At 67.9% G+C, this 56,349-nt stretch carries 58 protein-coding genes, 1 tRNA gene and 1 pseudogene (2 of these 60 cut by a window edge); 32 read left to right on the forward strand and 28 right to left on the reverse strand.

Annotation, left to right across the window (positions count from 1 at the left end):
* Both egtD and egtE read left to right on the forward strand, forming a co-directional pair.
* Nucleotides 1–197, forward strand: partial view of an L-histidine N(alpha)-methyltransferase gene (gene egtD, locus A5759_RS07825; protein ID WP_068195960.1) — the final stretch only. Its footprint begins 793 nt before the window's first position; 197 of the gene's 990 nt are visible here — the last part of the coding sequence; its start codon lies beyond the left edge, outside the window; its stop codon occupies nt 195–197.
* Nucleotides 194–1,309, forward strand: a complete 1,116-nt coding sequence (gene egtE, locus A5759_RS07830; RefSeq protein WP_068195961.1) for an ergothioneine biosynthesis PLP-dependent enzyme EgtE — start codon at nt 194–196, stop codon at nt 1,307–1,309. The genes egtD and egtE overlap by 4 nt, the downstream gene beginning before the upstream one ends.
* Nucleotides 1,310–1,313: 4 nt before the next feature.
* Here egtE and A5759_RS07835 read toward each other — a convergent pair whose 3' ends face one another.
* Both A5759_RS07835 and A5759_RS07840 read right to left on the reverse strand, forming a co-directional pair.
* Complete coding sequence (locus tag A5759_RS07835) at nt 1,314–1,760, reverse strand: hypothetical protein (protein ID WP_231984585.1); 447 nt, start codon at nt 1,758–1,760, stop codon at nt 1,314–1,316.
* A gap of 17 nt (nt 1,761–1,777) precedes the next feature.
* Nucleotides 1,778–3,247, reverse strand: coding sequence for a glutamate--cysteine ligase (locus A5759_RS07840; RefSeq protein WP_068196123.1), 1,470 nt, complete (start codon nt 3,245–3,247; stop codon nt 1,778–1,780).
* Between the two features lie 129 nt (nt 3,248–3,376).
* Here A5759_RS07840 and A5759_RS07845 point away from each other — a divergent pair, with 129 nt between their 5' ends.
* Both A5759_RS07845 and A5759_RS07850 read left to right on the forward strand, forming a co-directional pair.
* A complete protein-coding gene (locus A5759_RS07845) occupies nt 3,377–4,177 on the forward strand; it encodes an MBL fold metallo-hydrolase (RefSeq protein ID WP_068195966.1) in 801 nt (266 codons plus the stop codon).
* Nucleotides 4,178–4,187: 10 nt separating this feature from the next.
* Complete coding sequence (locus A5759_RS07850) at nt 4,188–5,330, forward strand: acyltransferase (protein WP_068195968.1); 1,143 nt, start codon at nt 4,188–4,190, stop codon at nt 5,328–5,330.
* A 127-nt stretch (nt 5,331–5,457) separates the two neighbouring features.
* Here the strand turns inward: A5759_RS07850 and A5759_RS07855 are convergent, their stop codons facing one another.
* On the reverse strand, nt 5,458–6,291 hold the full coding sequence (locus tag A5759_RS07855) for a class I SAM-dependent methyltransferase (RefSeq protein ID WP_369816178.1): 834 nt from the start codon (nt 6,289–6,291) through the stop codon (nt 5,458–5,460).
* 96 nt (nt 6,292–6,387) lie between these two features.
* Here A5759_RS07855 and glpK point away from each other — a divergent pair, with 96 nt between their 5' ends.
* Nucleotides 6,388–7,854 carry a glycerol kinase GlpK gene (glpK, locus tag A5759_RS07860; RefSeq protein ID WP_068195971.1) on the forward strand — a complete coding sequence of 489 codons (1,467 nt, stop codon included), beginning with the start codon at nt 6,388–6,390 and terminating at the stop codon, nt 7,852–7,854.
* On the opposite strand, the gene A5759_RS07865 is transcribed toward glpK, so the two are convergent.
* Together A5759_RS07865 and A5759_RS07870 are read right to left on the reverse strand one after the other, a co-directional pair.
* The gene (locus A5759_RS07865) at nt 7,851–8,723 is read right to left on the reverse strand and encodes an oxidoreductase (RefSeq protein WP_068195974.1); all 873 of its coding nucleotides are present in this window, start codon (nt 8,721–8,723) and stop codon (nt 7,851–7,853) included. The two genes, glpK and A5759_RS07865, sit on opposite strands and share 4 nt — an antisense overlap.
* 29 nt (nt 8,724–8,752) lie before the next feature.
* Nucleotides 8,753–9,310, reverse strand: coding sequence for a PadR family transcriptional regulator (locus tag A5759_RS07870; RefSeq protein WP_082961774.1), 558 nt, complete (start codon nt 9,308–9,310; stop codon nt 8,753–8,755).
* Nucleotides 9,311–9,389: 79 nt separating this feature from the next.
* On the opposite strand from A5759_RS07870, the gene A5759_RS07875 reads away from it, so the two are divergent.
* Complete coding sequence (locus A5759_RS07875; RefSeq protein ID WP_068196129.1) at nt 9,390–10,724, forward strand: carotenoid oxygenase family protein; 1,335 nt, start codon at nt 9,390–9,392, stop codon at nt 10,722–10,724.
* A gap of 16 nt (nt 10,725–10,740) precedes the next feature.
* On the opposite strand, the gene A5759_RS07880 is transcribed toward A5759_RS07875, so the two are convergent.
* Nucleotides 10,741–11,604 (reverse strand): RDD family protein, encoded by an 864-nt coding sequence (locus A5759_RS07880; RefSeq protein WP_068195977.1) that lies wholly within the window; start codon nt 11,602–11,604, stop codon nt 10,741–10,743.
* A 28-nt stretch (nt 11,605–11,632) separates the two neighbouring features.
* Between A5759_RS07880 and A5759_RS07885 the strand changes: the two genes are divergently transcribed.
* Nucleotides 11,633–12,625 carry a stage II sporulation protein M gene (locus A5759_RS07885; RefSeq protein WP_068195980.1) on the forward strand — a complete coding sequence of 331 codons (993 nt, stop codon included), beginning with the start codon at nt 11,633–11,635 and terminating at the stop codon, nt 12,623–12,625.
* On the opposite strand, the gene A5759_RS07890 is transcribed toward A5759_RS07885, so the two are convergent.
* From A5759_RS07890 to A5759_RS07910, 5 genes are read right to left on the reverse strand one after another with little or no spacing between them, the layout of a single operon-like run.
* The gene (locus A5759_RS07890) at nt 12,622–13,944 is read right to left on the reverse strand and encodes a DUF58 domain-containing protein (protein WP_068195983.1); all 1,323 of its coding nucleotides are present in this window, start codon (nt 13,942–13,944) and stop codon (nt 12,622–12,624) included. The genes A5759_RS07885 and A5759_RS07890 overlap by 4 nt on opposite strands.
* Nucleotides 13,944–14,906 (reverse strand): MoxR family ATPase, encoded by a 963-nt coding sequence (locus A5759_RS07895; protein WP_068195986.1) that lies wholly within the window; start codon nt 14,904–14,906, stop codon nt 13,944–13,946. Before A5759_RS07895 ends, A5759_RS07890 begins: the two co-directional genes overlap by 1 nt.
* Nucleotides 14,903–16,051, reverse strand: coding sequence for a DUF4350 domain-containing protein (locus tag A5759_RS07900; RefSeq protein WP_068196131.1), 1,149 nt, complete (start codon nt 16,049–16,051; stop codon nt 14,903–14,905). The genes A5759_RS07895 and A5759_RS07900 overlap by 4 nt, the downstream gene beginning before the upstream one ends.
* Nucleotides 16,048–16,701 (reverse strand): DUF4129 domain-containing protein, encoded by a 654-nt coding sequence (locus A5759_RS07905; RefSeq protein ID WP_068195989.1) that lies wholly within the window; start codon nt 16,699–16,701, stop codon nt 16,048–16,050. The genes A5759_RS07900 and A5759_RS07905 overlap by 4 nt, the downstream gene beginning before the upstream one ends.
* Nucleotide 16,702: 1 nt before the next feature.
* Nucleotides 16,703–17,914, reverse strand: a complete 1,212-nt coding sequence (locus tag A5759_RS07910; RefSeq protein ID WP_068195992.1) for a hypothetical protein — start codon at nt 17,912–17,914, stop codon at nt 16,703–16,705.
* An 82-nt stretch (nt 17,915–17,996) separates the two neighbouring features.
* On the opposite strand from A5759_RS07910, the gene A5759_RS07915 reads away from it, so the two are divergent.
* Genes A5759_RS07915 through A5759_RS26085 form a run of 3 tightly spaced genes read left to right on the forward strand, consistent with a single transcriptional unit; the run spans nt 17,997 to nt 19,670 of the window.
* The gene (locus A5759_RS07915) at nt 17,997–18,461 is read left to right on the forward strand and encodes a GatB/YqeY domain-containing protein (RefSeq protein WP_064399344.1); all 465 of its coding nucleotides are present in this window, start codon (nt 17,997–17,999) and stop codon (nt 18,459–18,461) included.
* 49 nt (nt 18,462–18,510) lie between these two features.
* Nucleotides 18,511–19,497 (forward strand): LLM class F420-dependent oxidoreductase, encoded by a 987-nt coding sequence (locus A5759_RS07920; protein ID WP_068195995.1) that lies wholly within the window; start codon nt 18,511–18,513, stop codon nt 19,495–19,497.
* Between the two features lie 11 nt (nt 19,498–19,508).
* On the forward strand, nt 19,509–19,670 hold the full coding sequence (locus A5759_RS26085; protein WP_164674022.1) for a hypothetical protein: 162 nt from the start codon (nt 19,509–19,511) through the stop codon (nt 19,668–19,670).
* On the opposite strand, the gene A5759_RS07925 is transcribed toward A5759_RS26085, so the two are convergent.
* Nucleotides 19,671–20,342, reverse strand: a complete 672-nt coding sequence (locus A5759_RS07925; protein ID WP_068195999.1) for a phosphodiesterase — start codon at nt 20,340–20,342, stop codon at nt 19,671–19,673.
* A gap of 124 nt (nt 20,343–20,466) precedes the next feature.
* On the opposite strand from A5759_RS07925, the gene A5759_RS07930 reads away from it, so the two are divergent.
* The gene (locus A5759_RS07930; protein WP_066846995.1) at nt 20,467–21,162 is read left to right on the forward strand and encodes a HemK2/MTQ2 family protein methyltransferase; all 696 of its coding nucleotides are present in this window, start codon (nt 20,467–20,469) and stop codon (nt 21,160–21,162) included.
* The gene (locus A5759_RS07935) at nt 21,159–21,413 is read left to right on the forward strand and encodes a CDGSH iron-sulfur domain-containing protein (protein ID WP_068196004.1); all 255 of its coding nucleotides are present in this window, start codon (nt 21,159–21,161) and stop codon (nt 21,411–21,413) included. Before A5759_RS07930 ends, A5759_RS07935 begins: the two co-directional genes overlap by 4 nt.
* Here the strand turns inward: A5759_RS07935 and A5759_RS07940 are convergent.
* From A5759_RS07940 to ponA2, 5 genes are all read right to left on the reverse strand, one after another.
* Nucleotides 21,393–22,412 (reverse strand): iron-containing redox enzyme family protein, encoded by a 1,020-nt coding sequence (locus tag A5759_RS07940; protein WP_197505996.1) that lies wholly within the window; start codon nt 22,410–22,412, stop codon nt 21,393–21,395. The two genes, A5759_RS07935 and A5759_RS07940, sit on opposite strands and share 21 nt — an antisense overlap.
* A gap of 92 nt (nt 22,413–22,504) precedes the next feature.
* Nucleotides 22,505–22,578: transfer RNA gene (locus tag A5759_RS07945), tRNA-Pro, on the reverse strand.
* Between the two features lie 345 nt (nt 22,579–22,923).
* The gene (locus A5759_RS07950) at nt 22,924–24,045 is read right to left on the reverse strand and encodes a PLP-dependent cysteine synthase family protein (RefSeq protein WP_369816179.1); all 1,122 of its coding nucleotides are present in this window, start codon (nt 24,043–24,045) and stop codon (nt 22,924–22,926) included.
* Nucleotides 24,042–25,004, reverse strand: a complete 963-nt coding sequence (locus tag A5759_RS07955; RefSeq protein ID WP_064419242.1) for a metallophosphoesterase — start codon at nt 25,002–25,004, stop codon at nt 24,042–24,044. Before A5759_RS07955 ends, A5759_RS07950 begins: the two co-directional genes overlap by 4 nt.
* A gap of 72 nt (nt 25,005–25,076) precedes the next feature.
* Nucleotides 25,077–27,530, reverse strand: coding sequence for a transglycosylase/D,D-transpeptidase PonA2 (gene ponA2, locus A5759_RS07960; protein ID WP_068196009.1), 2,454 nt, complete (start codon nt 27,528–27,530; stop codon nt 25,077–25,079).
* Between the two features lie 296 nt (nt 27,531–27,826).
* Here ponA2 and A5759_RS07965 point away from each other — a divergent pair, with 296 nt between their 5' ends.
* A complete protein-coding gene (locus A5759_RS07965) occupies nt 27,827–28,183 on the forward strand; it encodes a WhiB family transcriptional regulator (RefSeq protein ID WP_068196012.1) in 357 nt (118 codons plus the stop codon).
* Between the two features lie 21 nt (nt 28,184–28,204).
* Here the strand turns inward: A5759_RS07965 and A5759_RS07970 are convergent, their stop codons facing one another.
* Both A5759_RS07970 and A5759_RS07975 read right to left on the reverse strand, forming a co-directional pair.
* The gene (locus tag A5759_RS07970) at nt 28,205–29,332 is read right to left on the reverse strand and encodes an ArsA family ATPase (protein WP_064425375.1); all 1,128 of its coding nucleotides are present in this window, start codon (nt 29,330–29,332) and stop codon (nt 28,205–28,207) included.
* A 31-nt stretch (nt 29,333–29,363) separates the two neighbouring features.
* Nucleotides 29,364–30,383, reverse strand: a complete 1,020-nt coding sequence (locus tag A5759_RS07975; RefSeq protein WP_064419245.1) for an ArsA family ATPase — start codon at nt 30,381–30,383, stop codon at nt 29,364–29,366.
* 76 nt (nt 30,384–30,459) lie between these two features.
* On the opposite strand from A5759_RS07975, the gene A5759_RS25910 reads away from it, so the two are divergent.
* Genes A5759_RS25910 through A5759_RS07985 form a run of 3 tightly spaced genes read left to right on the forward strand, consistent with a single transcriptional unit; the run spans nt 30,460 to nt 31,846 of the window.
* Nucleotides 30,460–30,621 (forward strand): DUF4177 domain-containing protein, encoded by a 162-nt coding sequence (locus A5759_RS25910; protein ID WP_094288127.1) that lies wholly within the window; start codon nt 30,460–30,462, stop codon nt 30,619–30,621.
* Nucleotides 30,618–31,073: a RidA family protein gene (locus A5759_RS07980; protein WP_068196015.1), complete on the forward strand. Its 456-nt coding sequence runs from the start codon at nt 30,618–30,620 to the stop codon at nt 31,071–31,073. Before A5759_RS25910 ends, A5759_RS07980 begins: the two co-directional genes overlap by 4 nt.
* Nucleotides 31,070–31,846 carry an MBL fold metallo-hydrolase gene (locus tag A5759_RS07985; protein ID WP_068196018.1) on the forward strand — a complete coding sequence of 259 codons (777 nt, stop codon included), beginning with the start codon at nt 31,070–31,072 and terminating at the stop codon, nt 31,844–31,846. The genes A5759_RS07980 and A5759_RS07985 overlap by 4 nt, the downstream gene beginning before the upstream one ends.
* Before the next feature lie 52 nt (nt 31,847–31,898).
* Here A5759_RS07985 and crp read toward each other — a convergent pair whose 3' ends face one another.
* Complete coding sequence (gene crp, locus A5759_RS07990) at nt 31,899–32,573, reverse strand: cAMP-activated global transcriptional regulator CRP (protein ID WP_064347819.1); 675 nt, start codon at nt 32,571–32,573, stop codon at nt 31,899–31,901.
* An 88-nt stretch (nt 32,574–32,661) separates the two neighbouring features.
* Nucleotides 32,662–32,955: a hypothetical protein gene (locus A5759_RS07995; protein ID WP_068196137.1), complete on the reverse strand. Its 294-nt coding sequence runs from the start codon at nt 32,953–32,955 to the stop codon at nt 32,662–32,664.
* A 270-nt stretch (nt 32,956–33,225) separates the two neighbouring features.
* On the opposite strand from A5759_RS07995, the gene nth reads away from it, so the two are divergent.
* From nth to marP, 4 genes are read left to right on the forward strand one after another with little or no spacing between them, the layout of a single operon-like run.
* Nucleotides 33,226–33,906, forward strand: coding sequence for an endonuclease III (gene nth / locus A5759_RS08000; protein ID WP_066847031.1), 681 nt, complete (start codon nt 33,226–33,228; stop codon nt 33,904–33,906).
* Nucleotides 33,907–33,928: 22 nt separating this feature from the next.
* Nucleotides 33,929–34,588, forward strand: a complete 660-nt coding sequence (locus A5759_RS08005; RefSeq protein WP_068196021.1) for a TlpA disulfide reductase family protein — start codon at nt 33,929–33,931, stop codon at nt 34,586–34,588.
* Nucleotides 34,585–35,361 carry a CoA pyrophosphatase gene (locus A5759_RS08010; protein WP_068196024.1) on the forward strand — a complete coding sequence of 259 codons (777 nt, stop codon included), beginning with the start codon at nt 34,585–34,587 and terminating at the stop codon, nt 35,359–35,361. Before A5759_RS08005 ends, A5759_RS08010 begins: the two co-directional genes overlap by 4 nt.
* On the forward strand, nt 35,358–36,545 hold the full coding sequence (gene marP, locus A5759_RS08015; RefSeq protein ID WP_064399327.1) for an acid resistance serine protease MarP: 1,188 nt from the start codon (nt 35,358–35,360) through the stop codon (nt 36,543–36,545). The genes A5759_RS08010 and marP overlap by 4 nt, the downstream gene beginning before the upstream one ends.
* Here the strand turns inward: marP and A5759_RS08020 are convergent.
* Together A5759_RS08020 and A5759_RS08025 are read right to left on the reverse strand one after the other, a co-directional pair.
* Nucleotides 36,542–37,483, reverse strand: coding sequence for an alpha/beta fold hydrolase (locus tag A5759_RS08020; RefSeq protein ID WP_068196027.1), 942 nt, complete (start codon nt 37,481–37,483; stop codon nt 36,542–36,544). The two genes, marP and A5759_RS08020, sit on opposite strands and share 4 nt — an antisense overlap.
* Nucleotides 37,484–37,993: a phage holin family protein gene (locus tag A5759_RS08025; protein WP_064399325.1), complete on the reverse strand. Its 510-nt coding sequence runs from the start codon at nt 37,991–37,993 to the stop codon at nt 37,484–37,486. It lies immediately after the preceding gene.
* 218 nt (nt 37,994–38,211) lie between these two features.
* On the opposite strand from A5759_RS08025, the gene A5759_RS08030 reads away from it, so the two are divergent.
* Entirely contained in the window at nt 38,212–38,850 is a 639-nt protein-coding gene (locus tag A5759_RS08030) for a hypothetical protein (RefSeq protein WP_064399387.1), read from the forward strand.
* Nucleotides 38,851–38,868: 18 nt separating this feature from the next.
* Here A5759_RS08030 and acs read toward each other — a convergent pair whose 3' ends face one another.
* Nucleotides 38,869–40,836: an acetate--CoA ligase gene (gene acs, locus A5759_RS08035; protein ID WP_064419250.1), complete on the reverse strand. Its 1,968-nt coding sequence runs from the start codon at nt 40,834–40,836 to the stop codon at nt 38,869–38,871.
* 110 nt (nt 40,837–40,946) lie between these two features.
* On the opposite strand from acs, the gene A5759_RS08040 reads away from it, so the two are divergent.
* Entirely contained in the window at nt 40,947–41,705 is a 759-nt protein-coding gene (locus tag A5759_RS08040; protein ID WP_068196030.1) for an oxidoreductase, read from the forward strand.
* 448 nt (nt 41,706–42,153) lie between these two features.
* Here the strand turns inward: A5759_RS08040 and A5759_RS08045 are convergent, their stop codons facing one another.
* On the reverse strand, nt 42,154–43,011 hold the full coding sequence (locus A5759_RS08045; protein WP_064399322.1) for an HAD-IB family hydrolase: 858 nt from the start codon (nt 43,009–43,011) through the stop codon (nt 42,154–42,156).
* Nucleotides 43,012–43,428: 417 nt separating this feature from the next.
* Here A5759_RS08045 and ssd point away from each other — a divergent pair, with 417 nt between their 5' ends.
* The 7 genes and pseudogenes from ssd to A5759_RS08080 all read left to right on the forward strand — a co-directional run.
* Nucleotides 43,429–44,490, forward strand: a complete 1,062-nt coding sequence (ssd, locus tag A5759_RS08050; RefSeq protein WP_064399321.1) for a septum site-determining protein Ssd — start codon at nt 43,429–43,431, stop codon at nt 44,488–44,490.
* Nucleotides 44,487–45,653: a TadA family conjugal transfer-associated ATPase gene (locus tag A5759_RS08055; protein WP_068196033.1), complete on the forward strand. Its 1,167-nt coding sequence runs from the start codon at nt 44,487–44,489 to the stop codon at nt 45,651–45,653. Before ssd ends, A5759_RS08055 begins: the two co-directional genes overlap by 4 nt.
* The gene (locus A5759_RS08060; RefSeq protein WP_068196036.1) at nt 45,650–46,423 is read left to right on the forward strand and encodes a type II secretion system F family protein; all 774 of its coding nucleotides are present in this window, start codon (nt 45,650–45,652) and stop codon (nt 46,421–46,423) included. Before A5759_RS08055 ends, A5759_RS08060 begins: the two co-directional genes overlap by 4 nt.
* The gene (locus A5759_RS08065; protein WP_068196140.1) at nt 46,420–46,989 is read left to right on the forward strand and encodes a type II secretion system F family protein; all 570 of its coding nucleotides are present in this window, start codon (nt 46,420–46,422) and stop codon (nt 46,987–46,989) included. Before A5759_RS08060 ends, A5759_RS08065 begins: the two co-directional genes overlap by 4 nt.
* A 23-nt stretch (nt 46,990–47,012) precedes the next feature.
* Nucleotides 47,013–47,216 (forward strand): DUF4244 domain-containing protein, encoded by a 204-nt coding sequence (locus tag A5759_RS08070; protein ID WP_068196142.1) that lies wholly within the window; start codon nt 47,013–47,015, stop codon nt 47,214–47,216.
* 41 nt (nt 47,217–47,257) lie between these two features.
* Nucleotides 47,258–47,539 (forward strand): TadE family type IV pilus minor pilin, encoded by a 282-nt coding sequence (locus A5759_RS08075; RefSeq protein WP_231984587.1) that lies wholly within the window; start codon nt 47,258–47,260, stop codon nt 47,537–47,539.
* A gap of 10 nt (nt 47,540–47,549) precedes the next feature.
* Nucleotides 47,550–47,882, forward strand: a pseudogene (locus tag A5759_RS08080) (Rv3654c family TadE-like protein); the annotation flags it as partial.
* Here the strand turns inward: A5759_RS08080 and A5759_RS08085 are convergent.
* Both A5759_RS08085 and A5759_RS08090 read right to left on the reverse strand, forming a co-directional pair.
* Nucleotides 47,879–48,904 (reverse strand): PAS domain-containing protein, encoded by a 1,026-nt coding sequence (locus A5759_RS08085; protein ID WP_068196042.1) that lies wholly within the window; start codon nt 48,902–48,904, stop codon nt 47,879–47,881. The pseudogene A5759_RS08080 and the gene A5759_RS08085 sit on opposite strands and share 4 nt — an antisense overlap.
* A 63-nt stretch (nt 48,905–48,967) precedes the next feature.
* The gene (locus A5759_RS08090; protein WP_068196043.1) at nt 48,968–51,295 is read right to left on the reverse strand and encodes a DEAD/DEAH box helicase; all 2,328 of its coding nucleotides are present in this window, start codon (nt 51,293–51,295) and stop codon (nt 48,968–48,970) included.
* Nucleotides 51,296–51,572: 277 nt separating this feature from the next.
* On the opposite strand from A5759_RS08090, the gene A5759_RS08095 reads away from it, so the two are divergent.
* The 3 genes from A5759_RS08095 (at nt 51,573) to topA (ending at nt 55,440) form a co-directional block, all read left to right on the forward strand.
* Complete coding sequence (locus tag A5759_RS08095; RefSeq protein ID WP_006243848.1) at nt 51,573–51,776, forward strand: cold-shock protein; 204 nt, start codon at nt 51,573–51,575, stop codon at nt 51,774–51,776.
* Between the two features lie 130 nt (nt 51,777–51,906).
* On the forward strand, nt 51,907–52,497 hold the full coding sequence (locus tag A5759_RS08100; protein ID WP_064399314.1) for a hypothetical protein: 591 nt from the start codon (nt 51,907–51,909) through the stop codon (nt 52,495–52,497).
* A 135-nt stretch (nt 52,498–52,632) separates the two neighbouring features.
* Nucleotides 52,633–55,440 (forward strand): type I DNA topoisomerase, encoded by a 2,808-nt coding sequence (topA, locus tag A5759_RS08105; RefSeq protein WP_068196046.1) that lies wholly within the window; start codon nt 52,633–52,635, stop codon nt 55,438–55,440.
* A gap of 27 nt (nt 55,441–55,467) precedes the next feature.
* On the opposite strand, the gene A5759_RS08110 is transcribed toward topA, so the two are convergent.
* A protein-coding gene (locus tag A5759_RS08110; protein ID WP_064419259.1) for an adenylate/guanylate cyclase domain-containing protein crosses the window boundary here: on the reverse strand, nt 55,468–56,349 show its 3' portion. It continues 768 nt past the right edge of the window; 882 of the gene's 1,650 nt are visible here — the last part of the coding sequence; the start codon falls outside the window, past its right edge; it ends in the stop codon at nt 55,468–55,470.

A 56,349-nucleotide genomic window follows, 5' to 3' on the forward strand; every position in this document is an offset into this window, starting at 1 on the left:
CCGAAGCGCAGCGGGTGTGCGTGCGCGATCTCGGGCTGACAGTCGAGTTCGACGCCGATGAGGCGATGCTGACCGAGGTGTCCTGCAAATTCCGGCGCGAGGGTGTGGAAGCCGAACTCGGAGCCGCCGGGCTTCGGATGACCCACTGGTGGACCGACCCCGCAGGCGACTTCGGCCTGTCGCTGTCGACGAAATGAGCCTCGCCGATCGGTGGCGGGCGGCCAGGCCGGCGGTGGCCGGAATCCACCTGGACAGTGCCGCCTGTTCGCGTCAGAGCGTCGCGGCGACCGACGCGGCCGTGCAGCACGCGCGCCACGAAGCAGAAGTCGGCGGCTACGTCGCAGCCGAGGCCGCCGTCCCGGTGCTCGACGCCGGACGCGCCGCGCTCGCCGCGCTGACCGGCTTGGCGAGCACCGACTTCGTGTTCACCACCGGCGCGAACAACGCGTTGGACCTGCTGCTCGGCGCGTGGCCCGGACAGCGGACCCTGGCCTGCCTGCCCGGCGAGTACGGGCCGAACCTGGCGATCATGGCCGCCAACGGTTTCGCCGTCCGCGCGCTGCCCGCTGACGACCACGGGCGACTCGACGTCCCGGCGGCAACGCGTCAACTGGCCGCCGACCCGCCCGCGCTGGTGCACCTGACGGCGCTGGCCAGTCACCGCGGGCTGGCGCAGCCGGTGTCGGCGCTGGCCGCCACGTGCCGCGAACTCGGTGTGCCGCTGATCGTCGACGCCGCCCAGGCGCTGGGGCATCTGGACTGCGCGGTCACACCTGCGGCGATCTACGGTTCATCGCGCAAGTGGATCGCCGGGCCGCGCGGAGTGGGGTTCCTTGGCGTCCATCGCGAGCTCGCGGAGCGGCTGCGCCCACGCCTGCCGCCGCCGGAGTGGAACCTGCCCCTGTCCGTCCTGCAGCGCTTGGAGCTCGGCGAGGCGAATATCGCTGCCCGCGTGGGCTTCTCGGTGGCACTCGGAGAACATCTGGCCGACGGACCGGCCGCGGTGCGGGCCCGGCTGGCAGAGGTGGGCCGCATGACCCGCGACGCCGTGGCCGCCCTCGACCGATGGCGGGTCGTCGAATCGCGCGAAGAACCGACCGCGATCACCACGCTGGTCCCCACCGACGGCGCCGATCCGCGGAAGGTCCGCGACTGGCTGATCGCCGAACACCGCATCGTCATCACGTTCGCCGATGTGCAGCGAGCCCCATTCGAGATGACCACGCCGGTGCTGCGGGCGTCACCGCACGTGGACGTCACCGAAGAGGAGCTCGCGCGGTTCGCCGCGGCCCTGGCGGCCGCGGGGTGAGGCCTCAACCGGTCCGGCGCACCAGCAGCGTCGCCCGGTAATCCGACAGGGGCGGGACGTCCTCGGGGGTGCGGGGATACGGGTCGAGCGCCTGCAACGTGAGTGCGTAATCGCCGGTCTGCACGGTCTGCCGGTTCTGCCCTGGCGCGGGGTTGGTGTTGAACTCGAGGGTCTGCTCGCCGGATCGCCCGTCGTCGACCACGACGACGACTCGCGCCTGCCCGGTCCAGAAGCACTCGACCTCGGTCGGGCACCGCGAATCCTCCGGTACCTCGGTGAACCGCAGTCGCAGCGGCTCGGCGGCGATCTCGGCTTGCTGTCCGCCGGCGAGCACGAAGGGGCGATCCAGCGCGGCGTCGACGGTGTCCGCGCGCGCGTGCTGACCGCTGTGGCAGCCGGTCGCCAGCGCCACCAGCACCAGTGACGGCAACAAGAAACCGCGCACGGCCACTCTCACTCGTCGAATCCCTAGCCCCAGGTGTGGACGGGTTCGTTGCTGTGCATGCGCTCGCAGTAGCGGCGCAGCATCTCCGCGAGCGCGACGGGCCGCGCCATACCGCGCTCCTGCAGCGCGCGCACCGTCGCGACCTGCCAGGTGGCGCCGTTGCGGCCGGTCTTGGCGCGTCCCTCGACGACCCCGAGGTACCGGTCGCGCACCTCGGACGCGACCTCCCAGCGGCGCAAGCCCTCGTCGGCCATGGGCAGCAGTTCGCGCAGTATCAACTCGTCGGCGGTCACCTCGCCGTAGCCGGGCCAGTACAGCCGGGCATCCATACCGTGCTGGGCTGCGGTGACGAAATTGTGTTGTGCCGCAGCAAAGCTCATCTTCGTCCACAGTGGCCGCTCCTCCTCGGACAGCGCGCGCAGCGTGCCGTAGTAGAAGGCGGCGTTGGCCATCATGTCGACGACGGTCGGCCCTGCGGGCAGCACCCGGTTTTCCACGCGCAGATGCGGGCGGCCGTTCACGACGTCGTACACCGGCCGGTTCCACCGGTAGATGGTGCCGTTGTGCAGCCGCAGCTCGGAGAGCCTGGGCGTGCGGCCCTCGGCGAGCTCACGGACCGGGTCCTCATCGGACAGCTCGGGCAGCAGCGAGGGGAAGTAGCGCACGTTCTCCTCGAACAGGTCGAAGATCGACGTGATCCAGCGTTCCCCGAACCACACTCGCGGCCGGACGCCTTGGGCCTTGAGTTCGTCGGGCCGGGTGTCGGTGGCCTGGGCGAACAGCTCGATGCGGGTCTCGGCCCACAGTTCGTGGCCGAAGAAGTACGGGGAGTTGGCGCCCAGCGCCACCTGCGGACCGGCCAGCACCTGAGCGGCGTTCCAGTTCTGCGCGAAGTCGCCCGGCGACACCTGAAGGTGCAATTGCATGCTCGTACACGCCGACTCGGGTGCGATGGTGGCGGTCTGCAGGCTCAGCCGCTCCGGCCCGACGATGTCGATCAGGATGTCCTCGCCGCGGGCGGTGAAGATCGAGTCGTTGAGCGCCTGGTACCGCGTCGACTCGCTCATCCACCGGCCCGCGAGGTGCTCGGGCAGCAACGTCGGCAAAATCCCGATCATCACGATGTGCGCGTCGTGCCGGTTGGCCTTCGTCTCGGCCGCATTGAGGCTCGCCCGGACCTCGGTCTCCAGGTCGAGCGCGGCGCGCCCGGGCAACCGCCGCGGCGGCACATTGAATTCGATGTTGTAAGCGCCCAATTCGGTCTGATACGCCGGATCGGCGATCGCGCGCAGGACCTCGGCGTTGCTCATCGCGGGCTGATAGGCCGAGTCGACGAGATTGCACTCGATCTCCATCCCGGTCAGCGGCCGCTCGAAGTCGAAGCTCGACTGGGCGAGCATCGTCTCGAAGACGTCGAGGCACTGCTGCACCTTGCGGCGGTACTCCCGGCGGTGCGCGCCGCTGTAGCCGGTGCCCTTCACTTCCTCGCCCACACCGCCATTGTCCATCGTCGGCGAGCGTCCGTGTCTGTACCTGGACACGCCGCGATTCGCGAGCATTGTGCGGTCACTCGCGGGAGATGCGGCGCGCATAAACGGCGCCGCGGTGGGTAGGTGAGGCAGATGGATGTCACCGTCACCTTCATCGGCACCGCCACCACGCTGATCTCCGGCGGCGGAATTACCCTGTTGACCGACCCGAACTTCCTGCACCAGGGGCAGCACGCGTACCTCGGATACGGGCTGCTGTCCAAGCGGCTCAAAGGACCGGCGCTGGACATCGAACAGTTGCCGGCCCTCGACGCGGTGGTGCTGTCGCATATGCACGGCGACCACTGGGACCGGGTGACGCAGAGCCGCCTCGACCACGATCTTCCGATCCTGACCACTCCGCACGCCGCCAAACGGCTGACTCATCGCGGGTTCGGCCGGTCGTTGGCGCTCGACACCTGGCAGCAGCACACGATCACCAAGGGGACGGTGAGCGCCACCGTCACCTCGCTGCCGGGTCGGCACGCTCCCACGCCGGTCGACCGGTTCCTGCCGCCGGTGATGGGCAGCATGATCGAGTTCTCCGACGGCGCTGCGCGCCGCAGGCTCTACGTCTCCGGCGACACCCTGTTCGTCGACGAATTACGGGAAATACCAGTGCGATTCGAATCGATCGACGTCGGCGTGCTGCACCTGGGCGGTACCCGGCTGCCGTTCGGCAGGCACCTGCCGTTCGGGCTGACCGTGACGATGGACGGACAACAGGGCGCCGACGTGGTCGAATTGCTGAACCTTCCCAAGATGATTCCGGTGCATTTCGACGACTACGGGGTGTTCGCGTCCCCGCTGTCCGACTTCGTCCACGAGATGAAGCGCCGTGGGCTGTCCGATCGGATCATCGAATTGGAGCGCGGTTCCTCGGTCACGGTTTGATACTTACGCAGTGTCAGCACAATGGCCGGGCGAGCTGGACCAAGGAGGCCTGGAACAGGTCTCGAGGGTCGACCGCGTCGCATCGCTCACGGGTATCCGAGCCGTCGCCGCACTGCTGGTCATGGCCACCCACGCCGCGTACGGCACCGGCGCCTACAACCGCGGATACGTCGGGCTGATGTTCGCACGTATGGAGATCGGCGTCGCGATCTTCTTCGTGTTGTCGGGATTTCTACTGTTCAACGGATGGGTGCGCTCGGCGGCGACCGGCGCCGCGCCGCCACCGATACGCCGGTACGCCCGAAATCGGGTGCGGCGCATCATGCCGGCCTATGTGGTGACGGTGTTGCTGGCGTTCGCGCTGTACGAGTTCCGGCCCATCGAGCCCAATCCCGGCCACACCTGGCACGGCCTGGTCCGCAACCTCACGCTCACCCAGATCTACAGCCGCGAGTACATCACGGCCTACATGCATCAGGGGTTGACCCAGATGTGGAGTCTCGCGGTCGAAGTGGCGTTCTACGCGGCGCTGCCGGCGCTGGCCTACCTGCTGCTGGTCGTCTTGTGCCGGCGCCAGTGGCGCCCCGGTGTACTGCTGGCCGCGCTGGTGGCGCTGGGTGCGCTGAGCCCGCTGTGGCTGTTCGTCATCCACACAACGGACTGGCTGCCCAACGGCGCGGGGTTGTGGCTTCCGCACTACCTCGTGTGGTTCGTGGGCGGTATGACCCTCAGCGTGCTGGCGCGCACCGGTTTTCGCTGTTATACCGTGATCGCGCTGCCGCTGGCGGTGGCGGCGTACCTGGTGGTGTCGACACCGATCGCCGGGCGCATCGACGCTCCTGCGCTCGATCTCGGCCAAGACATCGTCAAGGTGATGTTCTACGCGGCGATCGCAACGCTGGTTGTCGCGCCGTTGGCCCTCGGCGACACAGGCTCCTACGCAAGGCTACTCAGCAGCAGGCCGATGGTGTGGCTGGGTGAGATCTCCTACGAGATCTTCCTGCTGCACGTGATCGTGATGGAGATCGCGATGGTGTCGGTGCTGCAGTGGCGCGTGTACACCGGTTCGGTGGTGGTGCTGTTCGTCGTGACGCTGATACTGACGATTCCGGTTGCGTGGCTTCTGCATCGGCTCACCCGTCCGCGAACCTGACCTGCAACGATCGACGTTTGACAAGTAAAAAGACGGGTATCACCCTCGGCGTGAGGATGATTGGGTCTCTGCTGGCGCGCCATCCGGGTCTGTACGACGTGCTCGATGCCTTCATCGAGTTCGGCTATCAGCGTTGGCCGTTCGGTCGCAACGGATCCGGGGCGCCGCGTTGAGCCACGACGACCTGAGGGCTCAACAACCCGCCGCGTAGCCCGACCGCGATCGCGGGGTCGGCATACGCGGCCAGTGCCCGCAGCGCCGACGGACTGTAGGAGCGCAGCGAGCTGATCACGCCGTCGTGTACGAAGGGCAGCAATGGAACGAACGGCAGCATGGTCGCCAGGCGCACCAGATGCAGCGGCGACGGCGGTCGCGGCAGATCAATGACGACCAACTTGGCTGCCACCCGGGTGCCTTCCGAGATCGCTCGCGCGGCCGCGGCCGGCGGCAGGTGATGAAACGACAGCGCGAAGACCGCGAGGTCGAACGAGGCGTCGGGGGCGTCGATCGCCGTGGCATCCATCTCACGGACGGTCGCGCGGGGGTTCTCCCCGAGGTCGCCGGCGGCCATCGCCGTCACGTTCGCCGCGTCCACGTCGGTGACGGTCAACCGCGCTGAGGGGTGCCAGGCGAGCAGCGTGCGCGACAGCGCGCCGTGACCCGCCCGGAGTTCGAGGATCTTCGGGTCCGCGACGTCCTCGACCTCGGCGAGCGCGATCTCGGCGAACCGCTCGGTGCTGCCGAACCGTCCGCCGGTCCACTCGAGCGCGCGGATCACGCTGCGCTTGCGGGCGGCGTCGACCGGCGCGTCGGAGTCACGGTCCAGATACTCGAGCCGATCGGTCTGCAACAGGCGGTCCAGGCAGGACGCGTCGGGACCGCCGCGCGGCATGCGGTCGATCTTGGATGCGCTCAGCGTTCCGGCTTCAATCCCGGCGGGCTTTTCGGCCATGTAGTCCATGATGGACGACGGACCGCAGCAAGAGGGGAGCGCGAGTTGGCTGGAAACGCCGAGTTCATCGCCGCGATCGATCAGGGCACCACGAGTACTCGATGCATGATCTTCGACCACGGCGGCGTCGAGATCGGTCGCCATCAGCTCGAGCACGAACAGATCCTGCCGAAAGCCGGGTGGGTAGAGCACAATCCCGTCGAGATCTGGGAGCGCACCGCGGCCGTCATCATGTCCGCGCTCAACAAGACGAACTTGTCGGCGACCGACCTCGCCGCGCTCGGCATCACGAACCAGCGCGAGACGACGGTGGTGTGGAACAAGCAGACCGGCAGACCGTATTACAACGCGATCGTGTGGCAGGACACCCGCACCGACCGCATCGCCTCGGCACTGGACCGCGACGGTCGCGGCGACGTGATCCGCGGCAAGGCCGGCCTGCCGCCGGCGACCTACTTCTCGGCAGGCAAGGTCCAATGGATTCTGGAGAACGTCGACGGCGTACGGCGCGACGCCGAGAACGGCGACGCGCTGTTCGGGACTCCGGACTCGTGGCTGTTGTGGAACCTGACCGGAGGGACCCGCGGCGGGGTGCACGTCACCGACGTCACCAACGCCAGCCGCACCATGCTGATGAATTTGGAAACGCTCGACTGGGACGACGAGTTGTTGTCGTTCTTCGACATACCGCGACAGATGCTGCCCGAGATCAAGCCGTCGTCATGCCCGGAGTCCTACGGCATCACCCGCGACAACGGGCCCCTTGCCGGCCAGGTGCCGCTGACCGGAGCGCTCGGTGACCAGCAGGCGGCCATGGTCGGGCAGGTGTGCCTGAGTGCGGGGGAGGCCAAGAACACCTACGGCACAGGCAATTTCCTTCTTCTCAACACCGGCGAGAAGATCGTCCGGTCGGAGAACGGGCTGTTGACCACGGTGTGCTACCAGTTCGGCGACGCGAAACCCGTTTACGCCCTTGAGGGTTCGATCGCGGTCACCGGTTCGGCTGTGCAGTGGCTGCGTGATCAGCTCGGCATCATCAGCGGCGCGGCGCAGAGCGAGTCTCTGGCGCGCCAGGTCGACGACAACGGGGGCGTCTACTTCGTTCCGGCGTTCTCCGGACTCTTTGCGCCGTACTGGCGTTCGGATGCCCGCGGCGCGATCGTCGGGCTGTCGCGGTACAACACGAACGCACACTTGGCCCGCGCGACACTGGAGGCGATCTGCTACCAGAGCCGTGACGTCGTCGACGCGATGGAAGCCGACTCCGGTGTGCACATGGAGCTTCTCAAGGTCGACGGCGGTATCACCGCCAACGACCTGTGCATGCAGATCCAAGCCGACGTGCTCGGTGTCGACGTGGTCAAGCCCGTCGTCGCTGAAACCACCGCGCTGGGCGCGGCCTATGCCGCCGGCTTGGCGGTCGGGTTCTGGGAGAATGCGGACGACCTGCGGGCCAACTGGCAGGAAGGCAAGCGCTGGACGCCGTCGTGGAGCGACGAGCAGCGCGAATCCGGTTATGCCGGTTGGCAGAAGGCGGTGCAGCGCACGCTGGACTGGGTCGACGTCGATTAGCCGGCCGCGTCGAGGTCGCGTTTGGTTTCATCGTCGAGTTCGATGCCGGCGACCGCCGTGTTCTCCTCGAGATGGGCCACCGACGACGTGCCGGGGATCAGCAGCACGTTCGGTGCGACGTTCAGCGTCCACGCGAGCACGATCTGGGCCGGCGTGTGCCCGAGCTTTTCGGCCTCCCGCTTGACCGCCGGATGCCCCAGCACCGGGTTGTCGGCGACGAAGCCCGAGCCCAGCGGGAAGAACGGCACGAACGCGATACCGCGCTCGATACACGCGTCGAGCACCGGCTGCGAGCTGCGGTCGATGAGGTTGTAGGCGTTCTGCACACAGACGATCTCGGTGCGGTCCAGCGCGATCCGCAGATGGTCGACGCCGACGCCGCTCAACCCGATGCCGCCGATCAGACCTTCGTCGCGCGCCTTGATCATCGCGGTCAGCTCCCGGTCGAACAGCTCCCGGTCGACCGCCGCAGCCGCAGTGGGGTCGTCGGAATGGATGCGCAGGTTGACCGCCGCCAGTCGGTCGGTATCGAGCGTGCGGAGGTTCTTTTCGATGTCGGCCCGCAGTTCGTCGGGCTGCTGTGCAGGCAGCCACGCACCGACGTCGTCGCGGCGAGCACCCACTTTGCTGACCAGAGCGAGATCGGCGGGGTAAGGATGTAACGCCTCGCGAATCAGTTCATTGGCGACGTCGGGTCCGTAGAACTGCGAGGTATCGATGTGGTTGATGCCGAGCTCGACCACCCGCCGAAGCACGGCCAGCGCCTGCTCGCGATCGCGCGGAGGACCGAAAACACCCGGACCCGGCAGTTGCATCGCGCCGAAGCCGACGCGTCCGACATGAATTGAGCCCAGCGGCAAGGTTTGCATACTCAATCCGTACACCCTGCCCGCCGGGTTTATTCGACGAGGCGGCTCCTCGGATCAGTCGATCTAGCCGATGTGGCGTCGATCTGCCCGATCACCGAACGGGCCCACTCCGCGTGCATCGTGTGCATACGCAGTCCGTAGTCGAGGGCCGCCAGCCCGAAGTCCGGTCCCTCGCCGTCGCCCCAGTCGATCGAGTCGCGCAGCGCTTCGAGCCGCTTGACCTCGGCGTCGGCACGCTCGGCCATCTCCGTCAATTGCGCGCGCGCCTGCTCGCGGGGGATCTCGCCGAGCAGGAAAACCCGCAGAAGGCTCGTACTGCGAAAAGGCGGATCGTCCTGGGGGTTGCTGATCCACCGCCGTAGTTCAGCTCGCCCCGCGTCGGTGATCTGGTACTCCTTGCGCCCCCGCGGGCCGATCGCGGCGACCTCGATCAGCCCGGCATCGGCGAGCTTGTTCAGCTCGCCGTAGAGCTGGCTCTGGGTGGCGGGCCAGACATTGGCCAGCGATTCCTCGAAGAGCTTCAGCAGGTCGTATCCGCTGCCCGGCTTCTCGGCGAGCAGGCCCAGCGCGGCGATTCGCAGACTCACCGCGTAATCGTACATCCACTATTGACAGGTCATTATTGACATGTCAGTGTGGACCTATCGCAGCACGCAAGGAGATCCCATGACCGAGACGACGGAATCCACGCTCTTCGGCGCGGACGAATTCTTCAGGCGCGGCAACTATGCGCCCGTCGCAGACGAACTGACCGAGTACGACCTGCCCGTGGAGGGCGCCATCCCGGCCGAACTCGACGGTTGGTATCTGCGCAACGGCCCGAACCCGCGCCAGGCCGCCGCGCACTGGTTCACCGGCGACGGCATGATCCACGGCGTCCGCATCGAGGACGGCCGCGCCAAGTGGTATCGCAACCGCTGGGTGCGCACCGACAGCTTCATCGAGGACTTCGGACTTTACAACGCCGACGGCACCCGCAACCTGCGCTCGAGCGTGGCCAACACCCACGTCGTCAACCACGCGGGCAAAACGCTGGCACTCGTGGAATCGTCGCTGCCCTACGAGATCACCAACGATTTGGAGACGGTCGGGGCATACGATTTCGGCGGCAAGCTGCTGGACTCCATGACCGCTCACCCCAAGATCTGCCCGCGGACCGGCGAACTGCACTTCTTTGGATACGGCAACATCTTTGCGCCGCACGTCACCTACCACCGCGCCGATGCCAACGGCGAATTGACCGTCAACCGGCCGCTCGAGGTCCCCGCCCTGACGATGATGCACGATTTCGCCCTGACCGCTTCTCACGTGGTGTTTATGGATCTGCCGATCGTGTTCGACTTCGACGTCGCGACGAAGGGCAACGATGAGATGCCCTACCGCTGGAACGACGACTACGGCGCCCGCCTCGGTGTGCTGCGCCGCGACGACCCCTTCGGCGAGGTGCGGTGGTTCGACATCGAACCCTGCTACGTCTTCCACGTCGCCAACGCCTACGACGACGGGAATTCGATTGTGCTGCAGGCGGTCCGATATCCCGAGTTGTGGCGTGACACCGATGGTTTCGAGGCCGACGCTGTGCTGTGGACGTGGACGATCGACCTGTCGGCCGGCACCGTCACCGAGCGCCAACTCGACGACCGCCCGGTCGAGTTCCCGCGCATCGACGACCGCCTGGCGACACTGCCCGCGCGCTACACCGTGGTGGTCGGCGACGGTCGTCTACTGCGCTACGACCTGACCACGGGCGACGCGGTCGAGCACGCATTCGGGACCCCCGGTGCGCCCGGCGGCCCAGGTGAGGCGGTGTTCGTTCCGTCGTCATCGGGTGTCGCCGACGAGAGCAGCGGTTGGTACCTCGGCTATGTATACGATCCCGCGCGCGACGGCAGCGATCTCGTCATCATCGACGCCGCCGACTTCGCCGGTCCGCCGGTCGCGAGAATCGCGCTACCGCAACGTGTTCCCTACGGCTTCCACGGCAACTGGATCACCGGTTGATATCGGGTGGGCTCCCTCATCCTGGTGGTGCGAAGCCGCCGGGATCGGGTGGCGCCGAATACCGCTGAGGCGGTGATGAATACCAGCCCGCCGGCGGTGGGGGTCCCGGCCATGGCGGCGGCGCAGGCATGACCTGCAGGCGGGCCAATTCGCGGCGGTGACGCTCGGCCAGCACCGCGGCGAGCACCATCTGCGGCGGTGTCCCCGGAGGCGGGGGCGGGGAGATCTGCGCGACGACGTCGGCGGTGATGCGGTACGCCATCTGATCGCGCACAGTCGGATGCAATTGCGCTGCGCGGCCGAGGAACTGGCGTGCCAGCTCGGCCTGCTCCGGCTGCAGCCCGGAGAGCTGCAACGACGATGCCCACCACGCCAACTGCGGCGGCATCGGCGGGGGAGGCGACATCCGTGGTGTGCGCTCACTGATCACAATGGTGCCCGCGAAGATGTCACCGAGCCGCTTCCCTTTGGCCGACAACAGGCTGCTGATCACCGCAGGACCACCGGCCAGCATCCAGATCTCGATCACACCGGACAGCGCGCGAAAGAACGCCTGCCGGAACCGTTCTGGGCCGCCGTCTTCGGACACCACCCGAAGGCCCATCGCCATCTTGCCCAGCGAACGCCCCCGGGTGGCGGTCTCGAAAACGAGCGGATATCCGAGCAGGGCGAGCACGGTGAAGATGATCAGCACTGCCGCCGACAGCGCCGGGTCCAATTGGGTCAGCGTCAGGCTGAAGAGCAGAATGCCGATCAGGTAGAGCAGGAACACCACGGTGATGTCGATCAGCGCGGCGACGGCACGCACGGGGAGCTGGGCGATCTGGACGTCGAGGACCACCGCGTCGCCGGTCACGACGGGTTCCTGCTGCCAGACCATAAGGGTCAACGCTACTAGGATTCACCGCGTGGATGTCGACGCGTTCGTGCTCGCGCACCGTCCGACGTGGGACCGGCTCGAGCACCTGATCAAGCGGCGTCGAGAGCTCACCGGTCCCGAGGTCGACGAGCTGGTCGATCTCTACCAGCGCGTGTCGACGCATCTGTCGATCGTGCGCACCGCGAACGCGGACCCGGTGATCGTCGGCCGGCTCTCGGGGCTGGTCGCGCAGGCGCGAGCCGCGGTGACGGGCGCGCACGCCCCGCTGTGGCGTGAATTCGTGCGGTTCTGGACCGTGTCGTTCCCCGTCGTCGCCTATCGGTCGCGGTGGTGGTGGCTCAGCACGGCCTTCGCGTTCTTCGCGTTGGCCGCCATCATCGCGGTGTGGGTTTCGGGCAGCCCGGAGGTGCGGGCCATGATCGGAACGGCCGACGAGATCGATCAGATGGTCAACAACGACTTCGCGGCGTACTACAGCGAGCACCCGGCAGGCTCGTTCGCGCTGCAGGTTTGGGTGAACAACGCGTGGATTGCGTTGCAGTGCCTCGGCTTTGCGATCCTGCTTGGTATTCCGATTCCCTACGTGGTGTTCCAGAACGCCGCCAACCTCGGTGTGGCGGCGGGACTGATGTTCGGCGCGGGCAAGGGTGACATCTTCCTCGGTCTGATCACACCGCACGGGCTGCTCGAACTGACCGCGGTGTTTCTGGCTGCCGGGGCGGGTATGCGGCTGGGCTGGAATGTGATCTCACCGGGTGACCGGCCGCGCGGACAGGTGCTCGCCGAGCAGGGTCGTGCGATCGGCGCGGTGGCGGGCGGGCTGGTGGCGGTCCTGCTGATCTCAGGCCTCATCGAGGCGCTCGTGACGCCGTCGCCGTTGCCGACCGCCGCGCGCATCGCCATCGGTGTGGCCGCCGAGATCGCGTTTCTGGCCTACATCTTCTACTTCGGGCGCAAGGCCGAGCGGGCCGGGGAGACCGGAGACGTCGAGGACGCTCCCGACGTCGTCCCGGTGGGTTAGAGGCGGCCGGTGGCCTTGAGGGCCAGGTAGTGGTCGGCCAAGGCGGGCGCCAGCTCCTCGGGTGCGGCGTCGACCACATCGACGCCCCGGCGCCGCAGCCGAGACGCGATGGCACGTCGCTCGTTGCGCGCCCGTTCGGCCGCTGCGGCGTCATAGACCTGCGGGGCGTCGGTACGGCCTGCGGCAAGCGCCTCGACCCGGGGATCGGCCACTGCGGCGACGAGCACCGCGTGCTTGGCCGTCAGCTGCGGAAGCACATTCATCAGGCCCTCGTCGAGCGCTGACGCGTTGAGGTCGGTCAGCAGTACCACCAGCGCGTGCCTGCGGACGCGGCGCAGCACCGCGGCGACCATCGCGCCCGCATCGGATTCGATCAGCGCCGGCTCGATCGGGGCCATCGCCGCGACCAGCTGAGCGAGCAGCTCGGTACGCGAGGCGTTGAACACCGCGGCCCTGGTCACCCGGTCGTGGGCCAGGAAGTCGACGTGGTCGCCTGCCCGCGAGGCCAGCGCGGCCAGCAGCAGCGCGGCGTCCATCGACCAGTCCAGCCGCGGCCACCCCGACGGATCGTTCGAGGTCGGATCGATGCCGACGCGGCCCGCAGACGTGCGAGAGGTGTCGAGCACGATCACCACGCGCTGGTCCCGTTCCGGGCGCCACGTTCTGACCACCACGTCGGCGCGGCGGGCGGAGGCCCGCCAGTCGATCGACCTGACGTCGTCGCCGATCACATATTCGCGCAGCGAGTCGAACTCGGTGCCCTGCCCGCGAATCAGGACCGGTGTATTGCCTTCCAGCTCACGAAGTTTGGCCAGCCGTGAGGGAAGGTGCTTGCGCGACAGAAACGGCGGCAGAATCCGGATCCGCCACGGCACCCGGTGCGAGCTCTGCCGTCCGGCCAGCCCAAGCGGCCCGGTCGCGCGGACGGTGACCAACGACGATTCCTGGTCGCCGCGGCGCACCGGCCGCAGCGTCGTCTCGAATCGAAGTTGTTGACCCGCGGCCAGGTTCACCGGATGGAGACGGGGATGGGCCCGCGCGCTCGGCGGCCACGCGTCGCGCACGACGCCGTTGATGCGCCGGCTGCCGGAGTTATCGGTGTGCAGAACGGCCGTGACGTCTTGGCCAAGCCGGGCGGTGGTGTCGCCGGACCGGGTGAACCGCACGCGGCGGGTGTTGCCCGCCAGGGCGGCATCGAGCCCGATCAGTACGACGAGCGCACCGAGCAGGACGGCGAACGTGGACGCGGGCCGGGGAGAGACCGCGATCGGCAGGACGCACACCAGTGCGACCAGCGCGCAGCGCCCGGTGAGGATCACTAGCGTGGCACCGGTACTGCCGCGAGGGTCCCGTCGAGCACGCCGTCGGGTGTGACGCCCTCCAACTCGGCTTCCGGCCGGAGTTGGATGCGGTGGCGCAAGGTGGAACGGGCCATTGCCTTCACGTCGTCGGGAGTCACGTAGTTGCGTCCCGACAGCCAGGCCCACGACCTTGCCGTCGCCAACAGGGCGGTCGCCCCGCGCGGTGAGACTCCCAACTGCAGTGACGGCGAATGCCTTGTCGCGGCGCAGATGTCGACGATGTAGCCGAGCACCTCGTCGGCGACCAGGACTTCGCGCACGGCGGCCCGCCCAGCCGCGAGCTCCGCCGCTCCCGCAACGGGCCGCACGTGGGACAGGTCCCGGGGGTCAAAACCGTGCGCGTGCCGATTCAGGATCGCGACCTCCTGCTCGCGTGTCGGCAGCGGCACGTTGAGCTTGAGCAGGAAGCGGTCCAACTGTGCCTCGGGCAGTTGGTAGGTGCCCTCGTACTCGATCGGGTTTTGGGTTGCGGCAACGATGAACGGATCCGGCAGGGGACGGGCTTGCCCCTCCACGCTGACCTGGCGTTCTTCCATGGCCTCCAGCAGCGCGGCCTGCGTCTTGGGTGGCGTCCGGTTGATCTCGTCGGCCAGCAGCAGGTTGGTGAACACGGGACCGGACCGGAACTCGAACTCCGCGGTGCGCGCGTCGTAGACCAGTGAGCCGGTGACGTCACCGGGCATCAGATCGGGCGTGAACTGCAGGCGTTTGAAGTCCAGCTGCAGTGCCGAGGCCAGCGTGCGCACCAGCAGCGTCTTGGCGACGCCGGGTACCCCCTCCAGGAGAACGTGGCCGCGGCACAGCAGCGCGATCACCAGTCCGCTGACCACGGCGTCCTGTCCGACGACCGCCTTGGCTATCTCGGCGCGCAGCGCCAGCAATGCGGTTCGCGCGGAATCGTTTCCGCCTGACTGAGTCACGAGCGTGCGACCTGCCTTTCGATGTTGTCGAGTTCGCGTGCGAGGTTGACCAGTTCGACGTCGTCGCCGGGTGGCGGGCCGAACAAGGTGTGTGCGATGGCCTGGGGATGGACACCGCTGTGTGCGGCCACCGCCTGGACCACCGCGGCCGGATCGGGGTTGACGCCAAGGCCGAGGCGGGGCTGCATGCGCTGTAGCGCGGCGGTGCGCAACGCGTCTGCCGCACTGTCGCGGGCACGACGCGAGCGGTAGAGACGGCCGCGCCCCTCCACGGTTTCGGAGGCTCGCACGACCACGGGCAGGCGTTCGGCGACCAGTGGACCGATGCGGCGGCCCTTCCAGAGCGCGAGTAGCACCACCACTGCGACCAGTTGCCACAGGATCCAGCCCACGTGTTCGGGTGCGAGGTCGAACAGGCTTGCCGCGCCGTCGGATTCGCCCTCGGTGAACTGTGGCGCATACCAGATCATTCGCGGATTCGTGCCTGCGAGGTTCATCGCGAGCGCCGCGTTGCCCGCCTTGGGCAGGCCGCGGTTCGTCATGAACCCGGTATCGCCGACCAGCGTGATGTCCCGGCCGTCGGCCGTGTAGCGGACCAGCGCGCCTTCGTAACAGCGCGTCAGGTCGATGTCCTCGTCGGCGGCCTCGTAGGCGTCGCTCACGCTGAACTGCACGGCCCCGGCGCGGGTGGCCTCACGAAGGTCGCAGTCAGGGCGTTCGCCGCCGCCGAACGTGGTGGCTCCGCTCAGCTTCACCTCGGGCGCCAGTGCTTCGCGAGTGCGTGAATTGGGTTGCACCAGCAGGCGATCACCCGGTAGCGCCGCAAGACGCTGGAGCACTCCCTCGTCGACGAGGTGATAGGTCTGCACCACGACAAGCAGGGTGTCGGGCCGCGCGGCCGCCTCCACCGCGGCCACGTCGGGCGCTTCGACGACGTCGACCCCGTTTTCGGCCAGCAGCGTCGTCAAGGCCCGCGCCCCGTCCGGCCCGGTGGAGTTCGGGTCCATCCATCCCCCGGGACGAGGTGCGGTCAGGTAGGCGCTGAGAACGGCGAATGCGACGATGACGGTCAACCCGAGCACGATCCAGCGCGCTCCGCGCCATCGTGTGCGCAGCGTCGGCTCCACGGCGGTGTCGGTCGTCATCGGATCTCGGCCCACCCGTCAGACGCGGCGGGGGTGACAGTGGTCGAGGCTGCCACCGAAGCCCGCGACCTCACGTGGTCGTCGAGATCGGCGACCAGCCGGTAAGCCTTTTCGGTGCCCGGAATCTCGCCATACGTGACGTCATTGAATGCCGTTGAAGCGGCGACGAGTTCGTCACTCAGATGCGGGAGCTGGCGGCCCGCGTCACGAGCAAGCTCGGTGGCGGTGCGGCCGGGGACCGGGTCGAGCACACCGGTCTCCTCCAACTGTCGGGCGACGGCCCGCAGGCGGTGCCGGATCGCCGCGGCCCAGTCCGCTGCCGTTGCGCACTGTTCGGCGGTCGCCCGATGCTGTGCTGCCGTCATATCGTGCTCGCCGAACAACGCCTCGGTGTGGCCGCGGCCCGTTCGCATGGCCCGGCGCCCGATCCGGATCGCCAGGACCACCGCGACGGCCACGAGGACCAGCAGGACGGTGATCGTCACCCAGCCGCCCGGTATCGACGAGCCCTCCGCAGCCAGCCGGTAGATCAGATCGTCGACCCATTCACTGACCCGGTCGGTCAGGGAAGGCTTGGGATATATCGGTTTTGCGAGCTCGCGCTGCGCCGCCTCGTGCGCGGCATCGCTGTCGATGTCTATGGTCGGCACGTCAGTTCTGGCGGGTCAGCCACAGGTGGTCGGTGGAGTCGGACGGGGCGGTGGGACCGTAGCCGGCGCCGGTCTGCAACACCAGGTCGAAGGCCTCTCTGCGGATGCGGCCGTCGGTGTACTGCAGCGCCACCACACCCGCGCTGAAAGGTGCGGTGATGATCTGGCCGATCGCGCCTCCGACCGACACCAGGACCAAGGCGAACAGCGCGGCCGTGGTGGTCGTGGCCGCCATCAGGATTATCTGCCCGCCGAGGCTGAACGGGAACGCGACGGCGCCGGCGACGAGTTGCGCGACGATCACGGCGAGCAGGCGAATACCCAACACCCGCCAGAAGTCTCGTTTGATCAAGGCGAACGACCGCTTGACCGCGTCGACGATGCCGAGTCGCTCGAGGACGATGATGACCGGAGTGAACGTGAGCATCGTCCCCAGGTACACCAACGCCGCAATCAACGCCAGTGACAAGGGGATTCCGATGAGCACCGCGGCCGCGCCACCCGCAGCGGCCCCGACCCCGAAGATGATGCCGACCACGGCAGCGATCAACAGCATCGCGCCGAGGACCTCCAGGACGGAGAAGCCGATCAGCGCCCACAGCCGGCCCCGAAGTCGTTGCCACGCTTGCCCGATGGTGATCCCGGAGCCGAAGACGGCCCTGCCCACGACGACGGTGAGCAGACCGCTCAGCAGAATCGCGGCCAACCCGGTCGCGACCGATCCGGCGAGGCTCGACAGCATGGTGCTCACCAGCACACCCGCCGACACCTCCTCCTCACCGCTGAGCGTGGGGATCAGTTGCCCGCCGACAGCGAGCGGGCCGACGGACAGAATCAGCGCGATCAGCTGGGTGGCGACCACCACGATGGTCGTCAACCCGAGCGTCGCTTTGGGATTCGCCCGGATGTAAGCGACCGCACCGTTGAAGATGTCCGACAGCGTCAGTGGGCGAAGGGGGATGACCCCCGGCTTGAGTGCGGGCGGCCCGTACCCCGGATGGCCATAGCCGGGGCCGTAGCCCGGCGGAGGTCCGTAACCCGGCGGGCCGTACCCCGGCGGAGGTCCGTAACCCGCTGGGCCGTACCCCGGCGGTGGCGCATAACCGGGCGGCGGATACCCCGGCGGCGGATAACCCGGTGGCGGATAGCCCGGAGGTGGATAGCCCGGCGGCGGTGGGCCTGCAAAACCGGACCCGCCGGCGTCGGTGCTCATGGCCACTATCCTGTCGAGGACAGTGCGAATTGACAACGTCGTCGGGCGGTCGTGGCGGTCGAGCGCAGCGTAGTTTTGGCTCATGGGCGAACTCAAAGAACGGTTGCGAAGCGACCTGACGGCTGCGATGAAGTCGCAGGACAAGCTGCGCACCGCGACGCTACGGATGCTGCTCGCAGCCATCACCACAGAAGAGGTCGCAGGCAAGGAGTCGCGCGAGCTGACCGACGCCGAGGTGCTCAAGGTGCTGGCCAGAGAGTCCAAGAAACGGGGCGAGTCCGCACAGATCTACACGCAGAACGGGCGCGGTGAACTCGCCGCCAACGAGCATGCCGAAGCGCAGGTCATCGACGAGTACCTGCCGACTCCGTTGACCGAGGCCGAACTGGCCGACGTCGCCGACACCGCGATCGCACAGGTCGCCGAGGAGATCGGCGAGCGGCCCGGCACCAAGCAGATGGGGCTGGTGATGAAGGCCGCGACCGCCATCGCGGCCGGTAAGGCCGACGGCGCACGGCTCTCGGCGGCGGTGAAGGCCAGGCTGTAGCGAGCCGGGCACCCGTTTTCGCGGGGTGGGGCTCGGGTACCCCGCACCCATGACGCGGTTCGGATACACCCTGATGACAGAGCAGAGCGGGCCAAAAGAACTTGTCCGCTACGCGGTTTCGGCCGAACACGCGGGCTTCGACTTCGAGGTGTCCTCCGACCACTACTTCCCGTGGCTGTCTGCACAGGGACATGCGCCGTACGCGTGGTCGGTGCTGGGCGCGGTCGCCCACGCCACCGAGCGTGTGGAGCTGTTCACCTACGTCACCTGCCCCACGATGCGTTACCACCCGGCGATCGTCGCGCAGAAGGCCGCGACGCTGCAGATCCTCGCCGACGGCCGTTTCACGCTGGGTTTGGGCAGCGGTGAGAACCTCAACGAGCACGTCGTCGGCAAGCGCTGGCCGACGGTGGCGCGCCGCCAGGAGATGCTGCGCGAAGCGATCCAGATCATCCGCGAGCTGTTCACCGGAGACCTCGTCGACTGGAAGGGCGAGTACTTCGAGGTCGACTCCGCACGCCTGTGGGACCTCCCTGAAACCCCCGTCGCGATCGCCACCGCGGTTTCGGGTGAGCGGTCGGTCGAGACGTTCGCGCCGCTGTCGGATCACCTGATCGCCGTCGAACCGAACAAGGATCTCGTCGATGCATGGCACGAGGCCAGGCGCGCCACCGGCCTGCCCGGTGACGTGCGCGTCGTCGGGCAGATCCCGGTCTGCTGGGACACCGACAAAGACGCCGCGGTGCGCCGGGCGCACGACCAGTTCAGGTGGTTCAGCGGTGGGTGGGCGGTCAACTCCGACCTTCCGACCACCGCCGGCTTCGACGGTGCGACGCAATACGTGCGCCCGGAGGACGTGGCCGAATCCATCCCCTGCGGACCCGATCTCGATGCGATCGTCGAGGCGGTCAGCAAGTACTGGGAAGCCGGCTTCACCGATATCGCGCTCGTGCAGATCGGCGACGAGGGGCAAGAGCAGTTCCTCAAGGAAGCCGCAGCGCCGCTGCTGGACAAGCTGCGTTCCGCAGCCAACTAGAAGGGACCGATATGCCGACCGGAAAAGGCATCTACGACGACGACGACGCCGACGAGCGCGACAAGCGCAAGGCGCAGCGCACCGGGCCGAAGGACGAGGGCGGCGACGGCGGCATGGCAACCCGCGAGAACGCCCCGGACGTCGCGGAATCCGGCGGGGAGCCCACGGCCTGATCACTCGGCGTCGCGGCCCTGCCTGCTGCGCTTGTACGCCGAACGCCGGAAGTCGCCGAGCCAGCGCGGGGCCAACTCGACCTCGGGATCGCTGTGCAGGGCCGGGTCGAACGCGATGTCGTCACAGCTCGGGTCGACGTGGCGAAGGGTCAACCGGGCCAGCGGGCGGAACCCGCCCTTGGCCGGCGCCTGGTCGATAGTGAATGCCAGCCCGGACGAGTCGATCTGCTTTTCGACGGCGTCGAGCGACAGCCCCGGCGCGTCGATCCGGGTGACCAGCCGGGCGCGCACCCACCACAGCGTGTCGTGATACCGCAGCGGCATCAGGCTGGAGAACGTCGCCCCGGACCACGACAGGACGGGGGCCAGGCCGACGCGCGTACCCGAGAGCGTCGACGCCAACAGCACGTCCCACGGACTGCAGGCCCGAAGATCCGGCGGCGGCGGAATCCGAAAAGCCAGACCGGCGACGTCCGGAGCGGCGCCGGGCAGGCCGATACCCTTGGAGACGCGTGCGATGACGTCGCAGGAGTTCATCGGAAGCCCTTCACCGTCGGGGGCGATACGTTCGAGGATGCCCTCGGCCATCACCCCTGACGGATGAAACAGCCGCCGGTCCCGAATGGCGGCGCCGAGGCGGATGGGAAGCGAGGCGATATCGGAGGCTTGCACGGTAGAGGTGTGCCCCCGCGGCGTCGCAGCAAAACGAGCACCCACGTTTCAACACCCCCGATACCGGGCATTAATTCCGGGCAATGCTGCATTGCGCAGCAGAGGAACCTGTCGAAAGGCCGTTGTGACAACCGCATACACCGACGTCCGTGGGCCCCTGATCGCGGATGAGGGCGTCTACGCGCCGCAGGAAGATTCGCAGCTGCTCATCGAGGTCATGGACCAAATGGCGCTGGCACGCGGCCGGCACGTGGTCGACTTGTGTACCGGAAGCGGCGTCGTCGCAATCGGGGCCGCTGAACAGGGTGCCGCATCGGTGACCGCCTTCGACATCTGCCAGCGCGCGGTGCGATGTGCGCGGGCAAACGCGGTCGCGTCCGGAGTCGACATCGATGTGCACCTCGGATCATGGGCGCGGGCAGTTGAATTCGGACCGTTCGACCTGGTCGTCTGCAATCCGCCGTATGTACCGCACGATCCGAGCGCCGAATGCGAACCCCTCCCGGCCTACGTTGGACCCCCTCGCGCGTGGGATGCCGGATGCGACGGCCGGCTCGTACTCGACCCGCTGTGCGCGACGGTGCCCGACCTTCTCGACCACGGAGGCAGCCTGCTGCTGGTGCAGTCGGAGTTCGCCGATCCGCGGCAGACGCTCGGTGCACTTGCCTGCGCCGGTCTCGACGCGGAAATCGTTGCACGGCAGTGGATCCCATTCGGACCGGTGCTGTCGTCGCGGGCATTGTGGCTCGAGGAGTGCGGTCGCCTCGAACCGGGACGCCGCGAAGAGGAACTGCTGGTGATCCGGGCGGACAAGCCATGAGCGATGCCGAACCGCGCACCGTGCGGGTGGTGCCGAACGGCCCGCTGATGGTGCAGGGGCCGGTGCGCATCGAGATGCCCGACGGCCAGGTCGTGGAATCGGACCGGTTCATGGTCGCGGTGTGCACGTGCCGGCGCAGCAAGGACTATCCGTTGTGCGACACCAGTCACCGGCGTCGCAAGCGCGCCGACATGTCTACAAAGGGCGACGCGCCCGACGACAAAGTCGCGTCAGCTCAGCGGCCGGCGTAGCGACGAGCGGTTCTCGGTCCAGCAGTTCATCAGGTGCGTGGCCAGGCGGCCCTCGACGACGTCCAGCGCCCGCATGCCGAACACGACGTCGCGGTCCAGATGCGGCTCCTTGGCGACGAGATCGCCGACGACATCGGTGCGGACCACCTGCTCGTGGACGGCATCGGCCACCACATGCTCGTGGTAGAAGGCCACGCAGGCGTCGGGAGCGCCCATGCGGCGCAACGCTTCCACCAGCCGTCGCGAGCCGGGCGACGACGTGATCTCCGTCGACGCGAAATGCCCGATCGACGCGCCGCGCAGTTCGCGGTGCAACCCGAACAACGACATCAGGTTCACCGACGCCAATGCGTCGGCGGAGACGTGGTCGAGGTAGCCGAGGTAGGACGAGTCGAGGCCCGCGGCATCCAGCAACTGCGCGTACAGGTGCTGATGCACGTGTTCGCCACGGCCACCGCCGAACTCGTCGAACTCGACTGCGACGAACGCCGCCTTGGAGTGTCCGGCAAGGCGAGGGATGGTCCAGGCGTGCGGGTCGCCCTCTTTGAGGTGATACACCGAGCGGTGCACGAAGTATTCGAGCATCTGCTCCCAGGTGCCCTTGTCGCGCAGGAAGTATGACGGACCCTCGCCGTCCACCGGTTCGATCGACAGCTTGTCCATCTCGGCTTCCGCGGTCTCGCCTTCGGCGATCTCGCCGACGTCCTCGCGAACCGCGTCCAGGAACGCCTCCTCGAACCGGCCGCGCAGGTGCAGCAGCGCGGGGTTCCACTCCCAGCGCGGGCTCACGTCGGCGAAGCCGCGGTAGTGCAGCTCGTAGCAGATGTAGAGCGCGAGTTGGAGATCGAGGCCGTACGGATCCGCGTCGAACATCGGCACGTCGATCGGACGCAGCGGCAACGACGGACGGCCGCGCTGCAGGAGATCGATGACGGCTGCAGACAGTGGCCCGGCGGCCTTCGGCAGGGCAGGTTCGACTCGCGTCGACGGTAAAGTCACGCCCTTCTCAATACCCTCATCCGCACCGGTCAAACGCATGTTCGGTATCAGTCGTTCGGCTCACAGCGAATCTGAAGCCGACACTTTCGCAGTCGGGGTGGCGGGATTCGAACCCACGACCTCTTCGTCCCGAACGAAGCGCGCTACCAAGCTGCGCCACACCCCGCGTGAAGCCACGACAGCGTATCGCACCAGCGGGTCGCCTAGCCAAACGCCTTCGGGCGTGCGGGCCTTCCCCGTTCGCGAGAGCTACACCAGGGCTGCGATCCGCCACCGGATCGCGACCCTGGTGTACGCCTCGCGACGGCATAAGTGCTCGGCCGAAGTCGTGATTTGCGACACGCCGCGGGAAGCAACGAGTTGTCGGTGGCGTTGTTCATCATGTAACCAAACGACGAAGCGAGGACAAGATGACTGGCTTAGGCGCATCCATCTACCTGGGGTTCTTCGTTCTCGCCGCGGTGTGGCTTTTCCTCACCTCCGACGGCCCGCTGATCGGCGGTGACGACGATCAGGGCCAGCGTCCCGAGCGTTCGAACTCGGCCAACACCGACGCGAACTCCGAAGGGTCCAACCCCTGGCTGGTCAGCCACTCGTCGCAGAAGTAGGTCTCCGCGTAGCGGTCACCGCTGTCGGCGAGCAGTGTCACCACTGATCCGCTGCGACCCTCGTTCCTCATCTCGGCCAGCAGGCCGAACGCCCCCCACAGGTTCGTCCCCGTCGACGGTCCCACCCGCCGGCCCAGCACCGCGCTGGCGTGCCGGGCCGCGGCAACCGACGCGGCGTCCGGTACGACGACCATTCGGTCGACCACGCCAGGCAGAAACGACGGCTCCACCCGCGGTCGGCCGATTCCCTCGATGCGCGACGACATACCGGTGACGACGTCACCGCGGCCCTGCTCGTATGACGGGAAGAAGGCCGAGTTCTCCGGGTCGACCACGCAGAGCCGGGTGGCGTAGCGGCGGTAGCGGATGTAGCGCCCGATGGTGGCGCTTGTCCCGCCGGTGCCCGCGCCCACCACGATCCAGTCGGGCACGGGGTGCGCTTCGTCGCGCATCTGCTCGAAGATCGACTCGGCGATGTTGTTGTTGCCGCGCCAGTCGGTGGCCCGCTCGGCGTTGGTGAACTGATCGATGTAGTGCCCGCCGGTGGCTTCGGCGAGCCGTTCGGCCTCGGCGTACACCTGACTGGACTCGGCGACGAAATGGCAACGGCCACCCTGAGATTCGATCAGCGCGATCTTGCTGGTGCTCGTCGACGACGGCATCACGGCGATGAACGGCAGGCCGAGCAGCGCCGCGAAGTACGCCTCGGACACCGCCGTCGACCCCGACGACGCCTCGATGATCGTGGTGTTCTCCTCGATCCACCCGTTGCACAGCGCGTAGAGGAACAGCGACCGCGCCAGCCGGTGCTTGAGGCTGCCGGTGATGTGGGTCGTCTCGTCCTTCAGGTACAGCTGCAGATCGCAGCCGTCACACCAGGCCGACGGCAACGGATAGCGCAACAGGTGGGTGTCTGCGCTGCGGCGTGCGTCGGCCTCGATCAACCGGACGGCGTCGTCGACCCACGCGCGTGGGCTACTCCGGCTTGCGGTGAGGGCCCTGTCGTTCACCGCACCGTCAGTCACCGCACCGCGACGCTCGGATGGGACGTGCCCGCCCGAACGTCTGCGTCCTGACCGCCGATCGGGGCAGCGACCAGTGTCAGCAGCGTGGCCTCGGGACGGCAGCAGAACCGCAGGGGGGCGTACGGCGAGGTGCCGATGCCCGCCGAGACGTGCAGTTGGGTGTGCGCACCCCAGCGCGACGGGCCCTTGGCCCGCGACCGGTCCAGACCGCAGTTGGTGACGAGGGCGCCGTAGAACGGCAGGCACAACTGGCCGCCGTGGGTGTGGCCCGCCATCACCAGCTGATAGCCGTCGGCCGCGAACCGGTCGAGGACCCGTGGCTCAGGCGAATGGGTCAGCCCCAGGGTGAGGTTCGCGGCGGGACTGGCCGGACCGGCGACGGTCTCGTAGCGGTCCCGAGACAGATGTGGGTCGTCGACGCCTGCGGCCGCGATCAGCTGGCCGCGCACCTCCAACTCGCGGCGGGTGTGGGTCAGGTCCAGCCAGCCACGCTCGGTGAACGCCGCCCGCAGGTCCTGCCACGGCAGCGGTTCGCCGTGGACGCGATGGCCGGGCCGGGTGATGTAGTTGAGCGGGTTCTTCGGCGTCGGCCCGAAATAGTCGTTGCTGCCGAACACGAACAGGCCCGGGATCGACAGCAACTCCGACAGTGACTGCACTACAGCGGGCACGGCCTTGGGGTGGGCAAGGTTGTCGCCGGTGTTGATCACGAGATCGGGTTCCAAGGCGACCAGCTCGCGCAGCCAGGCCTGCTTGCGCCGCTGTCCGGGACGCATGTGAATGTCGCTGATGTGCAGCACCTTCAACGGTGAGGACCCGGGTGCCAGTACCGGCATCGTCACTTCTCGCACCACGAAGGCGTTGCGCTCGATCATCGCTGCGTAGCCGATGCCGGCGACCAGCGCGCCTGCGGACGCCGCGGCGGAGTTCTTCAGGATCGTCGTCGAACGGGCGGACATGCTGCAGAGCCTACTGCCAGTGGCCCCGACGAAGCGCTCTCGACCGCTCGGGCGTGGGCAACTGCACACCCATCACGGTGGAGGCGGTGGCGCAGGCGGAGGGGGCCCGAGCACCGGCACGGTGATCGGCGGCAGCCCGGGAATCTCGACCACCGTCTGGCCGACCGGCGCTGGCAGGCCGGGTATCGCGCCGGGCGGAGGCGGTGGCGGGGCCGGCGGAATGCCGTTGGAGACCTGGATCGTGATGATCGACCCCGGAACCGTCTGGCCGCCCGGGGTTGTGCCGACCACGGAGCCCCGTGGCGCATTGCTGTTCACCGAGGACGCTTGGTCGGCGACCTGGAAGCCGGAGTCACGCAACCGCTGTCGGGCCGCGCTCTCGGTCAGGCCCGAAACGCTGGGCACCCGCGAGCCGGGTCCGCCCTCGACGTAGCGCGGATCGGTCGGGGGCAGCCGTACCTCGCCGAAGTTGTTGACGATCGGTTTCATCGCGGCGAACCACGTCCTGGCCGGTTCGTTACCGCCGTACAGGTTGCCGTACCCGCACTTGCGCAGCGGGAACGAGCACAGTTCACCGGGTGCGGTGGAGTCGTCGTAGATGTAGTTCCCGGCGGCGAGGGTGTTGGTGAAGCCGAGGAAGGCCGACGAGCGGTGGGCCTCGGTGGTGCCGGTCTTACCCGACATCGGCAGGTCCCAGCCGACCGAACCGGCCGCTCCCGCGGCGGTGCCCGCCCCCTCGTCGTCCTTGCTCATGGCGTTGGCCAGCGTGTTCGCCAGGCCCTCGGGCACCGCCTGCTCGCAGGTCTCCGTGGTGACCGACACTTCCTCGCCGTGCCGGTCGATGACCTGGGCGATCGGATTCGGCGGGCACCACACGCCGCCGGAGGCCAGCGTCGCTCCGACGTTGGAGAACTCGAGCGCGTTGATCTCGATCGGTCCCAGCACGAACGAGCCGAGGTTCTGCCGCTTGATGAAGTCGGCCAGGCTCTCGTTGCTGTCGGGGTCGTAGTCGCGCGCGGTGCCCGGCAGCGCGTAGGAGCGCAGTCCCAGCCGGACCGCCATGTCGACGCTGCGCTGCACGCCGACCTGCGAGATCAATTTCGCGAAAGCCGTGTTGGGTGAGGTGGCCAACGCGTCGGTGATGTTCATGGTGCCGCGGTAACCGCCCGCGTTCTTCACACACCACGTCGCGGCCGGGCAACCCGGGGTGTCGCTGCTGCCCAGGCCCTTGGCCTGGAACTGCGCGGGCACGTCGAGCTGGGCGTTGATGCCCATCCCCATCTCCAAGGCCGCCGCGGTGGTGAACAGCTTGAACGTCGACCCGGCACCGTCACCTACCAAGGAGAATGGTTGCGGCTGCATGGTCTCACCGGCATCGAGGTTGAGCCCGTAGGTGCGGCTGCTGGCCATCGCCAGCACCGGATGCGATTCCTTGCCGGGCTTGATCACGCTCATCACGCTGGCCACACCGTCGAGGTCAGGGGCGGCGAACTGGTTCACCGCCGCCTTCACCGGACCCTGGACGTCGGGGTCGAGGGTGGTCCTGATCAGGTATCCGCCCCTGGCGACCTGTTCTTTGCTGACACCCGCGCGCGCCAGATATTCGAGCACGTAGTCACAGAAGAACGCGCGGTCGCCGGCGGCGATACAGCCGCGCGGCAGTTCCTTGGGCTGCGGGAGGACACCCAGCGGCTCCTCCTTGGCCGCCCGCAACGCCGCTGCTTCCTCGGGGATGTTCTGGATCATGGTGTCCAACACCAGGTTTCGCCGTGCCAGCGCGCCCTCGGGGTTGGTGTAGGGGTTCAGCGTGCTAGTCGACTGGACCATGCCCGCCAGCAGAGCGGCCTGCTGCCAGTTCAACTCCGACGCGTTGACCCCGAAGTACGTCTGCGCGGCGTCCTGCACACCAAAGGCGCCGTTGCCGAACGACACCAGGTTCAGATAGCGCGTCAGGATCTCGGGCTTGGTGAACGTCTTGTCCAGCGTCAGCGCCATCCGGATCTCGCGCAGCTTGCGCGCCGGGGTGGTCTCGATGGCGGCGCGCTTCTCGGCGTCGGTCTGGGCGATCACCAGCAGTTGATAGTTCTTGACGTACTGCTGCTCGATCGTCGAACCGCCACGCGTGTCCAGATTGCCCGACAGGTAACCGGACAGCCCGGTGAGCGTGCCCTGCCAGTCGACGCCGTTGTGTTCGGCGAACCGTTTGTCCTCGATCGAGACGATCGCCAGCTTCATCGTGTTGGCGATCTGGTCGGTGGGCACCTCGAAGCGGCGCTGGTTGTAGAGCCAGGCGATCACGTTGCCCTTGGCGTCGACCATCGTCGACACCTGCGGCACCTCGCCCTCGACGAGTTGCGCCGAACCGTTGGCAACCACGTCGGAGGCCCGATTGGACACCAGGCCGAAGCCACCGACGACCGGAAACATCAACGCCGCGGTGATCACGCTGGCCAGCAGAACGCACCAGGCGAGCTTGATCACCGTCACCGTCCGCGGAGGCGGGGTCGGCGGTGGACTGTCCGGCATGACCTACAGACTAACGACGTCGCAAAAACGTGGGCTCGCCACGGGCGATCCCAGAACTGTGAAAGCGCGACGACCGGCGCGGACGTCAATTCTGCCGACTGACGGCACGGTCGTCCCAAAAAAGTGGAGGCGTACGTATTGCGCAAGACGGCTTTGACCATCTAATTTGGTCGGACAGTGCGATACAGGTCACACTGACCCCTCGCAATGTGACGTAGATCGCATGAGCGCTCTACTACCAGGGATCGCGCCGTACCGGTGTTGACCGGGGGGCGGTTGGAACGGAGGGAACTCTGGTGTCAGCTACGAGGCCCGCGGCGCGCAGGACCGCGGTGACATCGTCGGCTCACAGTGTCGTCCACGGTGCCGAGGCCGAAGCCCGCATCGCCTGGGTGTCGCAAGCCCGATGCCGCCAGACCGATCCTGATGAGCTGTTCGTCCGGGGGGCCGCACAGCGCAAAGCCGCAGTGATCTGCCGGCACTGTCCGGTGATCCTCGAGTGCGGCGCCGACGCGCTCGACAATCGGGTGGAGTTCGGGGTCTGGGGCGGAATGACCGAGCGGCAGCGCCGCGCTCTGCTCAAGCAGCACCCCGAGGTCGTCTCCTGGGCAGAGTTCTTCAACGCCCAGCGCAAGCATCGCAACGCGGTCTAGGCCGCGCCGGCGGCTTTCTCGCTACGCGGCGGTCTCGCCGGTGATCTGATCGGCGATCGCCCGCAGCGCTTCCAGGTCCGAGACGTCGAACGGCAGCGAGGGCACGCCCACGATCGACACGTGCGGGTTGGCCCCGGTGAAGCGCGACAGCAGCCGGATCTCACGCTTGGCGGTCATGGCCCGGTCGGCGTGGATTCTAAGCACCGCTGCCGTCACCGACTCCGGATCGCTCTTCTCGATCGTCTCGGCGGCTTCCTCGGCCTTCTCGGCGTGCAGATCGCACAGCATCGGGTGGGTGCGGTTGAGGATCAGACCGGCCAGCGGCATGTGCTCCTCGGAGAGTCGGTCGACGAAGAACGACGCCTCGCGAAGGGCGTCCGGTTCGGCCGCCGAGACCACCACGAACTGCGTCCCGCGCCGCTTGAGCAGCTCATAGGTGCGGTCGGCCTTCTCACGGAAGCCGCCGAACGTCGAGTCCAACGACTGCACGAAAGCCGCTGCGTCCGAGAGCATTTGCGATCCCAGAACCGTGGACAGCGCCTTCATCGCCAGACCCATCGCCCCCGTGACCAACCGGCCGATACCCCGCCCGGGCCCCAGCAGCAGCTTCCACAGCCTGCTGTCCATGAAGCCGCCCAACCGCTTTGGCGCGTCGAGAAAGTCCAATGCGTTGCGTGACGGTGGGGTGTCGACGACGACCAGGTCCCATCGGTCCTCGGCCAGGAGTTGACCGAGCTTCTCCATGGCCATGTACTCCTGAGTGCCCGCCAGCGAGGTGGCCACCGTCTGATAGAACTGGTTGTCCAGAATCTCTTGTGCCCGTTGGGTTCCCGAGTACTGGATGACCATCTCGTCGAACGTTCGGCGCATGTCGAGCATCATCGCGTGCAGTTCGCCCGACACCTCGGGGGCCAGCGGAACCCGCTGCGGAGTGTTGCCGAGCGTCTTGATGCCCAGCGCCTGGGCGAGCCGCTTGGCCGGGTCGATGGTCAGCACGACGACGGTCCTGCCGTACTCCGCCGCGCGCAGCGCCATCGCCGCAGCCGTGGTGGTCTTGCCGACGCCTCCTGCGCCGCAGCACACCACGACGCGGTTCGACGTGTCCTTGAGAATCGAGCCCAAGTCGAGGGCCGGTGGAGTCGTACTCATCAATTCCGACCCTTCTTCGCGCGAGCGTCCATCAGCGCACCCCTTGGCGTTCGAGTTCTTCGGCGAGTTCGTACAGGCTGCCCAGATCGACACCGTCGACGATCTGCGGCAGCTGCAGGCGCGCCACGTCCAGCGCGTCGAGTTGCTCCGCGCTTTCGGCGCGCGCCTGGATACGGGTCGCATGCTGGATCGCCTCGGTCAGCAGCCCGGCGAAATCGGAGTCCGACAACGAGATTCCGGCCTCGGCGAGGTCGGCGCGCACGGTGTCGGCGTCGATGTCACCTTCGGCCGCCTTGGTCAACGCATCGGCGGGCAGGTACGCGGGGATGTCACGGTTGACGATCACGCTGCCGATGGGCAGCCCGAGTTCCTTGAGCTCGTCGATCGCCTCCAGCGTCTCCTGGATGGGCAGCGCCTCCAGCAGCGTGACCAGATGGATCGCGGTCATGTCGGAGTGCAGCACCTTGACCACACTTTCGGCCTGCCCGTGTACCGGACCGCCCTTGGCCAGATCCGACACCGCCTTGGTGACGTCGAGGAACCGCGCGATGCGACCCGTCGGCGGGGAGTCGACCACGACCGCGTCGTAGACGGGCTGTTTGCCCTTCTCGGCGCGGGTCACGATCTCGCGGATCTTGCCGGTCAGCAGCACGTCGCGCAGACCCGGCGCGATCGTGGTCGCGAATTCGACGGCACCGATCCGGCGCATCGCACGCCCAGCCAGACCCAGGTTGTAGAACATGTCGAGGTACTCCAGGAACGCGGCCTCGGTGTCGATGGCCAGCGCGTTGACCTGACCGCCGCCCTCGGCGGTCGCGATCTTGACCTCCTGGTAGGGCAGCGGCGGCACGTCGAACAACTGCGCAATACCTTGGCGCCCTTCGACTTCCACCAACAGCACCTTGCGGCCGCCGGCCGCCAGCGCCAACGCCAGCGATGCGGCGATCGTGGATTTGCCGGTGCCACCCTTGCCGGTGACGAAGTGCAGTCGAGCCTTGCTCAGCCGAGAGGGCCAGCCGACGGATCTACCGCCATTGGTAGTGGAAGCCACCCGTGCATGCTAGCCAACGCGGTTGCGTGCTCCGCAGGTCCGCGGCCACATAGCGGTCACCGATAAGCTCGGGCGCATGACCGAATCGACCCGTTGGGAATACGCCACCGTCCCGCTGCTGACCCACGCCACCAAGCAGATCCTCGATCAGTGGGGCGAGGATGGTTGGGAGTTGGTGTCTGTGCTGCCGGGCCCCACGGGCGAACAGCACGTCGCCTACCTCAAGCGTCCCAAGTGACACCGTCCGCGCGGCTGGCGGAGCTGGGCATCGAGTTGCCTCCTTTGGTCGCGCCGTTGGCGGCCTACGTGCCCGCAGTACGCACCGGCAACCTCGTCTACACCGCGGGTCAGCTGCCGATTCGCGACGGTGAATTGGTGCTCACGGGCAAGGTCGGCGCAGGGGTCACCCCCGAGCAAGCCCACGAGCTGGCCCGGGTGAGCGCGCTCAACGCGCTGGCCGCGGTGCATTCGCTGGTCGGCATCGACGCGGTGACCCGCGTGGTCAAGGTGGTCGGGTTCGTCGCCTCCGCGCCGGGATTCCATGGTCAGCCGGGTGTGATCAACGGCGCGTCGGAGCTCTTCGGGGAGGTGTTCGGGGAGGCAGGCGCGCATGCCCGCTCCGCGGTCGGGGTGTCCGAGCTGCCGAGGGACGCCCCTGTCGAGGTCGAAGTGATCGTGGAGGTCGCGTGACGCCGGAGCATCCGGCGTACGGACGGCTGCGTCGGGTCACCGACACTGCCTCGGTGCTGCTGTGCGACAACCCCGGCTTGTTGACGCTGGACGGCACCAACACCTGGGTGTTGCGCGGCCCCGGCAGCGACGAGATGGTCGTCGTCGATCCCGGGCCCGACGACGACGAGCACATCGGGCGGATCGCGGAGCTGGGAATGATTCCGTTGGTGCTGATCAGCCACAAACACGAAGACCACACCGGGGCCATCGACAAGATCGTCGACCGCACGGGCGCGGTGGTGCGTTCCGTGAGCAGCGGATTCCTGCGAGGCCTCGGCGGCCCGCTCACCGATGGCGAGGTCATCGAAGCCGCGGGGCTGCGCATCACCGTGATGGCCACCCCGGGCCACACCGCCGACTCGGTGTCGTTCCTGCTCGACGACGCGGTCCTGACGGCCGACACCGTGCTGGGCCGCGGGACGACCGTCATCGACAAGGAGGACGGCAGCCTCGCCGACTACCTGGAGTCACTGCAGCGGCTGCGGGGCCTCGGACCGCGCACCGTGTTGCCCGGGCACGGGCCCGATCTGGAGAGCCTCGAAGCCGTGACCGACATGTACCTGGCGCACCGCGAGGAGCGGCTCGACCAGGTGCGCGCGGCGCTGCGGGTGCTCGGCGACGACGCCACCGTGCGTCAGGTCGTCGAGCACGTCTACACCGACGTCGACGAGAAGCTATGGGACGTAGCGGGATGGAGCGTCCAAGCACAGCTCGACTATCTGCGCACCTGAGTGATTTGTGCACACTCTGGAGCGCTCACCGCTCCTCAATGTGCACAAGTCGCTATCGGGCTCGGCGCGCGAGCCGTTCCGAGTCGGAGATCAGAACGCTCTTGCCTTCCAAGCGAATCCACCCGCGATGGGCGAAATCGGCGAGCGCCTTGTTGACGGTCTCCCGCGATGCGCCGACGAGCTGGGCGATCTCCTCCTGAGTGAGGTCATGGGTCACCCGCAGCGCGCCGCCCTCCTGGGTGCCGAACCGCTGCGCCAGCTGAAGCAGCTGCTTGGCCACCCGGCCGGGAACGTCGGTGAAGATCAAGTCGGCGAGGTTGTTGTTGGTGCGGCGCAACCGGCGGGCGAGCACGCGCAACAGCTGCTCAGCGATCTCGGGGCGGTCGGCGATCCACGCCCGCAGCGCGTCGCGGTCCATCGACACCGCGCGAACCTCGGTGATGGTGGTCGCGCTCGACGTCCGCGGACCGGGGTCGAAGATCGAGAGCTCACCGAACATGTCCGACGGGCCCATGATCGTGAGCAGGTTCTCGCGGCCGTCCGGCGAGCGGCGTCCGATCTTGACCTTGCCGGAAATGATGATGTAGAGCCGATCGCCGGGCTCACCCTCGGCGAACACGGTGTGTCCACGGGGGAAGTCGACTGGCTGCAATTGCTTGGTCAGCGCGGTGACGGCGCTGGGTTCGACCCCCTGGAAGATTCCGGCCCGCGCCAGGATCTCGTCCACGTTGCCCCTCTTAAGCTGTTAGGTGAAACCGACCTCTATCGGTAAGCGAGATAAGTCTAGAGGTACCCGATTTCGTGACCAGCCCACGCTACACACGATCGGCATGTCGGGTCTGCTGAAATTCCGGATTCATCCCGTGCTGGGGATATGGCAGTACCGGCAGATCCGTATCCCGAAAATGCGCCGCTGACCCGCTGGTGAACGCGTGCGTGACGTGCTGGCGATGGCGCAGACCGTCCAGTGCGCGGCTCATTCCGTCCCGCGCCAGCGTGTCGACGTCCAACGGCTCGGCCTGTTCGAAGAAGTGCGCCACATCGGTGGCTGAGACGGTGTCCCGGTGCAGGCCGGCCTCCAGGCGTTGCAGCCCGAGCGTCGCAGCCATCAGCAACCCCGGAATCAGGCCAACGAGCAACCACGACACAAGGCAGAAGTAAACACGCCGAAAGTCTCAGCGGGATCACGAAACGTCACCGGTCCGCAGCAGTTCGGCAGCGCGGTTCGCGGTGGCTTTGAGGTGGCTTTGTCCGAGCGTCTCAGTACCCTGGCATGCGTGACCGTAAGCGAGGCGTCGGCAAAGAACGCGGGTAGGCCCAAGCGCGCCCGGAAGCGGGACGGCGAGACGCGGATTGGGCTCGTCCGTCGTGCGCGGCGAATGAATCGCACGCTGGCGCAGGCATTTCCGCACGTGTACTGCGAGCTGGACTTCACCAACCCGCTCGAGCTCACCGTCGCGACGATCCTGTCGGCCCAGAGCACCGACAAGCGGGTCAACCTGACGACACCGGCGCTGTTCAAGAGATATCGCACCGCCCTGGATTACGCGCAGGCCGACCGCACCGAGCTCGAAGAGCTCATCCGGCCCACCGGGTTCTATCGCAACAAGGCCAATTCGCTCATCCGGCTCGGCCAGGAACTCGTCGAGCGGTTCGACGGCGAGGTACCGGCCACCATGGAGGAGCTGGTCAGCCTGCCGGGGGTCGGCCGCAAGACCGCCAACGTCATCCTCGGCAACGCGTTCGGCGTCCCCGGCATCACGGTCGACACCCATTTCGGCAGGCTCGTGCGCCGCTGGGGGTGGACCACCGAAGAGGATCCGGTCAAGGTCGAGCACGCGGTCGGTGAGCTCATAGAGCGCAGCGAGTGGACCGACCTCAGCCATCGGGTGATCTTTCACGGCCGCCGCGTCTGCCACGCGCGCAAGCCGGCGTGTGGGGTCTGCGTGCTGGCCAACGACTGCCCCTCCTTCGGCATCGGGCCCACTGACCCGCTGATCGCCGCGCCGCTGGTCAAGGGACCCGAAACCGAGCATCTGCTGGCTATGGCCGGCCTGTAACCGACACGTCCCCCGAACGACTGTGAGTACCTCGACCCGTTGGACCGTCGTGGTGCTCGTGGTCCTCGTGGCGCTCGGGTGGGCGCTGTGGTCGCAGTTGGACCGCGACACCGACTCCACGGGGGCGCCGTCGCAGCACAGCGCGCGCGACCGCCGTGCCGCCGACACCGCCGAAGCGCTGGCCGGCCCGCGGGCCGAGGCCGACCTGCCGCCGTGCCCTGCGCCGGGAGCCGGAGCTGGACCCGAGGCACTGCGCGGGATCACGCTGGAGTGCGCGGGCGACGGGGCGATGGTCGACGTGGCCAAGGCGCTGGCCGGCCGCGTCGTCGTGCTCAACCTGTGGGCGTACTGGTGTGCGCCGTGTGCGGCCGAACTCCCCGCGATGGCCGAATATCAGCAGCGCATGGGCTCGGCCGTGACCGTGCTGACCGTGCACCAGGACGAGAACGAGACGGCGGCGCTGCTGCGGCTGGCCGAACTCGGCGTGCGACTGCCCACCTTGCAGGACGGCAGGCGGTTGATCTCCGCCGCGCTCCGGGTGCCCAACGTCATGCCCGCAACCGTGGTGTTGCGCGCGGACGGTAGCGTTGCGCAGGTCCTACCGCGCTCTTTCACCAGCGCCGATGAGATCGCCGCAGCGGTGGGGCCGCAGGTCGGCGCGAGGACGGGAGAGCCGGGGTGAGCTGGGTCAGCGAGGGTAGCGGTCTGTTGCCCGACGCCGCCCCGGCCTGGCTCAAACCGTTGCTGGACAACGCAGGCGACATCAAGCGGGCCTACCGCAGGCGGGTGCCACCCGAGTTGCTCGCGATGGTCACCAGCGAAGGAAAACCGGCGCAGGCCGTTGCGCGGGAGGCGGCGGTGCTGGTGTTGTTCTCCGGACCCGCCGACTCCCCGACCGGCGCCGTGCCCGACGAGGCCGACCTTCTGGTCACGGTGCGCGCGGGCACCCTGCGCCACCACGCAGGTCAGGCCGCGTTTCCCGGCGGCGCCGTCGAACCTGGCGATCACAGCCCGGTGCAGACGGCGATGCGCGAGGCCAACGAGGAGACCGGGATCGACGGGCAGCGGTTACATCCGCTCACCACGATGGAGCGGTTGTTCATCCCTCCATCGGGGTTCCACGTCGTACCGGTGTTGGCCTACTCGCCGGACCCGGGCCCCGTGGGTGTCGTCGACGAAGCCGAGACCGCGCACGTCGCCCGGGTTCCGGTGCGCGCGTTCATCAACCCCGAGAACCGAATCATGGTGTACCGCAAGGCCAACACGCGGCGCTACGCGGGTCCGGCGTTCCTGCTCAACGAGATGCTGGTGTGGGGTTTCACCGGCCAGGTGATCTCGGCGATGCTCGACGTCGCGGGATGGGCAAAGCCGTGGAATACCGGCGACGTGCGCGAACTGGAGGACGCAATGGCGCTCGTCGGCCGCGGCGCCGGTTACGGTGATGCACAACCATGACATCGTCGCAGTGGGTGGACCTCATTGTCCTCGGCATCGCCTTCGTGGCGGGCATTTCGGGCTGGCGCTCGGGCGCGCTGGGCTCGATGCTGTCGTTCCTCGGGGTGGTCCTCGGCGCCGTGGCCGGGGTGCTGCTGGCGCCCCACTTGGTCGCCAACATCGACGGGCCGCGCACCAAGCTGTTCGTGACGCTGTTCTTGATCCTGGCATTGGTCGTCGTGGGCGAGATCGCCGGCGTGGTGCTCGGCCGGGCGGTGCGCAGCGCCATCCGCAACCGCTCGCTGCGGACGGTCGACTCGCTGATCGGGGTGGCAATACAAACCTTGGCGGTCCTGGTGGCCGCGTGGATGCTGACGTACCCGCTGCAGTCGTCGGATCAGCCGAACCTCGCCGCGGCCGTGCGTGGCTCGCAGGTGCTCAAGGAAGTCAACGACCTGGCGCCTGCGTGGCTGCGCGAGGTGCCCAAGCGGCTCTCGGCGTTGCTGGACACCTCCGGCCTGCCCGACGTGCTGCAACCGTTCGGGCGCACCCCGATCGTCGCCGTCGACGCGCCCGACGCCGCTCTGGCCGCCGACCCGGTCGTGGCGTCGGCGCGGCCCAGCGTCGTCAAGATCCGCGGGGTCGCCCCTGGCTGCCAGAAGGTCCTCGAAGGAACCGGTTTCGTCGCCGCCAGCAACCGCGTGATCTCCAACGCGCACGTCGTCGCCGGATCGGAGAGCGTCACCGTCGAGGCCGACGGGCAGACCTACGACGCGTTCGTCGTGTCCTACGACCCGCAGGCCGACATCTCGATCCTCGACGTGCCGGACCTGCCTTCGGCGCCTCTGTCGTTCGCCGACACCCCCGCCACCACCGGTACCGACGCCGTGGTGATGGGCTATCCCGGCGGCGGAAACTTCGTCGCCACGCCGGCGCGCGTCCGCGAGATCATCGAGCTGAGTGGCCCCGACATCTATCGCACCACCACTGTCGAGCGCGAGGTCTACACCATTAGAGGCACTGTGCGCCAGGGTAATTCGGGTGGGCCGATGATCGATCGAGAGGGCCGGGTGCTGGGCGTGGTGTTCGGTGCCGCGGTCGACGACGCCGACACCGGTTTCGTGCTCACCGCCAACGAGGTGTCGCAGCAACTGGCCAAGCTCGGCAACACCGATCGGGTGCCCACCGGCGCCTGCGTCGCCTAGCCGTAGACCTGGCCCACGAAGCGGGACAACTGGTCGTTCACCGTGTCCGGTGCCTCCTCGTGGCCGAAATGTGCTGCGCCATCGATGGATACGTACCTACCGTGCGGTGCGTAACGCTGCGTCCGGTACACGGGATCGGCGAGTACATACGGGTCGGCAACACCCCGCATATGCAGCACCGGAACGTTGATCGGTCGCTTCATCTCCCGTATGAAGCGCCTGCCCTCCCCGCGTAGCTGGCTGCGCACCGCCCACCGCTGATACTCGAGGGCCGAGTGCGCGGCGCCGGGGATCTGAATGGCGCGGCGCATGTGCGCGATGGTTTCGGAGAAGTCTTCGGTGGCAAGCCATTTGTCGCCGGCACGGCTGCGCACCAGGCGTTCGAGTTCGGCACCGTCGTTGCGGATCAATGCCCGCTCGGGCCACATCGGCACCTGGTAGCGCAGCATCCACGGCAGCAGCGCGCGGCCCTGGTCGCGACGGCGCAGCGCAGAAGCGCGCAACGCCGCCGGATGCGGTGAGCTGACCACGGCGATAGCGCGGACGGCGCGCGGATGCAGCACGGCGGTGGCCCAGCACACCAGGCCGCCGTCGGCATGCCCGACCAGCGTCGCGCTCTTGTGGCCCAGAGCCCGCACCAGGCCCGCGGTGTCACCGGCCAGCGTCCAGCCGTCGTAGCCTCGCGGGGGTTTGTCGCTGGCACCGTAACCGCGCAGGTCGACGGCGACCACGCGGGCACCGGACAAGCCGCGTAGTTGGTGGCGCCAGGACCACCAGAACGAGCCGAATCCGTGCAGCAGGATCACCAGCGGCCGCTCGGCGCCCCCAGCCGCGTCACCCTCCGCTTCGACCACGTGGAAGCGAATTCCGTTGGCGTGCACCTTCAGATGCCGCCACGGTCCGTCGATGCGGACGACCGACGGGGCGGGTGGGGGCACTTACCAGCCCGACGGGTCGGCCGTCGACGCCGGCTTTCCGTCGCCCGAGGCGATCTCCTTGGTCCTGTCGTGGCCCGGCGTCAGCGCCTCGGGGATCTCCTTGACCGATTCGATCGTCTTCTGCGGGCCGCGGATGCGTCGCACCTTGAGATAACCGAGGAAGGCGAAGATGGCGGTGACGACGACCATCAGGCCGAACACGATGAGGTAGGCCGCCCACTTGACCAGCCACAGGTCGAGCAGCTCACCGAGGAAGAAGAAGAAAAAGAACGTCGAGTAGAACAGCACGACCAGCGCGAGGACGAAGAAGACGCTGCCGGTCAGCCCCTTCTTGACGTCGCGCGTGATCTCGGCCTTGGCCAGCTCGACCTCGGCGCGCACCAGCGTGGACACCTGCGCGGTCGCGTCCTTGACGAGGTCACCGATCGACGGGTCGGCCTTGGGTGCGTGCGGGTCGACCAGCGGTATCGACGTGACGGTGGTCGGCGCGCCATTCCTGCGATCGCTCACGACGGTTCCTCCCGCATAGGCCGGCGATGGTGTCGGTCGCGACTCATGTTGCCATGTGGCGTGCGCTCAAACGATCCCGGCCGACGATAGACTGGCCAGATCAGTGGCAGGGCAGGTCGGGGCGCGTCGATAGGGGAAACGTTCACGTGAAGACCAGCGGCCTCCGGCTGTGCCGTCTCGCCACGACCATCGTCGTCGCAGCAGCGGCATTCCTCTCGATGTCCGCGACAGTGCACGCTCAGGGACTGGTTTCGTTGGGTGGCGGCTCGGGCCTCGTCGTCAACGGCGAGACGCTGTGCACGCTCACCGCGATCGGAAACGACAACAGGGGACGGCTGGTGGGCTTCACCTCCGCGCACTGCGGCGGGCCCGGGGCCAAGGTCAGCGCCGAAGGCGTCGACGCCGCAGGCGTGGTGGGCACGATGGTCGCGGGCAACGACGCCCTGGACTACGCGGTCATCGAGTTCGATCCGCAGAAGGTGCGCCCGGTCAACAACGTCGACGGGTTCCAGATCGACGGCTTGGGCCCCGATCCGGTAGCCGGTGACATCGCCTGCAAGCTCGGCCGCACGACCGGCTACTCGTGCGGCGTGACGTGGGGCCCGGGCGAGGAGCCGGGCACCATCGTCAACCAGGTGTGCGGTCAGCCCGGCGATTCGGGCGCGCCGGTCACCGTCAACAACCGGCTGGTCGGCATGATCCACGGCGCCTTCTCCGAAGCCCTGCCGACGTGCGTCATCAAGTACATCCCGCTGCACACCCCCGCGGTGACGATGTCGTTCAACACGCAGTTGGCCGACATCACGGCCAAGAACCGGCCGGGGACGGGTTTCGTCCCCGTCGGCGCCGCCGCCTGATCCCCGCGGGGTGCTTGTTCAGCTTTCGGTCTTGCTGGCGCGGATCGCTTCGAACACGTCCGGATCGACCAGTGTCGACGTGTCCCCGAGTTCACGGCCTTCGGCCACGTCCCGCAGAAGCCGGCGCATGATCTTGCCGCTGCGCGTCTTGGGCAGTTCGGGTACGACGTGAATCTCCCTGGGTCGCGCGATCTTTCCGATCTCCTTGGCGACCTGTGCGGAAAGCTCCTGCACCATGTCGTCGCTGTCGTTCGCGTTCGACTCGAGGATGACGAATGCGCAGATTCCCTGGCCGGTGGTCTCGTCGCTGGCGCCGACGACCGCAGCCTCGGCGACATGGGAGTGCCCGACCAACGCCGACTCGACCTCCGCGGTCGAAATGCGGTGTCCCGATACGTTCATCACGTCATCGATGCGGCCGAGCACCCAGATGTCGCCGTCGGCGTCGACCCTGGCGCCGTCGCCGGCGAAGTACCAACCCTGCTTCTCGAACCGCTTCCAGTAGGTTTCCTTGTACCGTTCCGGGTCCTTCCAGATACCGCGCAGCATGGCCGGCCACGGTTGATCGAGCACGAGGTAACCGGTGACATGCTCGGCGCCTTCGGCTTCGGGCTCCAGTTCCTTGCCCTCGTCGTCGACGATCTTGGCGGTGATACCCGGCAGTGGCGCCATCGCCGCACCCGGCTTGGCTGCCGTCACACCGGGCAGCGGGGAGATCATGATCGCCCCGGTCTCGGTCTGCCACCAGGTATCGACCACCGGAGTCCGGTCGCCCCCGACCACCTTGCGGTACCACCGCCAGGCCTCCGGGTTGATCGGCTCGCCCACCGACCCCAGCAGGCGCAAGCTGGACAGGTCGTGGGCATCGGGTATCTCACGGCCCCACTTCATGAAGGTGCGGATCAGGGTCGGGGCCGTGTAATAAATTGTCACACCGTACTTTTCGATGATCTCGAAGTGGCGGTGCTCGCTGGGCGAATTCGGAGTGCCCTCGTAGACCACTTGTGTGCACCCGTTGGAAAGTGGGCCGAAGACGATGTAGCTGTGGCCGGTGACCCAGCCGATGTCAGCGGTGCACCAGTACACGTCGGTTTCGGGCTTGGCGTCGAACACGTAGTAGTGGGTGTAGGACGACTGGGTGAGAAAACCGCCGGAGGTGTGCACGATGCCCTTGGGCTTGCCGGTAGTGCCCGACGTGTACAGCAGGAACAGCGGATGTTCGGAGTCGAATGCCTCGGGAGTGTGTTCGGTAGAGGCGGCGTCGACGATGTCGTGCCACCAGATGTCGCGGCCCTCGGTCCACGGCACGTCGATGCCGGTGCGTTCCACCACCAGCACGTGTTCGACGGATGCCTGGCCCTGCACCGCTTCGTCGGCGCCGGGTTTCAACGGCACCGCCTGACCGCGGCGGTACTGCCCGTCGGTGGTGATGACCAACTTGGCCTCGGCGTCCTCGATGCGGGCCGCCAGCGCCGAAGATGAGAATCCGGCGAACACCACACTGTGCAGCACCCCCAGACGCGCGCACGCCAGCATCGCAACGATCGCCTCGGGGATCATCGGCATGTAGATGGCGGCCCGGTCCCCCGCACGGAGTCCGAGTTCGGTCAGCGCGTTGGCGGCCTTGCAGACCTCGTCTTTGAGTTGGGCGTAGGTCAGCGCGTGCGAGTCACCGACCGGTTCGCCCTCCCAGTACAGGGCCACCCTGTCGCCGTGGCCGGCTTCGACGTGCCGGTCCACGCAGTTGTAGGCGACGTTCAGCTTTCCGCCGACGAACCACTTCGCGAACGGCGCATCCGACCAGTCGAGCACCTCGTCGAACGGTGTCTCCCAATCGAGCCGGTTGGCCTGCTCCGCCCAGAACGCCAGCCGGTCCTTCTCGGCCTGACGGTAAAGCTCCTCGGTCGCGTTCGCCTGCTGGGCGAACTCCGGAGACGGGGGGTAGACGGACGGACCGTGGGCGTGCTGCGCCGATGACTCTGCCATACCTGTGAGGGTAGTCACCCTGTCGGCGAAACACATTGGGATGTCACGGTCGGCTTGCCGCCGCAGACGGCGTGGTCGGCTCGTCCGCGGGTCGGCTAGCGTGTGCTGCCGTGACCGGTGGCTTCGCGAAGGACCCGTTGGCGCCGCTGGCTGACCTGCCCGGCGTCGCGGAGGCCGCCGAGGAGGCCCGTGAAGCGCTGGGCCGCGCACACCGCCACCGAACCAACCTGCGGGGCTGGCCGAAAAGCGCCGCCGAGGCCGCGCTGCGAGCCGCCCGAGCGTCGGCGGTGCTCGACGGCGGTGCGCTCGCGCTGTCCGACGACGGCACCCCGGACCCGGTTTTGGCCGGGGCGCTGCGGGTGTCCGAAGCCGTGGAAGGCGGGGCGACAACCTTGGTCGGCGTCTGGCAGCGCGCCCCGCTGCAGGCCATCGCCCGGCTGCACGCGCTGGCGGCGGCGGACATCGCCGACGACGAGCGGTTGGGCCGCCCGCGCCAGGAGGCGCACGTGGGCACGCGGCTGACCCTGCTGGCCGACATCCTCACGGGAGGGACCCGGGTGCCCGCGCCCGTGCTCGCCGCCGTCGTGCACGGCGAACTGCTCACGCTCGCCCCGTTCGGCGCCGCCGACGGTGTGGTGTCGCGGGCGGCGTCGCGGTTGGTGACGATCACCACCGGGCTCGATCCACACGGGCTCGGGGTGCCGGAGGTTCACTGGATGCGCCGGTCCGGCGACTACGACGCCGCGGCCCGAGGCTTCTCGTCCGGCACCCCCGACGGCCTGACCGCGTGGATCCTGTTGAGCTGCCGCGCATTGCGCGAGGGCGCCCGCGAAGCGCTGTCGATCGCCCAGGCGGCCTCGTCGTCCTGAGGCGTTGCTGAAAGGGGCGGCCATCACAGGTCGTCGCCTCGTCGCCAACGCGAAGCGGGCGACGCTCCGAACGTGGTTCGGCTCGTCGCCCGCTAACACGGAGACCGGTTACCAAGCGTGCTCTGATGGGTCGCGTGGGTGGCCTCGGCGTCTTGTCGATGCGCTTCGACTGCAACCCCACCCAAAGGGTCGCTCTAGCCGTCCGCTATTCGCAAATACGCAGGCCCGCAACACTTTTGCCTATTCCGCGGCATGTGCTCCGCGTGGGTGCCGGGTTCCGTGCTGGGGAGCCTGAAGCGGGAGATTCGAGCCTTCTCTTCCGACTCGATCTTGGCCTCTCCAAGCTTCCGTGACTCCTTTGTACCCCGTGACCGCGATCACATCAAGGGCCAAATCAGCCCTAGTCCGGATCGTTACGCGGAACCCGGGTTGGCGGGTGAGGAGTTGGCTAGAAGGCGAAGCGCCGCAACAGCGAATAGGTCAGCGCGCCGGCGGCCAAAGCGCTGATGCCGACCGCCGCGGTGGTGGCCATGGCCGCACCCGACGGGGCCGGAATCCGATCCCGCAGCGACACCGGTTTGGAGAAGTCGAGCACGGGCCAACCTCGGGCCGCGGCTTCCTTGCGCAACGTGCGGTCGGGATTGACCACGTTCGGATGGCCGACGGCCTCGAGCATCGGGAGATCGGTGATCGAGTCGGAGTAGGCATACGAATGCTCGAGCGCGTAACCCTCGCGTTCGGCCAGTTCCCGGATCGCGGCCACCTTGCCCTCGCCGTAGCAGTAGAAGGCGATCTCTCCGGTGTATTTGCCGTCTTCGACGACCATACGGGTGGCCATCGCGTGTGTGGCGCCCAGCGCACGAGCGATCGGCGCGACGATTTCCTCCCCGGAGGCCGACACCATGACCACGTCGCGGCCGCACAGTTTGTGGTCGGCGATCAGCTCGGCCGCCTCCGCGAAAACCAACGGCGTGACGACGTCATGCAGGGTTTCGCCCACGATCGACTTCACCTGCTCCACGTCCCAGCCGGCACACATGTTGGTGACGTACGCGCGCATGCGGTCCATCTGGTCGTGGTCCGCGCCGGACATGAGAAAGAGGAATTGGGCGTATGTGGACTTCAGCACGGCCCGCCGATTCATTAGTCCTTGCGCAAAAAAAGGTTTGCTGAAAGCCAGAGTGCTGCTTTTTGCGATGACCGTTTTATCGAGATCGAAGAAGGCGGCGGTTCGGACCGGACCGTCCGTCGGAGCGCCCGTCGCGGACGCGTCCGGCGCCTCGGCCGCCGAACCAGATGCGCTCACGACGCCAGCATAGGGGCCCGCGCGTGACAATCGCCGGGAGAGTGTACAAAGTGGCAGGTTATGACAGGTGTCGGAGACAGGACACTTCCGCAGATCGGGCTACTTTTCTCAGCGCGCAGCACTTGCGCCGAAGCCGACTGGCGTGTGTATAGTGAGCCTTACCCGGCTTATGTCGGGTGTGCATCAGCCCGACCCCCCGGGGCTGATACACGACGACCTCCGCCTCCTCCCCCCCTGGCGGGGGTCGTCCCTTTTTCAGGACTTTTCGCAATCCGGATATGTGCTGCCATTCACAGTGGTTGCGGAACGCCGTTTTCGTTTGCCGACTCTTACCTGGGTCATTCACAAGATCGCGTTGATCCACAGATGAGGCGTCAGCGGTAGCGTCGTCGCAAGCCCAGGCCACAGGGTTGGAGGGTGGCTTCATCGAGTGGATACCTCGCGTTGATCGCCGACCCGGCACTTCGCGAGGACGTGGACCGGGTGTGTGCGGCGGCGGGTGTACCGGTCGTCCACGCGTCGGAGCCCTCCAGCCGCAAGGTCTGGACCGAGGCGGCCGCCGTCGTGCTCGACATCACAGGCGCCCGCCGGTGCGTGGCCCGCGCGTTGCCGCGACGTACGCGCGTCGTCCTGGTGGGCCGCGTCGAACCCCGCGGAGCCGACTGGCAGGCGGCGATCGAGGTCGGTGCCCAGCGGGTCCTCACCCTGCCCGAGCAGGACGACGAGTTGATGGCGGAGTTGGCCGAGGCCGCTGAAGGGCTGCACGAGGCGGGCCGTCGCGGTGCGGTGGCGGCCGTCATCGCCGGCCGCGGTGGAGCAGGCGCATCGGTCTTCGCGACCGCGCTGGCGCTGGCCGCACCCGAGGCGTTGTTGATCGACGTCGACCCGTGGAGCGGCGGCATCGATCTCGTCGTGGGCGGTGAAGCCGAATCCGGGCTGCGCTGGCCGGATCTGCGGCTGCAGGGCGGGCGGTTGAGCTACGCGGCGCTGCGGGATGCGTTGCCGCGCGTACGGGGCGTGACCGTGCTGTCTGGCAGCCGGGTCGGCTGCGACGTCGACCCCGTACCGCTCGGTGCCGTGATCGACGCGGGCAGTCGCGGGGGTGCGACCGTCGTTTGCGACGTCCCGAGGCGGTCGACCGCGGCGGCCGAGACAGCTGTGGCCTCCGCTGATCTCGCCGTCGTCGTGACACCCGCCGACGTACGTTCGTGCGCGGCGGCCGACGCGGTCGCCCGGTGGGTGTCGACGCTCAATCCCAACTCGGGTGTGGTCGTGCGCGGTCCGGCACCGGGCGGGCTGCGGTCGGCGGAGGTCGCCGAAATCGTCGGGTTGCCGCTGCTGGCGGGGATGCGTCCGCAACCCGGTATGGCGGTCACCCTCGAGCGGGGCGGACTCCGGATCGGTCGTCGGTCGCCGCTCGGCCGCGCGGCGCGCAAGGTGTTGACGATTCTGCAACAACATCCTGCGATCGCCGCATGAGCGACTCGTTGATCGACCGAGTCCGCGAGCGGCTCGCGGCCGAATCGACACCGCTGCGGCCGACGGTGGTGGCCGCGGCAATCCGCGCGGAGTCCGGTGGTGTGCTCGGCGACAGCGAAGTGCTCAGCGGGCTACGCCTGTTGGAGACCGAGCTGACCGGGGCGGGCGTGCTCGAACCGTTGCTGTCGGCCGACGACACCACCGATGTTCTGGTCACGGCGCCGGACGCGGTGTGGGTGGATGACGGCAACGGGTTGCGCCGCACCGGAATTCGCTTTCCCGACGACAGTTCCGTGCGCAGGCTCGCGCAGCGGTTGGCGCTCGCCGCCGGACGTCGCCTCGACGAGGCGCAGCCATGGGTCGACGGCCAGTTGACCGGGCTCGGCACCGGCGCGTTCACGGTGCGTCTACACGCGGTCCTGCCGCCGATCGCTTCCGCGGGAACGTGTCTGTCGCTGCGGGTGCTGCGCCCCGCGACGCAGGACCTGGCGTCGCTGACCGCCGCCGGCGCGATCGAACCGGCCGCGGCCGCCCTCCTCGACGGCGTCGTGCGCGCACGGCTGGCCTTCCTGGTCTCGGGAGGCACCGGGGCGGGCAAGACCACCCTGTTGGCCGCCCTGCTCGGCGCGGTTCCCCCGATCGAACGCATCGTCTGCGTCGAGGACGCCTCGGAACTCGCGCCACCTCATCCGCATCTGGTGAAGCTGGTGGCGCGCTGCGCCAACGTCGAAGGCGCGGGCGAGGTGACGGTGCGGGACCTGGTGAGGCAGGCGTTACGGATGAGGCCCGACCGCATCGTCGTCGGTGAGGTACGCGGCGCTGAGGTCGTCGATCTGCTCGGCGCGCTCAATACCGGTCACGATGGTGGCGCCGGAACCGTGCACGCCAACAGCCCGACAGAGGTGCCCGCGCGCCTCGAGGCGCTGGCGGCGCTCGGTGGGCTCGACCGGGCGGCGTTGCACAGCCAACTCGGCGCCGCGGTCCAAGTGGTGATCCACGTCGGCCGCGACCGGACGGGCCTGCGCCGACTCGACGAGATCGCGGTGTTGACCGCCGGAGCCGACGGCCCGGTCCGTGCCTCCACGGCGTGGCGTCTCGGGCACGGTTTCGGCCCTGGCGCACAGCGGCTCGACGATCTGATCCGTGAGCGGGGTGGCTCGTGAGCGTCGCTGCGCTGGCCCTCGCGCTGGCGATTCTCACCGCACCAGGTCCGCGGCGGCGCACACCGCTGGCACGCTCACGCCGCCGGGCGATACGGCTCCCGTCGCCTCTATGGCTGGTGGCCGTCCTCGTCACCCTGATGATCGTTGCGCCGCTCGGTGTCGTAGCGGCGGCGGTGATCGCGGCCGCCACCATCGAAGCCCGCCGCCGGCGCCGGGGCAGAGAGCGGCAGCGGAGGAATGAGGCCGCCGCCCTGGAGGGTGCGCTCGACGTCCTGGTCGGGGAGCTGCGGATCGGCGCCCATCCGGTGACCGCGTTCGACACGGCAGCCAACGAGGCCGACGGTGCCGTCGCGGCAGCACTGCGCACGGTGGCGGCCAGGGCGCGGATGGGAGGCGATGTCGCGGCCGGGATGCTCAGTGTGGCACGACGGTCGGCGCTGCCGACGTATTGGCAGCGGCTCGCGGTCTGCTGGAATCTGGCTCAGTCGCATGGCCTCGCCATCGCGACGCTCATGCATACCGCGCACCGCGATATCGTTGCGCGGGAACGGTTCTCGACTCAAGTGAGCGCGGGTATGGCCGGTGCGCGGACCACCGCCACCGTGCTCGCCGTCCTGCCGTTGCTGGGCATCGGACTCGGCGAGTTGATCGGCGCCCATCCGCTGCGCTTCCTGTTGTCGACGGGACAATGGCTCCTGGCCATCGGTGCGGCACTGACATGTCTGGGGTTGGTGTGGTCGGACCGGATCACCGGCGGGGTGGTCCGATGACGCTTGCCGCGCTGCTTCTCGCGATCGCTGCGCTTCTCGCAGGCACCGATGGCCGAGCCCGTGTGCGGACCGCCCACAGCCCAAATCCGAAGTCACACCACAAAATCCAGGCGAACGATCCGCTGGCGTTCGCCTCGGCGCTCGACGTGCTGGCGGCCTGCCTTCATTCGGGTATGGCGGTGGCCGGCGCTGCGTCAGCCGCGGCGCCCTCGGCACCGCCGACGGTGGCCCGAGTATTGGTCCGTGCCGCGGATCTGCTTGCCCTGGGCGCTGATCCTGCGACCGCGTGGGCCCCTGCACCCGAGGGCGATCGCAGCGTCGACGCATTGTTGCGGCTGGCACGGCGGTCGGCATCCTCGGGAAGCGCCCTCGCCCAAGGGGTCAGCGCGCTGGCCAGCCGGTCGCGCGACCAAGCGGCGGACACTGCGCGCGCCGCGGCCGAACGCGCCTCGGTCTTGATCGCAGGCCCGTTGGGTGTGTGCTACCTGCCGGCGTTCTTCTGCCTGGGCATCATTCCGGTCGTCGCGGGGCTGGCCGCAGACGTGCTGCAGTCGGGAATTTTGTGAAGGACAACGAGTGGGGAGAAAAGTTGAAGGGCAACAGGATTCGAACGCTGCAGACGCGGCTGACGTTGCTGGTCGTCGCCGACGAGGGAATGTCGACCGTCGAGTATGCGATCGGCACCATCGCGGCCGCCGCGTTCGGTGCGATCCTCTACACGGTCGTCACCGGCGACTCGATCGTCAGCGCGTTGACCAACATCATCAGCCGCGCTCTCAACACGAACGTCTGACCGGTGAACGTGGCGGCGCCACGGTCGAAGCGGCGTTCGCGGTGGCAGCGCTGGTCGCCGTCCTCGTCTTGTGTCTGGGCGGACTCACGACGGTGTCGATGCATATCCGGTGTGTCGACGCCGCGCGCGAGGCCGCACGCCTCGCCGCCCGCGGCCACGACAGCGCTACGACGGCCCGCGATTTGGCGCCAGAGGGAGCCTCCATCGCTACCCGCAGCGACGGACAGTTCGTCACCGCCACCGTCCGCGCGCGGTCACCGATACTGCCCGGGTTCGCCGTCGAGGCGCGAGCCACGGCCGCGGTGGAACCGGGTTCGGGCTGAGCAGGGTTCGGCCACCCTCATCGCCGCTGCGATGATCGCGATCGTGGTGGCGATCGCCATCGGTGCCGCTTACCTCGGTGTGGCGGTATCGGCGCGACACCGCGCACAGGCGGCCGCAGACCTGGGCGCGTTGGCCGCCGCCCACCGGATTGCGGCCGGTGGCGATCAAGCGTGCTCGTGGGCGGCCGCGGTCACCGATGCCATGGATGCCGAGATGGCGCGGTGCGACGTCGAAGAAGTCGATATCGTTGTTGCCGTCGACGTTCCGGTCACGTTGGGCCGCTTCGGTGTGGGCGCTGCGCGTGCGGTGGCCCGCGCGGGCCCGGCCGATGTCAGCACCTAGGAAGTGCGTCGGCCTGCTTCGGCGAACTCGGTGCCATTGGGGCGGCGCAGCGTCGCGAGCGCGGCATACACGTCGTCGTCGAGTTCGACCCGGTTCACCGTCACGTGCACCGGTGCCCACTCCTGGCCACCGACGCCGGTCATCCGCAGTACACCGGACGCGATACCGGTCCTGAAATCCACGGCCATGCGCTCCATCTCGGCGCGGTCGTCGGGATGCACCGCGTGTTCGCCCGCCAGGCTGACCCGCCAGTCGAAGAACGGCGCCGGGTCGTCGAGCCACTTCAACAAGGTCCAGTTCGTCGGGTCGACCAAGGCGCGGTGCACACCAGGCTGGGCCAGTCCGTTGAGGATCCGCTGGGCGAGGTGATCCTGTTCCGGGCGCTCCTGCTCGCGTTCGCTGCGCCAGTTCATCGCTCGGCACAGCAGCCGATCCGGTCCGTCGCCGTCGGATTCCAGCACCGCCCGCGTCACGAACCCGACGCTGATCGCTTCGCCGCGGTGGTCGGTGACGTCCCAGGTGCTGCAGAACGCGGTGCCGGGCTCGCGCTTGATCGCCATGGTCAATACCTTGGCCTCGCTGGGGTTGAGTTCACGCATCGGCAGGTCGTCGGCGAAAGTTCGGTTATGCGTCGGTTCCTGAGGCGATTCCCACCCGCTGTTGGCCAGCGATTCGGGGGTGCCGGTGGCGATGCCGGTGTCGAGGTTCCATACCAGCGGCCCGGGCACCGGGCGCTCCGGGGGTTCCATGTCGGGCGGCCCGATCCACACGTGTACGCCATGTATCCGGCCGTCGGTCATCTGCACGACCTCCGTGCGGATGACACGGTCGTTCTTCGGGGTGATGCTGCTCAAGCCTTGATGCGCGCGCACCGTTTCGCCGATCGCCGTCTGGACCGCCATCAGATGCGGATTGCGCCGCAGGAAGGCACCGATCGGGATCAGATTCTGGGTTCGACGGCCCTGCGCGACCACCGCGGGCTCGCTGCCCAGCGTCTCCACGAGCAGCCAGTCGTGGGTCATAGGGCCACCTTACCGGCGCACGTGCCCACGATTCGGTGTGCTGCACCAGCGGTTGCCACACCCTCAGCCGGACCGTTGGGATATCTCGCGCAACACCAACCGCAGCACCCGCACCGCGCCCTCCTTGTCCAGCGGATCGTTCCCGTTGCCGCACTTGGGCGACTGCACGCACGACGGGCAGCCCGCCGGACACTCACACGCCTCGATCGCATCGGCCGTCGCGGCCCACCAGGTGGTGAGCCGGTGATAACCGCGGTCGGCGAAACCCGCACCGCCGGGGTAGCCGTCGTACACGAAGATCGTCGGCAGCCCCTGCACGGGCCCGACCGCCGTCGACACACCGCCGATGTCGCCACGATCGCAACTGGCGACCAACGGCAGCAGCCCGATCGCGGCGTGCTCTGCGGCATGCAGCGCACCGGGCGCACGCAGCAATTCGATGCCGTTGTGTTGTAAGGCCTCTGGTGTGATCGTGCACATCACGGTCATGGTGTCCAGTGTGCGGGTGGGCATCTCGAGTTCGACGAAGTCGATCACCTCACCCGTCAGGTGTCGGCGCAGGTAACCGGTCACCGTGTTGCTCACCGAAACAGGGACAAGCCCAACAGTGACCGCGCCGAACGTCTTTCGCTCACCGTGCCCGGTGACCGCGATGTCGGTGACCTCCCGCGCGGTGGTGGTGTAACCGGGATCATCGGCGTGCACGAAGGCCACGCCGTCCTCGAAGTCGAGGGAGTCGACGACATAGGTCTCGCCCTGGTGCAGATACACCGCTCCGGGATGGACAGAAGCGGGCGCCTGGCCCGCCCCGGTACTGCCGAGCATGCGTCCCGTGCCGGCCTCCAGGATCGCGATCTGACCGCCGGACGACCCGCGGATGTCGACAGCCGGATGCGGATCCATTCCGGGTGTGGGGAAGTAACCGTTGGCCCGTCGCCGCAGCAGTCCGTCGTCGACGAGCGTCGCAGCCACGTTCTCGGCGTTCCACATCCGCACCTCGGCATCGGTGAGCGGAAGTTCGGCAGCAGCGCAGAGCAGTTGTGGCCCAAGCACATACGGGTTGGTCGGATCGATGACGACGCGCTCGATCGGCTTGTCCAGCAGTGCCGACGGGTGGTGCACCAGGTAGGTGTCGAGCGGATCGTCGCGGGCGATCAGCACGATCAGCGCGCCCTGACCGCGCCGCCCCGAGCGGCCCGCCTGTTGCCAGAACGATGTCACGGTTCCCGGAAACCCGGCGAGGACAACGGCGTCCAGACCGGCGATGTCGACACCCAACTCCAACGCGTTCGTCGTCGCCAGTCCCCGCAGTTCGCCGTCGGTCAGCGCGCGCTCGAGCGCGCGGCGGTCTTCGGACAGATAACCGGCGCGATACGAAGCCACCCGGTCGGCGAGATCGGGCGCTCTTTCCTGTAATCGCGCCCGTGCCCCCAACGCGGTCAGTTCGGCACCGCGCCGCGACCGCACGAACGTCAGCATCCTGGCGCCCTCGGCGACCAGGTCGGCCATCACGCTGGCGGCTTCGGCTCCCGCCGAACGCCTTACCGGGGCCCCGTTTTCCCCCACCACGTCGTCGAGCAGCGGAGGCTCCCACAGCGCGACGGTGCGGGCACCCTGCGGTGACCCGTCCTCGGTGACCTCGGCGACCGTTTGACCGATCAGTTCGGAGGCAGTCTGGGCCGGCGAGGCCGTCGTGGCGCTGGCGAAGACCACGGTGGGCACCCCGCCGCTGGGCGAGTAGCGGGCGCACAGCCGCAACAGCCGCCGCAGCACCATCGCCACGTTCGAACCAAAAATGCCGCGATAGTAATGGCATTCGTCGACGACGATGTAGCTCAGGTTGCGCAGGAACACCGCCCACCGGGCGTGGTTGCGCAGCAGTGACAGATGAATCATGTCGGGGTTGGAGAAGATCCAGCGCGACCGTTCCCGCGCGAACCGTCGCACGTCGCTGTGGCTGTCGCCGTCATAGGCGCACGGTGCGACGTCGGACAACCCTACCGCCTCGGTAAGTGCCACCGCCGACCGGAGTTGGTCGTGGCCGAGCGCTTTCGTCGGCGACAGATACAGCGCCCGCGACCGCGGATTCGCCTTCAGGTCTGTCAATATCGGCAACTGGTAGGCAAGCGACTTGCCCGACGCCGTGCCGGTGCACAGTACGACATGGCGCCCACCGTGAGCGAGCTCGGCGGCGGCCAGTTGATGTGACCACGGGGCCTCGATGCCCCGATCAACGAACGCCCGCACCACATCTGGGTCGGCCCAACATGGCCACCCCATCGGGCGACCCCGGCGCGGTGGGATATCTGCGACGTGGCGCAGCGGATTCGGGCCGCCTGCAACCGTGCCTTCGACCGCGCACGCGAGCAGCTCGCGGCCGAAATCAGCCATCGATCATCCTTCCCGATAGACCTCTTTAGGCGAATTGTTCCCCATTTGAAACGCCGAGACTGTCGCCGCAGCCACGAACGTGATTGACTTATCGCGGTCGCAGCTTCTGTGTTCGTGTATTAGCACTCGCAGGATCGACGTTGCGATCGCGGTTCCTGCGAGGGTTGTAGGTCGGGTTGAGTTCCGAGCTTCCACGAAGGAGAGCGGTCGGAACGGGCCCGGTGTACCGAAACACGGTGGACCGCACCCGGTGAATAAGAGAAGGAAACAACAGGAAATGCCACAGGGAACTGTGAAGTGGTTCAACGCGGAGAAGGGCTTCGGCTTCATCGCCCCGGAGGACGGCTCCGCTGACGTTTTTGTCCACTACACGGAGATTCAGGGCAGCGGCTTCCGCACCCTGGAGGAGAACCAGAAGGTCGAGTTCGAGGTTGGCCAGAGCCCCAAGGGGCCCCAGGCCACCGGTGTTCGGGCCGTCTAGCGCGACCAGCACGATCGAAAGGCAACACCCCGCGAGCGTCGAGAACCGACCGCCGCGGGGTGTTCGCTATTCCGGCGCGCTTCGGCACGGCCGCCACGGCTGAGGCCGGTACCTGGCTTACTGTCGATTTGTGAGCCAGCTGTCGTTCTTCTCGGCGGAGTCGGTGCCCCCCGCGGTAGCCGACCTCACCGGGCTGCTCGCCGGACCCGGCCAGGTTGTCCTGGTGGGTTCCGGCACCGAGCAGGGTGCGCGGCTGTCGGTCGTCGTCGACCGTCACTGGCGGGCCGAGGCGCTGGCCGAGATGATCGTCGAGGCCGGGCTGGAACCCGAGATCGCCCGCACCGACGAGAACACCCCGCTGGTGCGCACCGCGGTCGACAGCAGACTGGTGGAGATCGCGGCGGGCTGGACCCGGGGTGCGGTCAAGACCGTCCCGCCGAACTGGTTGCCCGGGCCGCGCGAGCTTCGGGCCTGGACCCTGGCCGCGGGCACACCCGAAGCCGACCGTTATCTGCTCGGGCTGGACCCGCACGCACCGGACACGCATTCGCCGCTCGCGTCGGCGATGATGCGGGTGGGAATCGCGCCGACGCTGATCGGCACCCGCGGGTCGCGCCCGGCCCTGCGGATCAGCGGTCGACGCCGGCTATCGCGCCTGGTAGAGAACGTGGGGGAACCTCCTGGCAGTGTGGAGGCGTTCGGAGAATGGCCGCGGGTCTGACCGCTGTTCGGAGGGGGGTCAGTTTGCGTCGGTTGGCGCGGGGTGCGAAATTGTCAGTTGCCGACAGGGTCGATTCTCCGCCGGACGCGGAATTCTGCGCTGTGGGTGACCAAAGAAGTGGAGCGTAAGTAAAAGGTGGCTGATGGGGACCGCGGCAGCGGCCGTAACGGAAGCGTCCGGCGGCTCGTCATAGTCGAGTCGCCTACCAAGGCGCGCAAGATAGCGGGCTACCTGGGCTCCAATTACATCGTCGAGTCGTCCCGTGGGCACATCCGAGACCTGCCCCGCAACGCCGCCGACGTGCCTGCGAAGTACAAATCCGAGCCGTGGGCCCGTCTCGGGGTGGACGTCGACCACAACTTCGAGCCGCTCTACATCATCAGCCCCGAGAAAAAGAGCACTGTCGCCGAGCTGAAAGACCTGCTCAAGAACGTCGACGAGCTGTATCTGGCCACGGATGGCGACCGCGAGGGCGAGGCGATCGCCTGGCATCTGCTCGAGACGCTCAAGCCCCGCATCCCCGTCAAGCGGATGGTGTTTCACGAGATCACCGAACCGGCCATCCGCGCAGCCGCCGAGGACCCCCGCGACCTGGATAACGACCTGGTCGACGCGCAGGAGACACGCCGCATCCTGGACCGGCTGTACGGCTACGAGGTCAGCCCGGTCCTGTGGAAGAAGGTCGCGCCGAAATTGTCGGCCGGCCGGGTGCAGTCGGTGGCAACACGCATCATCGTGCAGCGCGAACGCGAACGGATGGCGTTCCGCAGCGCGGGGTACTGGGACGTCACCGCCGAACTCGACGCCAGTGTCTCCGACCCGCAGGCCTCGCCGCCGACGTTCACCGCCAAGCTGAACACGGTCGACGGGCGCCGCGTGGCCACCGGCCGCGACTTCGACTCGCTGGGCCAGGTGAAAAAGCCCGACGAGGTGCTGGTGCTGGACCAGGCCGCGGCGACGGCGTTGGCGGGCGGTTTGCGCGGGGCGCAGCTGGCGGTCAGCTCGGTCGAGCAGAAGCCCTATACCCGCAGGCCGTACGCACCGTTCATGACCTCGACGCTGCAGCAGGAGGCGGGCCGCAAGCTGCGGTTCTCCTCGGAGCGCACGATGAGCATCGCGCAGCGGCTCTATGAGAACGGCTACATCACCTATATGCGCACCGACTCGACGACGTTGTCGGCGAGTGCGGTGGATGCAGCCCGCAATCAGGCCCGTCAGCTCTACGGCGAGGAGTATCTGCATCCGTCGCCGCGGCAGTACACCCGCAAGGTGAAGAACGCCCAGGAGGCGCACGAGGCCATCCGGCCCGCCGGTGATGTGTTCTCCACGCCGGGCCAGCTGCACGGTGCGCTCGACACCGACGAGTTCCGGCTCTACGAGCTGATCTGGCAGCGCACCGTGGCCTCCCAGATGGCCGACGCGCGGGGCACGACGCTGAGCCTGCGGATCTCCGGAACCGCGAGCTCGGGAGAGCAGGTCGTCTTCAACGCCAGCGGCCGCACCATCACCTTCGCGGGCTTCTTGAAGGCCTACGTGGAGAGCATCGACGAGCAGGCAGGCGGCGAGGCCGACGACGCCGAGAGCCGGCTGCCGAATCTCGAGGAGGGCCAGCGCGTCGACGCCAAGGAGCTCACCGCCGACGGGCACAACACCGCGCCGCCCGCGCGCTATACCGAGGCTTCGCTGATCAAGGCTCTCGAGGACCTCGGCATCGGCAGGCCGTCGACGTACTCGTCGATCATCAAGACGATCCAGGACCGCGGGTACGTCGTGAAGCGGGGCAGCGCGCTGGTGCCGTCGTGGGTGGCGTTCGCCGTCATCGGGCTGCTCGAACAGCACTTCGGCCGCCTCGTCGACTACGGGTTCACCGCGGCGATGGAAGACGAGCTCGACGAGATCGCCGCCGGCAACGAGCGACGGACCAATTGGCTCAACAACTTCTACTTCGGCGGCGATCACGGGGTCGAGGACTCGATCGCCCGCTCGGGCGGGCTCAAGAAGCTCGTTGGGGTGAACCTCGAGGAGATCGACGCCCGACAGATCAACTCCATCAAGCTGTTCGACGACGATCAGGGCCGACCGATCTACGTGCGGGTGGGCAAGAACGGTGCGTACCTGGAGCGGATGGTCCCCGACGAGGACGGTGAGTCCGGCGAGCTCAAACCGCAGCGGGCCAACCTCAAGGACGACCTCACCCCCGACGAGCTGACCCTCGAGCTTGCCGAAAAGCTTTTCGCCACACCGCAAGAAGGCCGATCGCTGGGCGTCGACCCCGAGACCGGGCACGAGATCGTCGCCAAGGACGGTCGTTACGGTCCGTACGTCACCGAGGTTCTGCCCGAACCGCCCGACGACGGCGAGGCCGGGTCGACGGCGAAGAAGGGCAAGAAGCCGACGGGTCCGAAGCCTCGCACCGGTTCGCTGTTGCGGTCGATGGATCTGGAGACGGTGACGCTGGAGGATGCGCTGCGGCTGTTGTCGCTGCCGCGCGTCGTCGGCGTCGACCCGAACACCGGCGAGGAGATCACCGCGCAGAACGGCCGCTACGGCCCATACCTCAAGCGCGGCACGGACTCTCGCTCGCTGGCCACCGAAGAGCAGATGTTCGACATCACGCTCGATGAGGCCTTGAAGATCTATGCCGAACCCAAGCGCCGTGGCGGTCAGCGGGCCGCGGCCCCGCCGTTGCGTGAACTCGGTGAGGATCCGGCGACCGGCAAGCCGATGGTGATCAAGGACGGCCGGTTCGGCCCGTATGTCACCGACGGGGAGACCAACGCCAGCCTGCGCAAGGGCGACGACGTCTTGTCGATCACCGACGAACGCGCCGCCGAACTGCTCGCCGACCGTCGCGCGCGCGGTCCGGTGAAGCGGACGAAGAAGGCGGGGGCGAAGAAGACGGCGAAGAAGGCAGGAGCCAAGAAAGCCGCCAAGAAGAGCTAGCCCGCGAATGTGAGCTTGTGCTCGAGATCAGCGTGATTCTTCGGAAACAACTTCACGTTCGGCGCCTTGCTCAGCGTCGCCGTCGGCCTGATCTGTTTCGGTCTGCTCGGGGCGGGCGCCGTCGGAGCCGAGCAGGTTCAGCGGCCGTGCCAACTGTGTCGGGGCCACACGGCCACGGAGTTCGACGATCTCGCCGACATCCCAACACAGCGCTTCGGCGTCCAGGGCGCCGCTGACCGCGATCGCCGAGGCCAGGACGTGGCCCTCCTCCAGCTTGGCCAACTCGGTCAGCCGCGCCGCTTCGTTGACCGGATCACCGATCACGGTGTACTCGAAGCGGGCCTGGGCACCGATGTGCCCGGCGATCGCGCGGCCTGCCGACACCCCGATGCCGAACTCCGTCTGGGCCAGCACCTCGATCAGCTCGTCGTGCAGTTCCCGTGAGGCCGCCAGCGCGCCGCCGCACGCGTCGGGATGCTCGATCGGCGCGCCGAAGATGGCCAGCGCCGCATCGCCCTGGAACTTGTTGACAAAGCCGCCGTGGCGGTTGACGGTGTCGACCACGACGCGGAAGAAATCGTTGAGCAGGTTGACGACCTCGGCGGCGGGGATGGTCGACGCCAGCTGTGTGGATCCGACCAGGTCGACGAACAGCACCGCGACGTCGCGTTCCTGACCACCGAGTTCGGTGCCGCGTTCCAGTGCGCGCCGGGCCACGTCCTCGCCCACGTAGCGGCCGAACAGGTCGCGCAAGCGTTGCCGTTCGGCGAGGTCGCGCACCATGTCGTTGAAGCCTGCCTGCAGCAGCCCCAGCTCGCTGGCGTCGTAGATCTGCATGTGGGCGTTGTAGTTACCGCGCTGCACCTCGCCGAGCGCCCAGCGCAACTGGCGCAGCGGATCGGCGATCGA

It is taken from the genome of Mycobacterium sp. 852014-52144_SCH5372336 (assembly GCF_001665615.1).
Lineage (GTDB): Bacteria > Actinomycetota > Actinomycetes > Mycobacteriales > Mycobacteriaceae > Mycobacterium > Mycobacterium neumannii_A.

Coding starts and splice junctions, on each gene's coding strand:
- egtE (WP_068195961.1), top strand. CDS start 194: ATGAGCCTCGCCGATCGGTGGCGGGCGGCCAGGCCGGCGGTGGCCGGA.
- A5759_RS07845 (WP_068195966.1), top strand. CDS start 3,377: ATGGATGTCACCGTCACCTTCATCGGCACCGCCACCACGCTGATCTCC.
- A5759_RS07855 (WP_369816178.1), bottom strand. CDS start 6,291: ATGGACTACATGGCCGAAAAGCCCGCCGGGATTGAAGCCGGAACGCTG.
- glpK (WP_068195971.1), top strand. CDS start 6,388: ATGATCTTCGACCACGGCGGCGTCGAGATCGGTCGCCATCAGCTCGAG.
- A5759_RS07865 (WP_068195974.1), bottom strand. CDS start 8,723: ATGCAAACCTTGCCGCTGGGCTCAATTCATGTCGGACGCGTCGGCTTC.
- A5759_RS07875 (WP_068196129.1), top strand. CDS start 9,390: ATGACCGAGACGACGGAATCCACGCTCTTCGGCGCGGACGAATTCTTC.
- A5759_RS07880 (WP_068195977.1), bottom strand. CDS start 11,604: ATGGTCTGGCAGCAGGAACCCGTCGTGACCGGCGACGCGGTGGTCCTC.
- A5759_RS07900 (WP_068196131.1), bottom strand. CDS start 16,051: ATGACGACCGACACCGCCGTGGAGCCGACGCTGCGCACACGATGGCGC.
- A5759_RS07910 (WP_068195992.1), bottom strand. CDS start 17,914: ATGAGCACCGACGCCGGCGGGTCCGGTTTTGCAGGCCCACCGCCGCCG.
- A5759_RS07915 (WP_064399344.1), top strand. CDS start 17,997: ATGGGCGAACTCAAAGAACGGTTGCGAAGCGACCTGACGGCTGCGATG.
- A5759_RS07920 (WP_068195995.1), top strand. CDS start 18,511: ATGACGCGGTTCGGATACACCCTGATGACAGAGCAGAGCGGGCCAAAA.
- A5759_RS26085 (WP_164674022.1), top strand. CDS start 19,509: ATGCCGACCGGAAAAGGCATCTACGACGACGACGACGCCGACGAGCGC.
- A5759_RS07935 (WP_068196004.1), top strand. CDS start 21,159: ATGAGCGATGCCGAACCGCGCACCGTGCGGGTGGTGCCGAACGGCCCG.
- A5759_RS07955 (WP_064419242.1), bottom strand. CDS start 25,004: ATGTCCGCCCGTTCGACGACGATCCTGAAGAACTCCGCCGCGGCGTCC.
- ponA2 (WP_068196009.1), bottom strand. CDS start 27,530: ATGCCGGACAGTCCACCGCCGACCCCGCCTCCGCGGACGGTGACGGTG.
- A5759_RS07970 (WP_064425375.1), bottom strand. CDS start 29,332: ATGAGTACGACTCCACCGGCCCTCGACTTGGGCTCGATTCTCAAGGAC.
- A5759_RS25910 (WP_094288127.1), top strand. CDS start 30,460: ATGACCGAATCGACCCGTTGGGAATACGCCACCGTCCCGCTGCTGACC.
- A5759_RS07995 (WP_068196137.1), bottom strand. CDS start 32,955: ATGGCTGCGACGCTCGGGCTGCAACGCCTGGAGGCCGGCCTGCACCGG.
- nth (WP_066847031.1), top strand. CDS start 33,226: ATGAATCGCACGCTGGCGCAGGCATTTCCGCACGTGTACTGCGAGCTG.
- marP (WP_064399327.1), top strand. CDS start 35,358: ATGACATCGTCGCAGTGGGTGGACCTCATTGTCCTCGGCATCGCCTTC.
- A5759_RS08030 (WP_064399387.1), top strand. CDS start 38,212: ATGTCCGCGACAGTGCACGCTCAGGGACTGGTTTCGTTGGGTGGCGGC.
- acs (WP_064419250.1), bottom strand. CDS start 40,836: ATGGCAGAGTCATCGGCGCAGCACGCCCACGGTCCGTCCGTCTACCCC.
- A5759_RS08055 (WP_068196033.1), top strand. CDS start 44,487: ATGAGCGACTCGTTGATCGACCGAGTCCGCGAGCGGCTCGCGGCCGAA.
- A5759_RS08065 (WP_068196140.1), top strand. CDS start 46,420: ATGACGCTTGCCGCGCTGCTTCTCGCGATCGCTGCGCTTCTCGCAGGC.
- A5759_RS08085 (WP_068196042.1), bottom strand. CDS start 48,904: ATGACCCACGACTGGCTGCTCGTGGAGACGCTGGGCAGCGAGCCCGCG.
- A5759_RS08090 (WP_068196043.1), bottom strand. CDS start 51,295: ATGGCTGATTTCGGCCGCGAGCTGCTCGCGTGCGCGGTCGAAGGCACG.
- A5759_RS08095 (WP_006243848.1), top strand. CDS start 51,573: ATGCCACAGGGAACTGTGAAGTGGTTCAACGCGGAGAAGGGCTTCGGC.